General features: G+C 60.8%; 45 protein-coding genes (1 of these 45 running past the window's edge). 26 read left to right on the top strand and 19 right to left on the bottom strand.

Annotation, left to right across the window (positions count from 1 at the left end; translation table 11 throughout):
- From HDE80_RS21285 to HDE80_RS21265, 5 genes are all read left to right on the top strand, one after another.
- Window positions 1-1648, top strand: partial view of a sodium-translocating pyrophosphatase gene (locus HDE80_RS21285; protein ID WP_184674247.1) — the 3' portion only. The gene continues 410 nt to the left of window position 1, outside the view; 1648 of the gene's 2058 nt are visible here — the last part of the coding sequence; the start codon falls outside the window, past its left edge; it ends in the stop codon at window positions 1646-1648.
- A 223-nt stretch (window positions 1649-1871) separates the two neighbouring features.
- Window positions 1872-3962 (top strand): prolyl oligopeptidase family serine peptidase, encoded by a 2091-nt coding sequence (locus HDE80_RS21280; RefSeq protein WP_255484067.1) that lies wholly within the window; start codon window positions 1872-1874, stop codon window positions 3960-3962.
- Between the two features lie 148 nt (window positions 3963-4110).
- Window positions 4111-4965 carry a 2OG-Fe(II) oxygenase gene (locus tag HDE80_RS21275; RefSeq protein WP_184674243.1) on the top strand — a complete coding sequence of 285 codons (855 nt, stop codon included), beginning with the start codon at window positions 4111-4113 and terminating at the stop codon, window positions 4963-4965.
- Between the two features lie 91 nt (window positions 4966-5056).
- Window positions 5057-5593 carry an inorganic diphosphatase gene (gene ppa / locus HDE80_RS21270; RefSeq protein WP_184602579.1) on the top strand — a complete coding sequence of 179 codons (537 nt, stop codon included), beginning with the start codon at window positions 5057-5059 and terminating at the stop codon, window positions 5591-5593.
- A gap of 140 nt (window positions 5594-5733) precedes the next feature.
- Window positions 5734-6750, top strand: coding sequence for a zinc-binding alcohol dehydrogenase family protein (locus HDE80_RS21265; RefSeq protein ID WP_184674241.1), 1017 nt, complete (start codon window positions 5734-5736; stop codon window positions 6748-6750).
- Between the two features lie 85 nt (window positions 6751-6835).
- Here the strand turns inward: HDE80_RS21265 and HDE80_RS21260 are convergent, their stop codons facing one another.
- Window positions 6836-7432 carry a ferritin-like domain-containing protein gene (locus HDE80_RS21260; RefSeq protein ID WP_184674239.1) on the bottom strand — a complete coding sequence of 199 codons (597 nt, stop codon included), beginning with the start codon at window positions 7430-7432 and terminating at the stop codon, window positions 6836-6838.
- Between the two features lie 391 nt (window positions 7433-7823).
- Entirely contained in the window at window positions 7824-8474 is a 651-nt protein-coding gene (locus tag HDE80_RS21255) for a TetR/AcrR family transcriptional regulator (protein ID WP_255484061.1), read from the bottom strand.
- Window positions 8475-8757: 283 nt separating this feature from the next.
- On the opposite strand from HDE80_RS21255, the gene HDE80_RS21250 reads away from it, so the two are divergent.
- Entirely contained in the window at window positions 8758-9417 is a 660-nt protein-coding gene (locus HDE80_RS21250; protein WP_184674237.1) for a protein-L-isoaspartate O-methyltransferase, read from the top strand.
- A gap of 34 nt (window positions 9418-9451) precedes the next feature.
- On the top strand, window positions 9452-10879 hold the full coding sequence (locus HDE80_RS21245; protein ID WP_184602582.1) for a TolC family outer membrane protein: 1428 nt from the start codon (window positions 9452-9454) through the stop codon (window positions 10877-10879).
- A gap of 77 nt (window positions 10880-10956) precedes the next feature.
- On the opposite strand, the gene waaA is transcribed toward HDE80_RS21245, so the two are convergent.
- The gene (gene waaA / locus HDE80_RS21240) at window positions 10957-12222 is read right to left on the bottom strand and encodes a lipid IV(A) 3-deoxy-D-manno-octulosonic acid transferase (protein WP_184674272.1); all 1266 of its coding nucleotides are present in this window, start codon (window positions 12220-12222) and stop codon (window positions 10957-10959) included.
- A gap of 106 nt (window positions 12223-12328) precedes the next feature.
- Here waaA and lpxL point away from each other — a divergent pair, with 106 nt between their 5' ends.
- The 3 genes from lpxL to HDE80_RS21225 all read left to right on the top strand — a co-directional run bounded on the left by lpxL (window position 12329) and on the right by HDE80_RS21225 (window position 15226).
- On the top strand, window positions 12329-13246 hold the full coding sequence (gene lpxL, locus HDE80_RS21235; protein ID WP_255484060.1) for an LpxL/LpxP family Kdo(2)-lipid IV(A) lauroyl/palmitoleoyl acyltransferase: 918 nt from the start codon (window positions 12329-12331) through the stop codon (window positions 13244-13246).
- Between the two features lie 112 nt (window positions 13247-13358).
- Window positions 13359-14105, top strand: a complete 747-nt coding sequence (locus HDE80_RS21230) for a polysaccharide deacetylase family protein (RefSeq protein ID WP_255484059.1) — start codon at window positions 13359-13361, stop codon at window positions 14103-14105.
- On the top strand, window positions 14102-15226 hold the full coding sequence (locus HDE80_RS21225) for a glycosyltransferase family 4 protein (RefSeq protein ID WP_184674233.1): 1125 nt from the start codon (window positions 14102-14104) through the stop codon (window positions 15224-15226). The genes HDE80_RS21230 and HDE80_RS21225 overlap by 4 nt, the downstream gene beginning before the upstream one ends.
- 15 nt (window positions 15227-15241) lie before the next feature.
- Here HDE80_RS21225 and HDE80_RS21220 read toward each other — a convergent pair whose 3' ends face one another.
- From HDE80_RS21220 to HDE80_RS21195, 6 genes are all read right to left on the bottom strand, one after another.
- Window positions 15242-16015, bottom strand: a complete 774-nt coding sequence (locus HDE80_RS21220) for a glycosyltransferase family 2 protein (protein ID WP_184674231.1) — start codon at window positions 16013-16015, stop codon at window positions 15242-15244.
- Window positions 16005-17297 (bottom strand): O-antigen ligase family protein, encoded by a 1293-nt coding sequence (locus tag HDE80_RS21215; RefSeq protein WP_184674229.1) that lies wholly within the window; start codon window positions 17295-17297, stop codon window positions 16005-16007. The genes HDE80_RS21220 and HDE80_RS21215 overlap by 11 nt, the downstream gene beginning before the upstream one ends.
- Window positions 17298-17349: 52 nt before the next feature.
- Window positions 17350-18477 (bottom strand): glycosyltransferase, encoded by a 1128-nt coding sequence (locus HDE80_RS21210; protein WP_184674227.1) that lies wholly within the window; start codon window positions 18475-18477, stop codon window positions 17350-17352.
- Between the two features lie 79 nt (window positions 18478-18556).
- Window positions 18557-18763, bottom strand: a complete 207-nt coding sequence (locus tag HDE80_RS21205) for a zinc-finger domain-containing protein (RefSeq protein WP_184602587.1) — start codon at window positions 18761-18763, stop codon at window positions 18557-18559.
- Between the two features lie 131 nt (window positions 18764-18894).
- On the bottom strand, window positions 18895-19497 hold the full coding sequence (locus HDE80_RS21200) for a YceI family protein (RefSeq protein WP_184674225.1): 603 nt from the start codon (window positions 19495-19497) through the stop codon (window positions 18895-18897).
- A 103-nt stretch (window positions 19498-19600) separates the two neighbouring features.
- Window positions 19601-20194, bottom strand: coding sequence for a malonic semialdehyde reductase (locus HDE80_RS21195; protein WP_184674223.1), 594 nt, complete (start codon window positions 20192-20194; stop codon window positions 19601-19603).
- Window positions 20195-20327: 133 nt separating this feature from the next.
- Between HDE80_RS21195 and HDE80_RS21190 the strand changes: the two genes are divergently transcribed.
- Window positions 20328-21305, top strand: coding sequence for a mitochondrial fission ELM1 family protein (locus HDE80_RS21190; RefSeq protein ID WP_184674222.1), 978 nt, complete (start codon window positions 20328-20330; stop codon window positions 21303-21305).
- A 54-nt stretch (window positions 21306-21359) separates the two neighbouring features.
- Here the strand turns inward: HDE80_RS21190 and glnE are convergent, their stop codons facing one another.
- A complete protein-coding gene (glnE, locus tag HDE80_RS21185; protein ID WP_184674220.1) occupies window positions 21360-24203 on the bottom strand; it encodes a bifunctional [glutamate--ammonia ligase]-adenylyl-L-tyrosine phosphorylase/[glutamate--ammonia-ligase] adenylyltransferase in 2844 nt (947 codons plus the stop codon).
- 201 nt (window positions 24204-24404) lie between these two features.
- Here glnE and HDE80_RS21180 point away from each other — a divergent pair, with 201 nt between their 5' ends.
- Window positions 24405-26306: an LTA synthase family protein gene (locus HDE80_RS21180; RefSeq protein ID WP_184674219.1), complete on the top strand. Its 1902-nt coding sequence runs from the start codon at window positions 24405-24407 to the stop codon at window positions 26304-26306.
- A 266-nt stretch (window positions 26307-26572) separates the two neighbouring features.
- Here the strand turns inward: HDE80_RS21180 and HDE80_RS21175 are convergent, their stop codons facing one another.
- From HDE80_RS21175 to HDE80_RS21150, 6 genes are all read right to left on the bottom strand, one after another.
- Entirely contained in the window at window positions 26573-30196 is a 3624-nt protein-coding gene (locus HDE80_RS21175; protein WP_184674218.1) for a type I restriction endonuclease, read from the bottom strand.
- A complete protein-coding gene (locus HDE80_RS21170; protein ID WP_184674217.1) occupies window positions 30193-31584 on the bottom strand; it encodes a restriction endonuclease subunit S in 1392 nt (463 codons plus the stop codon). Before HDE80_RS21170 ends, HDE80_RS21175 begins: the two co-directional genes overlap by 4 nt.
- Complete coding sequence (locus tag HDE80_RS21165) at window positions 31581-32753, bottom strand: Fic family protein (protein WP_184674268.1); 1173 nt, start codon at window positions 32751-32753, stop codon at window positions 31581-31583. Before HDE80_RS21165 ends, HDE80_RS21170 begins: the two co-directional genes overlap by 4 nt.
- 145 nt (window positions 32754-32898) lie before the next feature.
- Window positions 32899-35226: a class I SAM-dependent DNA methyltransferase gene (locus HDE80_RS21160; RefSeq protein ID WP_184674216.1), complete on the bottom strand. Its 2328-nt coding sequence runs from the start codon at window positions 35224-35226 to the stop codon at window positions 32899-32901.
- Between the two features lie 146 nt (window positions 35227-35372).
- Complete coding sequence (gene groL, locus HDE80_RS21155) at window positions 35373-37022, bottom strand: chaperonin GroEL (protein ID WP_184602593.1); 1650 nt, start codon at window positions 37020-37022, stop codon at window positions 35373-35375.
- 128 nt (window positions 37023-37150) lie between these two features.
- Window positions 37151-37444, bottom strand: coding sequence for a co-chaperone GroES (locus HDE80_RS21150; RefSeq protein ID WP_184602594.1), 294 nt, complete (start codon window positions 37442-37444; stop codon window positions 37151-37153).
- A gap of 383 nt (window positions 37445-37827) precedes the next feature.
- Here HDE80_RS21150 and HDE80_RS21145 point away from each other — a divergent pair, with 383 nt between their 5' ends.
- The 9 genes from HDE80_RS21145 to purH all read left to right on the top strand — a co-directional run bounded on the left by HDE80_RS21145 (window position 37828) and on the right by purH (window position 47305).
- Window positions 37828-40035: a protein-disulfide reductase DsbD gene (locus tag HDE80_RS21145; protein ID WP_184674215.1), complete on the top strand. Its 2208-nt coding sequence runs from the start codon at window positions 37828-37830 to the stop codon at window positions 40033-40035.
- 4 nt (window positions 40036-40039) lie between these two features.
- Complete coding sequence (locus HDE80_RS21140; RefSeq protein ID WP_184674214.1) at window positions 40040-40564, top strand: TlpA disulfide reductase family protein; 525 nt, start codon at window positions 40040-40042, stop codon at window positions 40562-40564.
- A gap of 141 nt (window positions 40565-40705) precedes the next feature.
- Complete coding sequence (gene aroQ / locus HDE80_RS21135) at window positions 40706-41176, top strand: type II 3-dehydroquinate dehydratase (RefSeq protein ID WP_184602597.1); 471 nt, start codon at window positions 40706-40708, stop codon at window positions 41174-41176.
- 110 nt (window positions 41177-41286) lie between these two features.
- On the top strand, window positions 41287-41745 hold the full coding sequence (gene accB, locus HDE80_RS21130) for an acetyl-CoA carboxylase biotin carboxyl carrier protein (protein ID WP_184674213.1): 459 nt from the start codon (window positions 41287-41289) through the stop codon (window positions 41743-41745).
- A gap of 10 nt (window positions 41746-41755) precedes the next feature.
- A complete protein-coding gene (gene accC, locus HDE80_RS21125; RefSeq protein WP_184602599.1) occupies window positions 41756-43129 on the top strand; it encodes an acetyl-CoA carboxylase biotin carboxylase subunit in 1374 nt (457 codons plus the stop codon).
- Window positions 43130-43214: 85 nt separating this feature from the next.
- On the top strand, window positions 43215-44114 hold the full coding sequence (gene prmA / locus HDE80_RS21120) for a 50S ribosomal protein L11 methyltransferase (protein WP_184674212.1): 900 nt from the start codon (window positions 43215-43217) through the stop codon (window positions 44112-44114).
- Between the two features lie 121 nt (window positions 44115-44235).
- Complete coding sequence (locus HDE80_RS21115; RefSeq protein WP_184674211.1) at window positions 44236-45105, top strand: zinc-ribbon and DUF3426 domain-containing protein; 870 nt, start codon at window positions 44236-44238, stop codon at window positions 45103-45105.
- Between the two features lie 142 nt (window positions 45106-45247).
- On the top strand, window positions 45248-45595 hold the full coding sequence (locus tag HDE80_RS21110) for a helix-turn-helix domain-containing protein (RefSeq protein WP_345776488.1): 348 nt from the start codon (window positions 45248-45250) through the stop codon (window positions 45593-45595).
- A 99-nt stretch (window positions 45596-45694) separates the two neighbouring features.
- On the top strand, window positions 45695-47305 hold the full coding sequence (gene purH / locus HDE80_RS21105) for a bifunctional phosphoribosylaminoimidazolecarboxamide formyltransferase/IMP cyclohydrolase (RefSeq protein ID WP_184674209.1): 1611 nt from the start codon (window positions 45695-45697) through the stop codon (window positions 47303-47305).
- Window positions 47306-47347: 42 nt separating this feature from the next.
- On the opposite strand, the gene HDE80_RS21100 is transcribed toward purH, so the two are convergent.
- Complete coding sequence (locus HDE80_RS21100; protein ID WP_184674208.1) at window positions 47348-48259, bottom strand: alpha/beta hydrolase; 912 nt, start codon at window positions 48257-48259, stop codon at window positions 47348-47350.
- A 34-nt stretch (window positions 48260-48293) separates the two neighbouring features.
- Window positions 48294-49307 (bottom strand): bile acid:sodium symporter family protein, encoded by a 1014-nt coding sequence (locus HDE80_RS21095; protein ID WP_184674206.1) that lies wholly within the window; start codon window positions 49305-49307, stop codon window positions 48294-48296.
- A 94-nt stretch (window positions 49308-49401) separates the two neighbouring features.
- Between HDE80_RS21095 and HDE80_RS21090 the strand changes: the two genes are divergently transcribed.
- Window positions 49402-50322, top strand: a complete 921-nt coding sequence (locus HDE80_RS21090) for a LysR family transcriptional regulator (protein WP_184674204.1) — start codon at window positions 49402-49404, stop codon at window positions 50320-50322.
- A 63-nt stretch (window positions 50323-50385) separates the two neighbouring features.
- Window positions 50386-51096: a glutathione S-transferase gene (locus HDE80_RS21085; protein ID WP_184674202.1), complete on the top strand. Its 711-nt coding sequence runs from the start codon at window positions 50386-50388 to the stop codon at window positions 51094-51096.
- Between the two features lie 144 nt (window positions 51097-51240).
- On the opposite strand, the gene HDE80_RS21080 is transcribed toward HDE80_RS21085, so the two are convergent.
- Complete coding sequence (locus HDE80_RS21080) at window positions 51241-51744, bottom strand: DUF2782 domain-containing protein (protein WP_184674201.1); 504 nt, start codon at window positions 51742-51744, stop codon at window positions 51241-51243.
- A 94-nt stretch (window positions 51745-51838) separates the two neighbouring features.
- Here HDE80_RS21080 and polA point away from each other — a divergent pair, with 94 nt between their 5' ends.
- The 3 genes from polA (at window position 51839) to uvrD (ending at window position 57503) form a co-directional block, all read left to right on the top strand.
- On the top strand, window positions 51839-54616 hold the full coding sequence (gene polA, locus HDE80_RS21075; RefSeq protein WP_184674266.1) for a DNA polymerase I: 2778 nt from the start codon (window positions 51839-51841) through the stop codon (window positions 54614-54616).
- 348 nt (window positions 54617-54964) lie between these two features.
- Window positions 54965-55186: a hypothetical protein gene (locus tag HDE80_RS21070; protein ID WP_184602608.1), complete on the top strand. Its 222-nt coding sequence runs from the start codon at window positions 54965-54967 to the stop codon at window positions 55184-55186.
- Between the two features lie 121 nt (window positions 55187-55307).
- Window positions 55308-57503: a DNA helicase II gene (gene uvrD / locus HDE80_RS21065; RefSeq protein ID WP_184674199.1), complete on the top strand. Its 2196-nt coding sequence runs from the start codon at window positions 55308-55310 to the stop codon at window positions 57501-57503.
- Window positions 57504-57671: the final 168 nt, after the last annotated feature.

Here is a 57671-nt window from a genome sequence, read left to right as displayed (position 1 = left end):
ACTCGCCCTGCTCGGTGTCGCCGGTTACTGGATCGTGCTCAACAAGATCGGCATGCATGGCGAAGTGGCGCTGCATGCACTGGTCGGACTGGCATTCGGCAGCTCGCTGATCTCGATCTTTGCGCGACTCGGCGGCGGCATTTTCACCAAAGGCGCGGACGTCGGCGCCGACCTCGTCGGCAAGGTCGAAGCCGGCATTCCCGAGGATGACCCGCGCAACCCCGCGGTGATCGCCGATAACGTCGGCGACAACGTCGGCGACTGCGCCGGCATGGCGGCGGACCTGTTCGAGACCTATGCGGTGACGGTAATCGCCACCATGTTGCTGGGCGGACTGATGAGCGAAGAAGTCGGCCCGAACGCCGTGCTCTATCCGCTGTTATTGGGAGCGGTGTCGATCATCGCGTCGATCATCGGTACGCTGTTCGTCAAGGTGAAACAGGGCGGCTCGATCATGGGCGCGTTGTACAAAGGTGTGATCGTCTCGGCAGTGCTGGCCGCGGCGGCGTTCTACCCGATTACCACCCAGCTGATGACCGGCTTCAGCCATGGCTCGATCAACCTGTGGGGATGCTCGCTGATTGGCCTGCTGCTCACCGGCGTCATCGTATGGGTCACCGAGTACTACACCGGCACGCAGTACAAGCCGGTACAGCACATCGCGGCAGCATCGACGACCGGTCACGGCACCAACATCATCGCCGGGTTGGGCGTGTCGATGAAATCGACCGCGCTGCCGGTTATTGCCGTGTGCTTTGCGATCTGGGGTGCCTTCGCGCTGGGCGGCCTGTACGGCATTGCGATTGCCGCAACGGCCATGCTTTCGATGGCGGGCATGATCGTGGCGCTGGACGCCTACGGTCCGATCACCGACAACGCCGGTGGCATTGCCGAGATGGCCGACCTGCCGCCGGAAGTGCGTGGCGTCACCGATCCGCTCGACGCGGTCGGCAACACCACCAAGGCAGTCACCAAGGGTTACGCCATCGGCTCCGCTGCACTGGCAGCGTTGGTGCTGTTTGCCGACTACACGCACAACCTCGATGTCGCCGCGCAGGCCAAGGCAGCCCTCACCGGCGCCACAGCCGTGCCGATGACGTTCGACCTGTCCGATCACATGGTGATTATCGGACTGTTGATCGGTGGCCTGATTCCCTACCTGTTCGGCGCGATGGCGATGGAAGCAGTGGGGCGTGCGGCCGGCGCGGTGGTCGAGGAAGTACGCCGCCAGTTCCGCGACATCCCCGGCATCATGCTGGGCACGGCCAAGCCGGAGTACTCGCGCGCGGTCGACATGCTGACCAAGTCGGCGATCCGCGAAATGATCGTGCCCTCGCTGCTCCCGGTCGCCGTACCGATCGTGGTCGGTCTGTTGCTCGGCCCCAAGGCGCTGGGCGGCGTGCTGATCGGCACCATCGTCACCGGCCTGTTCGTGGCGATCTCGATGACTACCGGCGGTGGTGCGTGGGACAACGCAAAGAAGTACATTGAGGACGGCCATCATGGTGGCAAGGGTTCTGAAGCCCACAAGGCGGCCGTGACCGGCGATACGGTCGGCGACCCCTACAAGGACACCGCCGGCCCCGCCGTGAATCCACTGATCAAGATCATCAACATCGTGGCCTTGCTACTGATTCCTTTGCTGTAAGGGCTTCAGCTGCTAGAAAAATCCCGCTTCGGCGGGATTTTTCTATGCGCGCATCGAATGGCTCACCCTGACTTTAGTCACAGGCGAGGATGGCCGGTCGCAGTTAGGCTCGATTGATAGCGGCCGGCGCCGCACACCGTTTTACACCCGACAACTCGCATACGAGGCGCACACGATGAAATCGGTCTGGATGATGCTGGCACTCGGCGTCACACTGGTAGGCATGAATACAACGCACGCCGACAACAGCAAACCCAATCCCGCAGCAGCCGACAACCAGGTAACCGACGATCCGTTCCTGTGGCTGGAAGACATCCATGGCGCCCGCGCGATGGATTGGGTGAAGACCGAGAACGCCAAGACCACCAAACAGTTCGTCGGCAATGCCGAGTTCGACAAGACTCGCGACAGCATTCTCGAAGTGCTCGACTCGGACGCACGCATCCCCGCGGTCAGCCGTATGGGCGATTATCTGTACAACTTCTGGCGCGACAAGGCCAACCCGCGCGGCATCTGGCGTCGCACCACGCTGACCGAGTACCGCAAGCCCACTCCGCAGTGGGAGGTCCTGCTGGACATCGATGCGCTGAACAAGGCCGAGAACAAACGCTGGGTGTTCAAGGGTTCGGATTGCCTGAAGCCGGCCTATACCCGCTGTCTGCTGTCGCTATCGCCCGATGGCGGCGATGCGGTGACCGTGCGTGAATTCGATATCCCGAGCAAATCGTTCGTCAAAGGCGGATTCGAGCTGCCGGTGGCCAAGACCCAGGCCAGCTGGATCGACGAGGACACTCTCTACGTCGGCACCGATTTCGGCCCCGGCACGATGACCGCATCGAGCTACCCACGCATCGTCAAGGAGTGGAAGCGTGGCACGCCGATCTCAGATGCGAAGACGGTGTACGAAGGCAAGACGACTGACCTGGCGGTAGGCGCGATGCACGATCGCACTCCCGGCTTCGAACGCGACTTTGTCTCGGTCGCAAAGGACTTCTTCCACAGCGAGCTCTACCAGCGAAAGAACGACAAACTCACCCGCGTCGATGTACCAACCGACGCCAGCGCCGACACGCATCGCGAATGGCTGCTCGTGCAGACGCGCTCCGAATGGACCATCGGTGGCAAGACGTATCCATCCGGTGCACTGCTGGCGGCAAACTTCGACGCATTCATGGCCGGCAAGCCCGCGTTCACCGTGTTGTTCAAGCCCGATGCGCATACCTCGCTGGAATCGTATGCATGGACCCAGCATCACCTGATCCTCGACGTACTCGATGATGTCAAGAGTCGATTGGAAGTACTCACGCCGCCAGAAAAGGCCATCACTGCCGGCGACTGGAAGCGCGAGGCCGTGCCGGGTGCGCCAGCGCTGAGCTCGATCAGCGTGGCTGATACCGACCCCGACAACAGCGACGAATACTGGCTCGACGTCACCGGCTTCCTCACCCCATCATCGCTGCAGCGCGGCGTGCTGGGCAGCGTACCCGCCGAAACGATCAAGCAGGATCCGGCATTTTTCGACGCCTCGACATTCGAGGTGAGCCAGCACTTCGTCAAATCGAAGGACGGCACCCGTGTGCCGTATTTCGAGATCGCGCCGAAAGGCATCAAGCTCGACGGCTCCAACCGTACCCTGCTCTATGGTTACGGCGGTTTCGAAGTATCGCTGTCGCCGCATTACAGCGGCAGCATCGGTCGCGCATGGCTGGATCGCGGCGGCGTCTATGTGCTGGCCAATATCCGCGGCGGCGGCGAATACGGCCCGCAATGGCATCAGGCGGCGCTGAAGGCGAATCGTCCCCGTGCCTACGAGGATTTCGCGGCCGTCGCCGAGGACCTGGTCAAACGCGGCGTCACCTCCGCCAAACACCTTGGTGCTGAAGGCGGCAGCAATGGCGGCCTGCTGATGGGCAACATGCTGACGCTGTATCCGCAGCTGTTCGGCGCGATCGCCTGCGAAGTGCCGCTGCTCGACATGAAGCGCTACACACACCTGTCGGCCGGCGCGTCGTGGATGGCTGAATATGGCAATCCGGATACCGCGGACTGGAACTTCATCAAAACGTTCTCGCCGTACCAGAACGTGAAGAAGGACGGCCATTACCCGCCGGTACTTTTCTACACCACCACCAGCGACGACCGCGTCGGACCGGTGCAGGCACGCAAGATGGCCGCAAAGATGCAGGCGATGGGTCATCCGGACGTCTGGTTCTACGAGAACCTGGAAGGCGGCCACGGTGCTGGCGCCGACAACAAGCAGGCGGCACTGATGCATGCACTGGCCTATGACTTCCTGTGGGATCAGCTGAAGTAAGGCATGCGCCAGCCGACAACGTCAACGAGCCGGCATTTGCCGGCTCGTTGGTATGGAGGCAGCCGCAAATTTTGGCTTGTCCTCACGAATTTCACTCGCAGCCACGGCTAAAGTAAGCTCTCAACGTTATCGATCAGCTCAAGCCGCCATGAACTCACGCCCATCGATCCGCCCCGAACTGCGCGAATGGATTCTCTCCACGACGCGTGCCGGTCATAGCGTGCCGGAAGTGCTGCAGCTGATGAAACAAAGCGGCTACGACCCGCGCCAGAGCCGCAGCATCGTGGCTGACGTGCTGAAAATCCCTGTGGCGACGCTGAATTCGACGACCGTGCCGACTTCAACAAGCACGCAGCAGGCCAGGCGAACCAGGCATCCCGAAGCACCCAGCGTCAGCGTCGACGGCCATCGTGTCGACATATCGCTCAGCGTGAATAAGCCAGCCCTGCGGGTTCTGGATGGCATTCTCTCGGAAAATGAGTGCGCCGAGCTCATCGAGCTGGCGCGACCGCGGCTGAAGCGCGCGATGACCGTCGATACCGACGGCAAAAACCAGGTCGATCACCGTCGCACCAGCGAGGGCATGTTTTTCACCCTCAACGAACTGCCGCTGATCGGCAAGATCGAACGGCGCCTCGCCACCCTGCTCGATATGCCCGTCAGCCACGGCGAAGGCTTGCAGATCCTGCATTACCTGCCCGGTCAGGAGTACGAGCCGCACTTCGACTGGTTCGATCCCCAGCTACCCGGCTTCGGCACCATCACCGCGGTGGGCGGGCAGCGTATCGCCAGTATCGTGATCTACCTGAACACGCCCGAGGGCGGCGGTGGCACCGCGTTTCCGGAAATTGGCCTCACAGTGACCGCACGGCGCGGCTCAGCGGTCTATTTCGCCTACGACAGCGGAGACCAGAGTTCGCTGCATGCAGGCCTGCCGGTAACCAGGGGCGAAAAATGGATCGCGACCAAATGGCTGCGTGAAAGGCCTTATAAAAAGACCTGATGAGTGGGCGGCGATGGCCGCGCTGCTGCGTCGCAACAGCGTTTCGCGTATCCTCAACGGCCAACTTTTTCAAAAAACCAAGGACAAATCCATGGGACTGCATCTCGTCTCCGCCGGCCGCGACGTGCCGAACGAAATCAACGTCATCATCGAAATTCCCAAGGATGCCGAGCCGGTCAAATACGAAGTTGAGAAGGAAAGCGGCGCGATATTTGTCGACCGTATCCTCTCGACGCCGATGCGTTACCCGTGCAATTACGGTTACGTGCCAGGCACGCTGGGTGGTGACGGTGATCCGCTGGACGCGCTGGTGATCCTGCCGCTACCGCTGATTCCGGGTGCGGTGATCCGTTGCCATCCCGTCGGCATGCTCAAGATGACCGACGAGGCCGGCAGTGACGAAAAGCTGGTAGTGATTCCGACTGCCAAGGTATTCCCCGGTTATGCACACATCACCGACATGAGCGGTGTGTCGGGGCATTGGCTGGAGCGCATCGGCCACTTTTTCGAGCACTACAAGGATCTGGAAAAAGGTAAATGGGTCAAGGTTGAAGGCTGGGTCAGTGCTGACGAAGCCAAGGCCGAAATCCTGGCCGGCGTGCAGCGTTACCTGCAGGACAAGCACTGATCGCGGTTAGCATCATCCCGCATTGATGCATCGGCGCGGCGTTTTCGAGAGAAGCGTCGCGCTTTTTTATACCCGACAAGCGACCGTATGCTCACTTTGTCGCCGCTATGCTTTCCCGCCATCCGCCTACGGAGCCCGCCATGAAAGCCGTCGCCCTCACCCACTATCTACCAATCGACGATCCGCGTTCACTGATCGACGTCGAGCTTCCCAAGCCGGTCGCTGGCGGTCACGATTTGCTCGTACGCGTGGAAGCCGTTTCAGTCAATCCTGTCGATACCAAGGTGCGCTCACCCAAATCGCAGGTGGAAAGCGAACCGCGTGTCTTGGGTTACGACGCCGCCGGCATCGTCGATGCCATTGGCGAGTCGGTCACCGGCTTCAACGTCGGCGAGCGCGTCTACTACGCTGGTGACATTACTCGGTCCGGCAGCAATGCCCAGTACCAGCTGGTCGATGCCCGCATCGTGGGACACGCGCCAAAATCCATGGACATGGCTGATGCCGCCGCAATGCCGCTGACGACAATCACTGTGTGGGAGCTGCTGTTTCAGCGCATGCCGTTTGACAGTGAACGCGGCGGCGAAGGCAAGTCGCTGCTGATCATTGCCGGCGCCGGTGGCGTAGGCTCGATAGCCATCCAGCTGGCGCGTCGAGCGGGCTTTACGGTTATCGCCACCGCGTCACGCGCGGATACATCCGACTGGTGTCGCTCCATGGGCGCCCATCACGTGATCGACCATCGTCAGCCGCTGCCAGCGCAGTTGCAGGCACTGGACTTTGCGGAAGTGGATGCCGTATTGAACTTCGCCAACACCGATCATTACTGGACAACGATCGGCGAGATTCTGGCACCGCAGGGCCATGTCGGACTGATCGTCGAACCGAGCGGTGCATTGCACATTGGCGATCCCTATAAATCCAAATGCATCGGCATCCACTGGGAGATGATGTTCGCGCGCGCGCGCTACAAGACAGCGGACCAGAGCGAACAGGGGCGCATTCTTGAGCGTGTGGCGGTATTGATCGATGCTGGCGAACTTCGCGGCACGCGCACCGAAACGCTTGCGCCTATTTCAGCGAGCACGCTGCGTGAAGCACATCGACAACTGGAGTCCGGTAAAACGATCGGTAAATTGGTGCTGGCCGGCTGGTAGCCGATTCAGCTAGATAGAAATTGAGTTAAATAGAAAACCGACTAAATAAAAAAGCGACGAATTCGTCGCTTTTTTATTTCTCCAGCTAGCTGGCCTTGGCAACAGGCCTTTTGCCTGGCGCCGGCTTGGCCGGCTCGCCCTTTTTGCCCAGTTGCTCCAGCAGCGTGTTCATGTCCTCGGCGTGCTCCTCCTCCATCGCCAGGATGCCTTCCAGCATACGGCGTGTGGTCGGATCATCCGTGCCGACGTAGTCGATGATTTCACGGTAGCTGTCGATCGCGATGCGTTCGGCAACCAGGTCTTCCTTGATCATGTCGACCAGATCGACTCCTTCAACATAATCCGCATGGCTGCGGCTGAGCATGCCCTCGGGGGAAAGGTTCGGCTTGCCGTCGAGCTGGGTGATACGTTCGGCGATCAGGTCAGCATGACCTTGTTCCTCGTTCGCGTGCTCAAGAAACTCGGACTTCACGCTCTGCGAATTGATGCCCGACGCCATGTAGTAGTGGTACTTGTAACGCAACACGCAAACCAGTTCGGTCGCCAGCGCATGGTTGAGCAGCTTCACCACAGTAGCGCGATCTGCGCTGTAACCTGCAGTCATCGCACCTTGCTCAATGTCCTTTCGCGCGCGCTTGCGAATGTTTTCAATGTCGGTGACGAACGGCTTGGCCTTGGCCATGGCTTGCTCTCCTGAAGTGCGTGATTTGCGATACGTGGAAAGTACCGACTTGAACAATCGTCGATACCACCGAGTCGCCACAGCCTAAGAACGCGCATGGAAAAGCCAAGTGAAGGCGGCTGCGTATGGCTGACGTAATCGCAACATGTATCTGCGCATCCAGCGATCCTGGAGCAAGACAAGATTCGCCCGAGGGCTCGGGCAGCTGGGCTTTGGCTCAGCGGGTTCTGCCAACAATTTGCCGGGGCGCATCCAGTTTGGACCAGGTAGCCGCTAAGGCGGCAGCGCCCTTCTGTCGCCGGGATGATGGCGGTTTTACAACTTAGGTCAGGATGACCAGCAACACCTTGCTCCAAAGCAACTGTCACAAAGTGCTGGCAAGTGCGTAATCTCAGCGAACGCGATAGGCACGCAGGAAAGTAACCACACCCGCACGCGCCATGGTTTCGATTTCCGCCGCCGCAGTGTCCGGGCATTCATCGCAAGCGCACAGCCGGCGAAGCAGCAGGTCGCCCTTGATCAGCGAAATGAATTGAATGCTCGCCGTCTTGACGCACGGGATATCCAGGACACCATCGTCAACCGCGTGCTGCAGCAGTTGCTCCATCAGGCGGTGAGTGCGCGCCGGGCCTTCTTCCCACAGCAGCTTGCCGTAGCGAGGATTGCCTTGCCGGCAGTCGCTGAGGATGGCGCGGAAGGTACCGACGCTTTCCTTTTCGCAGTCAATTTGCATGTGCGCGTGGGAAATTTTTTTCAGGGTTTCGCTGATATCGATGCGCGGGTCGTATGCATAAATCTCTTCCGGCAGCCAATCCTGCACGCGGGAGCGAATCACTTCGCGAAAAAGGTTGTCCTTGTCACCGAAATGGCTGTACACGGTGAGTTTGGACACGCCAGCATCCGCGGCGATCGCATCCATGCTGGTTCCGGCAAAGGCATTGCTAATGAACAACGCCTTCGCGGCGGCAAGAATCGCCGCACGCTTCTCCATGTCCTTCGGGCGGCCCGGCCCCTGAGGTCTGATTTGCGCGCTGATGCTCATGCCCGCACCTTCACAAATGATGATTCGAGCTTTATTATACGCAGCGGTTCAATTATTTTCCAAATGACCTGAGTGAAAGCGTTCATGAAGCTGTTGAAGGATTCGTTCAGCCTTCGAGCCACGCGCCATGTGACGGGAGTCAGTAGCTTGCGGTGACTTCCGGCACTTCGAAGGCTGTGACACAACCGGCAGGCTGTGACCTGTGTCTTGCCTGCATTGTCGGACTCGCGTTCGAACATTTATCCTATTCCACCTCATTTGATCGGCACGGGACGTAAGCAAGATGGCAATGAATTTCGATCAAGCGCGCTTGAACATGGTGGAAAACCAGGTACGTCCCTGGGAAGTGCTGGATGGCCGCGTGCTTGACGTGATCGGCAACGTGCATCGCGAAGATTTTGTTGCTGCAGCGCACCGCCAGCTGGCATTCGCCGACTTGTGTCTGCCGCTGGGACACGGCGAAGTGATGATGAAACCGGTGGTCGAAGGTCGCGTGCTGCAGGCGCTGGATTTACAGCCGACCGACCACGTGCTTGAGATTGGCACTGGTTCCGGCTTTCTTACCGCCTGCCTCGCCAGCTTATCAGCCAAGGTCACCAGCGTGGACATCCATGCCGACTTCACCGTGGCCGCGACCAAGCGATTGCAAGACGCAGGCTTCACCAACACTAGTCTTGTTACGGGCGAAGCGGTTAACGGCTGGCAGCCGAACGAGCTGTTCGATGTGCTTGTGGTGACCGGCGCCGTGTCATCGATCCCGGCACGCTGGCTGACCTGGTTGAAGACCGATGCACGCGCGCTGATTGTGCGCGGCCAATCGCCCGTGCAACACGCCACTTTGCTGACACACGAAGGCGCAGGCCGCTACCGTGAAGAAACGCTTTTTGAAACCGATCTGCCTTATCTGACCCATGCCGAACCGCTGAAGCGTTTCGTCTTTTGATCCTGCTCCCGACCGATTCCCCACGAGGCACTCCATGCGTTTGAAGCTGCTCACCTTGGCGTTGGCTCTCGCCGCCATTTCGCTGCCTAGTCACGGCGAGGATCTGCTCGACGCCTATCGTCAAGCACGTGCCAACGATCCTGTGCTGCAACAGGCTGACGCGACTAACCTATCGACTCGTGAAGGTGTACCCCAGGCTCGGGCTTTATTGCTGCCGCAGATATCGGCCAGTCTTGGACTTACCCAGTCGAGCGGTGGAAGCAGCAGTAGCTCGAGCAGTAGTGCATCGGATACTGACTATCTCTGCAATGGCATCGCTGCGGGAACCGGAACGTATACCTGCACCGGCCCATTCTCAGACAGCAGTGTTGGCGGCACCTCCAACAGTGGTCACGAGCGCGCGCGCAGTCTGTCGGGCCAAATCGATCAGGTCATATTCGATTTCAGCAAGATTGCCGACCTGAAGGCTGCCCACTCCACCGCAGACGCCGGGGAGCAGACTTACCAGTCCGCTGTACAAGACTTGTATGTGCGCGTCTCCACGGCTTATTTCGGCATATTGACTGACGAGGACGCGCTGACCTTCGCAAAGGCCAACGAAGACGCCTTTAAAAAGCAATACGATCAGGCAGACGCGCAGTACAAAGCAGGTATCGCGGCGATCACCGGCGCTTACCAGGCGAAAGCCGCCTATGAAGCCGCCAAGGCGCAAACCATTACCGCCCAGAACACCCTCAGCGATGCACGCGAGGCGCTGACCCAGATCACCGGCCAGCCGGTCGGCGATCTGAAGAAACTGCGCGATGATCTGCCGCTGGATCCGCCCGTACCCGCTGATCCCAACGCATGGGTGCAGGACGCGATTAAATACAACCCAAGCATATTGTCACAGCAGTACAGCGTTACGGCTGCCGAACACGACATCACTGCTGCACGGGCCGGCCACCTACCGACCATCAATGCCACTGCGAGCCGATCGAAGACAACCGACTGGCTGCAAAATGGAAGCGCGGCGGCAATTTCCGGCAACGGTCGCTTCGGCAACACGATCGGAGTGACATTATCAGTACCGATTTTCTCCGGCGGTGCCGTGCAATCCCGCGTTCGCCAGTCCATCTACGAGCGTGACGCCGCGCAGGATTCACTGGAGTCAGAGCGCCGGCTGGTGGTTCGGACTACGCTGAACTACTACCGCTCCGTACTGGCCGACATCGAAGAAGTTCGATCGGGCAAGTCCGCCGTGGAATCCGGGCAAAAGGCGTTGGACGCCACCCGCGCCGGATTCAACGTCGGCACGCAAACCATCATCGACGTATTGAATGCCATCCAGACACTGACTTCGGCACAAAATAACTATTCGCAGGCGCGGCATCAGTTTGTTTTGGACAAACTGAATCTGAGGTACTCCACTGGCAGGGTCGAGTACAAGGACATCGAGGCGGCCAACGTGCTCTTACAGTAAAAGCTGCTACGTCAGCTGTAAAAAACGGGCCATGCGGCCCGTTTTTTTTGCCTGTGACTGCAACTACTTTCTGGCAACTATTCCTGCAACAACGTGTCGATCATCTGCATGATTCGGTGCACCGCACCGCGCTCGCGATCAAAAACCTTTTGCGCCGCTTGTCCCATCCGTTCACGTTTGGCCGGATCCAGAAGCAATGCGAGTACGTCTGGCCCGAGCGCTTCATTGCTTGCCACGCGCTCCGCACCGCCCTGTTGCATCAGGCTGAGCGTGATCTCTTCAAAATTGAACGTATGCGGCCCTACCAGCACCGGTATCGACAGTGCCGCAGGCTCCAGCACATTGTGTCCACCGATCGGTACCAGACTACCGCCAACAAAGGCGACCTCCGACGCCGCAAAGAATGGCATCAACCGCCCCATCGCATCGATCACGAATACCTGATGCATTGGCAACGGCAAACCGTCGACGCTGTAACTGGCCACCGTGAAACCCAGGCTCCGCACGGACTGCTCGACCATGCGGAATCGCTCCGGATGGCGCGGCGCCAGCAACAGCAGCGCATCGGGCAAACGCTTGAGTACCTCAAGATGCGCCTGCAGGATGGCCAGCTCCTCGCCTTCATGGGTACTGGCCGCCATCCACACCGGCCGCCGCGCACCCCAGTGTTCGCGCATCGCCGCGCCGTCACTCACGGCACCGCAGGGTATCGGCATGTCGAACTTCATATTGCCTGTGACCACCATCTGCCGCGGATCCGCGCCCAGCAGTCGATAGCGAGCGGCATCGGTGCGTGACTGCGCAGCAATCTGCCGAACGCAGCGCAATGATGAACGCACCAGACTGCGCATCGGCTTGTAGCCACGCAGTGAGCGCTCCGACAACCGCGCGTTGACGATCATCAGCGGTATGCCGCGTTTGCGACACGCAAAGTAAAGGTTCGGCCAAATTTCGGTTTCCACGATCAGTGCAAGCTGTGGCCGTACGCGCTGCATGAAACGGTTCACCGAAAACGGCAGGTCATACGGCAGATAGACATGGAACACGCTATCGCCAAACAGCTGATGGACTCGGGCAGTACCCGTGGGAGTCACCGTCGTAATCACCAACGGTGCGTTTGGATAATCTCTTTGCAACGCCTTGATCAAAGGTTCGGCTGCGTTGACCTCACCCACCGATACGGCATGGATCCAAAGGCTGCCGCTGCCCCCCGGCGCCTCGAAGAAGCCAAAGCGCTCCGGCCAACGCCGGTGATAGGGACGCGAACGCACACCACGTGCCAGAAGCCGCAGCACCAGAAGTGGCGTAGCCAGGTACATCGCGATGGTGTACAGAAAGCGCAGCAAGGTATTTCACCCATCGGCCGATAAATCAACGTTCGAGTATAACGACAGCAAACCAACCAAGCCGGATCGAGGGCCGCCCGCTACAATGCGAACGATGCCCGGCATGCCCCGACCCGTTTTTACCCGCTCATTACTTGCACCGCGCCACTGGGCCGCCTGGCTTGGCCTTGGTGTGGTCTGGTTGATCGCGCAGTTGCCGTATGCCGCGCTGCTTTGGCTGGGTCGACGTCTTGGCGGGCTGATATTGCGGGTACCTTCGGCACGACGAGACATCGCCGAAACCAATATCGCGCTCTGTTTTCCGGAGCTGGATAAGGCCGCGCGCCGCAAACTAGTCGACAGCAACCTGCGCGACCTTGGTCTGATGCTGGTTGAGTTTGCGCTTGGCTGGATGGGTAGCGAGAAAAAGATCGCAAGCATCCCCATCGTCATCGAAGGATTGGAACATCTGGAACAGGCTCGCACCAACGGTCAGGGAGTATTGCTGGTCGGTGGTCACTTTTCGCATCTGGAACTGTGCGCGCGACTGGTCTCCCAGCGCATACGCATTTCTGGCATGTACCGAAAAATGGATTCGGCTATCTTCGAATGGGCGGTACTGCGTGCCCGACTGGATTACGCCACCACGATGTTCGACAAGGATGATTTGCGCGGCACAGTGAAATACCTGCGCAGCGGTGGCACGGTCTGGTACGCACCCGATCAGGACATGCGCAGCAAGGACAGCGTGTTTGTGCCGTTCTTCGGCATACCTGCGGCCACCATTACCGCAACCCATCATCTGGCACGCATGTCCGGTGCCGTGGTGATTCCCTTCTTTCATCGGCGGCTACCGAATAACGGGGGCTATGTTCTGCGTCTTGGAGCCGCGCTGGATAACTTCCCGAGTACCGATGCCCTGTCCGACACGGCACGGGTGAATGGCTGCATCGAGCAGATGGTGCGCGAGGCACCCGAGCAGTATCTGTGGGCACACAAACGCTTCAAGAGTCGACCTGAAGGGCAGCCAACGATCTATTGATTCGCGACAGATTGGCGACAGGAAGCCGCTAGAGAATCGCGCATCGCCTGGAACAACCCCGCCAACTAACGGCAAACGCATAGCCAGGCTGCTCAAGGAAGACCGCCTGCCCATGACTCAAACAGCTACGCCACGCACCGCGGCCATCCCGATCCTGATGTATCACAACATCGCGTCGGCGCCACGCGACCTGAAGGTCTACCGCAGTCTGTACGTCAGTCCGGGGGCGTTCGCGCGGCAAATGTGGCTATTGCGTCGATGGGGATATACCGGGCTGTCAGTAACAGCGGCCGAACCCTATCTGCGCGGCGAAAAAAGCGGGCGAATAGCCGTGATCACGCTGGACGATGGTTATGCGGACAACGTGCAATCGGCCATGCCCGTGCTTCAGAAGTACGGTTTCAGCGCCACGTGCTACGTCGTCAGCGGCCAGATCGGTCGATACAACAGCTGGGACGATCAGCGCCTGGGTATCCAGAAGCGCCTGATGACCACCAAGCAACTGCGTGAGTGGCAGGGCGGCGGCATGGAAGTCGGGGCGCATACACGCTCGCATCCGCGACTTACCCAGTGCGATGAAGCCCAGCTGCGCAGTGAAATCCAAGGCTGCAAGGATGAACTGGAGGACAGCCTCGGCAACGAGGTAACCCAATTCTGCTATCCCTATGGCGACGAGAACGAACGCGTGGTCGCCGCTACACGCGAAGCCGGCTTCAGCGCGGCGACCACCACGCACCGCGGCCGCGCCGTTGCCGGCGACGACCTCTGGCGGCTGCCGCGCATGCAGATCGCCCGGCACCATCTGCTGCCGCAATTCGCCATGAAGGTATTTTCCGGCTACGAGGATAGGCGGCGATGAAATTCCTGTTCGTCGGCACCAATCCGGAACACACCGGAGCGGCTACCCATTTCGTGGCTCTGGCACAGGCCATGGCGGGAGCCGGCCACGACGTCAGCGCCATCGTCTATCCGGACGGGCTGATTTCGCACGGTCTCGCGCAATCCAATGTACGCCTGCACCACGCCAAGTTCCGCAACATCTTCGATCTGCGCGGTTATCGCGCCGTGTTTGCCGCGGCAAAGCAGCAGCGACCGGACTGGCTCGTCGGCAATTTCGGCAAGGAATACTGGCCGCTGATCCTGTGCGGCTGGCTGCTCGGGGTGAAAGTGGCGCTGTTTCGACATCGCACACCGGCGATGAGCCGTGTCTCGGGCTATTTTCTGCCGCGACTGGCGGATCGGTTTTTCGCCGTTTCGAAATATGCGAGGCAGGCTTACCTCGACAGCGGCGTTCCCGCCCAGCTGGTGCAGATTCTGTACAACCCGGTCAACATGGACGTGTACAAACCAGATGCTGATCAACGCACCCGTACCCGGCGTGAACTCGGCATTCCGGATGAAGCGATCGTGGTTGGCTACTTTGGCCGGATGAGCGATGGCAAAGGCATCTTCACCCTGCTTGAGGCCGCCAGTTCGGCGATGCGCGACGAGCCAAAACTACATTGTCTTTGGGTCGGTGAAGGCCCTGATTCGACGCTTCTGCGTGAGCGCATCGCGCTCAATCCCGGCACGGCTGATCGGCACCACTTCACCGGCTGGAGGCAGGACGTGCATACCTACTACAACGCCATTTCCATGCTGGCCTTCCCATCAAAACTGCCAGAAACCTTTGGGCGCGTGGCTGTAGAAGCGCAGGCCAGCGGCGTGCCGGTATTGGGAAGCAATATTGGCGGCGTGCCCGAGACCATGTCGCATGGCACTACTGGATGGCTGCTGCCGCCGACTGACGTACAGGCGTGGAAAGATTCCATCTTGCGATTGAGCAATCCGGAAGGTCAGCTGAAAATGAGCTCTGCTTCGCGTGATTTCATCGCTGATAATTTCGGTGCGCCAGTGATTGCCGAGGCGTTCTCAAAACTACTGGCTGCCGAGGTAGTGAGATCCGGCGCGCGTGAAAACAGCGCAGCCGCGCCGCTCTGAATTGATTTGTACAAATCAATGTTTCGGCATGCGCGATCGAGCGCTTTGCCGAGCCTCATGAAGTTTTGCGTACTTCAAGAACGCATAGAACGCACCCGTGACACTGGCGATGAAACCAGCCCAACCATTGAGAAAATAACGTTTACCCACGTACTGGCGCAGGAAAAACAACGGCGGATAAGCCACCATGCGAATCCCCGTAAACCGCTGCCGTTTGCGCAGTTTGTACGCCACCATGCCGGTGGTGTAGCGGTTGATTTTTTCGACGCGAGTGGCAATGTCGCCATCGCCATTATTGACGAAGTCTGCCTTGTACAAGGTTTTTACCGGGCCCCTGACTTCAACCGCTGAATGGACCTCGACATCATTCATGCCGCCTCGGCGGCGATCGAATAAACGCAGATGGCCGTTACGCCAACTCAAGCGGTGTTGCACAGTCCAGAACATGCGTTCCCGACGCGGCAGGCGAAAGCCGGCATGGCGTGGGGCGACCAGGGCCGCCTCGATCACCTCGCGCGTGCCAGGCGAGAGAATCTCGTCGGCGTCCAGATTGAGAATCCAGTCATGGCTGGCCATGTCGTATGCCCGCTGTTTCTGCGGACCGTAGTCATCGAACGCATGCTCTGCTACACGCGCACCGTGGCTTTTGGCGATGCTGATGGTGGCGTCGGTGGAGCCCGAGTCGAAAACCACGATCTCCTCTGCCCAATCAACCTCGCGCAGACAGGCATCCAGCGTATCGGCATTGTTGAACGTGATAACGACAACCGACAGAGGCTCACGCAGCACGGACATTCTCCATATCTGCATGGCTCTCGACGATGGTCGGTTCGACAAACATCGCTGCGCACCACAGACCTAAAAGCCATCCGAACAGTAAACCCCACCATGCCGAATAGAAGGCCAAATGGGTATTCAATGGAAACAGCATCACGCCCAAGGCTACCGTTGCAGGGAACGCGCGCGAGCGCGCGCCGGATCCGACTCGCCGCCAGGCACGGAAAGCAAGAAAAGTTGCGGCCAGCCAAAGCAGCAAACCGATAGCGCCAGTTTCGGTGAGTATTTCCAGTATCAGCTGGTGTGGATGACAGGCACCTTCACCGTCACCGCATGCTTCAGCGACGACAAAATGGTCGTTAGCCGGCGCGTAGTGCGGATAGGCATAACGGAAGCCGCGCACACCCACACCGTTGATCGGATGCGCTGCAATCATCTCAGTACTGGCGTGCCAGATATCCAGCCGACCGCTGAGCGCGGTATCCGCGGACTGGCTGTTTCCGCGCAATGCAAGCATGGTCAGATCCATGCGGTCGTGGAAGCGTCCGGAAGTTTTCCATGCGAGGCCGGCCGCGAGCGCCAACACGATGACGCCGATCGCGCAGAATCCGATAAATCGCCCCGGTGTTCTTGCCTCGCGCCAGACAAACGCCAACGCCACCAGGACGTAGCAAAGCCACGCCGCGCGTGAACCCGCCAATAGCACCGGACCCAGCAGAAAGCCGAAAGCCAACAGCAAGCCTGGCAAACCCCATCGGCGCGACGCAGCCCAAAGTGCGAAGGGGGAGAGCACCGCCAGCGTTGGGCCCAGCTTGAGATTGGTGGCGCCAAAAATGCCGGAGATGCGCTCGACCTGGGCGTGCCCGCCCAGGCTCCACCCAGTCAGCGCCTGAACCCAGGCGTCGACCGCCCAAACAGCCAGTACCAGCGCGATGCCGTCGTAGAGCGCCTGCAACTTGTCTTCTCGCCGAATCGCAAAGCAGGCATACAGCCCCAACGGTACGTAACGCAAAATCGCCGCTACGGTACCCCAGCTTTTACCGGGAACGATAGAATCAAAGGTGGACAGCAATGCTGCTCCCACATAGGCGGCCAGCAGCCACAGCAGCAATTGTGCGCCGGCATGTTCCTGCAACGCCCGAGGATACCGCGCGAACAGCAGGATCACGCCGAGCAGGCATAGAACCGTCCCCAGCTCCGAACTGCGACCAAACGGCAATAGAGCGACCACCAGCCAGAACGGCAATAGCGGCGAACGCAATACAGCCTTGAGCGAGGAACCAATGGAAATCATGCAGCCGCCGCAACGAATACGATCCCGCATTGTAGGCGAGCGAAGGTTCGCGTCAGCTACTGGTGACTTGTGCGTATAGCGCCAGTGTGGCCTCTTGCATATCAACCAGGCGGTAGCTTTGCAGCGGTGGAATCGGAGGCGCCACCCGAAGCAGTTCCGCCGCACGATCCACCAGTCGCTCGCGATCACCGGGTGGCACGCGACCAGCCGGATAGAGTTCCGCCAGCAATTCACCGACGCCGCCGTGTGCGTAGCCCAGCACAGGCCGGCACAACGACAACGCCTCGATGACCGTGCGACCGAACGACTCGGGTTTGTTTGACAGCTGCAGCACCAGGGTAGATACGGCATAAATGTCACGAACGTCACTACGCGACGGTGTAAGTACGACTTGCGAGGTGATACCGCGCACGCGGATCAGCTCCTGCAACTCCGCCAGATAGGCTTCCCGACCCGGCTCAACCACACCAAGCAACAGCAGGCGTGCCTCGATACCACGGCGCTTGAGATCGGCGATCAGCTCGATCGCATCATGATGGCCTTTCAAGCGCGTACCGCGGGCGGGAAGCGTCAATAGCGGTGCTCCGGCCAACGCCGGGTACTCAGCAAAAAACGCTTTCGTCCACGCATCATCCGGTCGATGACCGTAGGGAAACGCCGCTGGATCGATTCCACGCGGAATCACCCGCACCCTGCTCGACTCCAGCCAGCGATAATGACTCAGCACGTAATCACGCAGCGTTTGGGAGACCGCAATCACTTTTTCGCCGCGCAGCAGAATCGCGCTGTAGCGACCGGGCGAGTTGAGGCCATGCACGGTAGTGACGAAATGAGGCCGTGGCATCAGGCTCTTGATGGCCCACCAACCCAGCCACGCCGGCAGCCGCGAGCGGGCATGCACGATGTCGGGCTTGATCTCGCGGAGCAACTTTCGCAAGGTCCCCAAGCGGCCCAGCGTACTCAGTGACTTGCGCGCGACATCCAGTGTGATGTGCTCGCTGCCCTCAGCCTGCAGCTGTTCGACCATGCGGCCACCGGCCGAGACCACGACCGAGCGGTGACCAGCCTGCACCAGCGCACGTGCGATTTCCAGGGTCGAACGCTCCGCCCCACCCGCTTGCAACCGGGGAATCAGTTGAACGACGGTCAACAGTTTTGTGGGTGCGGCAGCGCTGGACATGAACTCTGGGCTGATGGCTTTCATCCGTTATGTGAAGCAAAAACAGTGCCGTCAGGTGCCGCCGAGTAATGCAGGCGGATCAGTCGCGCAGCACGTATCTAGCGCCACAGTAGGCGCAGACAGACTCTCCGTCGTCACCGACGATAGGCAGATAGACCTTCGGATGCGAATTCCACAATTCCATGCCAGGCATGGGACAGGACAGCGGCAGGTCCGCGCGCGTCACTTCGTAACGATTTTCGGCATTTGCCGGCACCAGCGGCACGGCAGAAACAGGGCGCGACATGGAAGGGCTCCGAGCAATAAGGCAATGGGCGCATGGTAACAGGCTGCAACGCTCCTGCCGGAGGCGGCCGCACAGCAGGCATGAAAAACCCGCACTGTCGCCAGCGCGGGTTTTCGGGTCAGCGGCTCTGCTTACTTGGCGGCGGCAGCGTCGGTTTTTGGCACCGAGCCCTCGGTCGTGATGCGGATCTTGATCTCGTCGCTGACGTTCGGCACATACGCGCCCACGCCGAAGTCCGAACGCTTCAGGCTGCCGGTGGCATCGAAACCGATCGACTGCGCCTTGGTCATCGGGTGTACGCCGCTCTTGTTGAGCTTGGCGTCCAGCACCACGGACTTGGTCACGCCGTGTACCGTCAGATCACCGGTGACCTTGAACTTGTCGCCGCCCAGCGGCTGCACCTTGGTGCTCTTGAACGTCACGGTCGGGTACTTGCTGGCGTCGAAGAAATCCGGCTCCTTCAGGTGCGTGTCGAGAGCGCTGACATGCGTGTCGAGATTGGCCAGCGGCAGGGTCACTTCGACCGTGGACTTGGACGGCTGCTTGTCATCGAACACCAAGGTGCCACTGCCCAGCGACAGGTTAGCGGTCGGGTTGGAAAACCCGAAATGGTTCCAGGTAAACAGCACCATCGTATGGCCAGGATCGAGCTGATAGGTAACCGGCGCGGCCTGCACCGACGACACAGCAGCGCCGAGCAAACCGGCAATGGCGAGAAAACGAAGTGCGCGCATGGTGAATCTCCGTGGGAGTGATGTGAGGACGAGCGAGGTTAAAACGATATGTTCAACGACAGGAACTGACGATCCCTTGCGGCAATCGAGTGAAACTACCCAATCAGGCGATCGTGCACGCTTCATCAAACGTGAGTCGAGGGCTGCGGGCAAACAGGTTACGGCTGGCGTCGCCGTAACCGATATTGATCAGGAAGTTCGATTTGATCGGCGTACCGGCAAAAAAGGCCGCGTCGACGCCGGCCTGGTCGTAACCCGACATCGCGCCACAGTCCAGACCCAGCGAGCGCGCTGCCAGCAGCAGATACGCGCCCTGCAAACTGGAATTGCGGAATGCCGTGGCGTCGATCATCGCCTGGTTGCCGACGAACCAGCTGCGCGCATCAGCGTGCGGGAAGAGCTTCGGCAGTTTTTCATAGAACGTCTGGTCGCTGCCGATAATGGCCGTCACCGGCGCTTCCAGCGTCTTGGCCCGATTGGCTTCGGACAGGAACGGTGCCAGCTTTTCCTTGGCTTCTTTCGACTTCACGAACACTACGCGCATGGGCGAAGAATTGGCGCTGGTCGGGGCAAATTTGGTCAAGTCATACAGCTGATGCAGTTGTTCGTCGCTGACACTCTTGGGCAGCCATGCGTTGAATGTGCGGGCCTCGCGGAACAACTGGTCGAGGGCGGCCTCGGAAAGCGTCTGGCTCATCGGTATCCTCTGCGGTAATAGCGCACCGTCGCGGCGCGGTAGATGTTCAGTGTATATGTGTGCTGTTACCAACAGATCATGGGCTTGAGGAACGTACTGTGCTCTCAGGGGAAACAATGCCGCGCCACCGACCATGCTGAAACTGCGCGGCGAATGCTGGGCAATTACCGACAACGCGGCTGGCAACCAGCGTCAGGCCTTGGCGCTGGCCGAGCGACTTGGCCTGCCGGTGCGGCATCTGGTACTGGAACCTCGGGCGCCCTGGTCGTGGTTGGCGCCGAGGCTTTCCATCGGTGGCCCTCTGGCGCTGCATCCAGACCAGCGCAGGCTGTTTGAGCCGCCGTGGCCCAGCGTGGCGATCGGCTGTGGTCGCGCCGCAGCACTGTTCACCCGGCAACTGCGCAGCCTTTCGCGCAGCCGGTGCTACACCGTGCAGATCCTCGATCCGCGGATCGGTCCTTCCCATTGGGATACCGTGATTGCGCCACTGCATGATCAGCTCAGCGCCACCAACGTATTGACGCCGCTGGGCTCGCTCAACACCATCGATGACAGTTGGCTGGCAGACGGCCGCGACTCCTGCCCCGCACTGGCCGAATTGCCTCAACCGCGCGTTGGCGCGCTGCTGGGCGGTCCGCGCAAAGGCATTACCCTGGATGCTGACTACGCCCGCCAACTGGCCCGTCATCTGCTCGACCGACATCAGCGGGATGGCGGCAGCCTCTTGGTACTGGCCTCGCGACGCACCCCGCCGGCACTGATCGACATCTTCAGCCAGGCGTTTCGAGCCGTGCCCGGCCTGATTTGGGCCGGGCCTGACGACGGCACCAATCCCTATCCTGGAGTGCTCGGCTGGGCCGACCGTCTGGTGGTCACACCCGACTCGGTAAACATGCTCAGCGAGGCATGCGCGGTGGGCTGTCCCGTGCACACCTTCACCCTTGCCGCGTTACCGGCACGGATCGAACGTTTTCATGCAGGCTTGCGCGATGCCGGCCTGCTACACGATATCGATGCCGATGCACCTGCGTTACAGCTGCCGTTGCGCGAGACTTCTGCTTTGGCCGACGAACTGTGCAGGCGTATCCGAGCACGACAGGCGTTGTCATGACGTCTCGGCAGTCAATGTTTTTCACGCGAAGCGACTATCTCGACGAAGCTCACTTCAGTCGAACTTGAAACCCAACATGTCCGCTACTTCCCGCACACCGGCACACACTTGCTGCAAGTCGGCATCGCGCGGCGCAAGCCGCGGGCGCAGATCCATCGTGCAGGTAAGCGAACGCTGCAGCAGGTCGGCGTGGGCAACGATCAGGATCGCAGCCTGATTGGCATCAAGCAGTCCTGCGGCACGGCAGGCCTCGATCATGCCGGCATTGGCGGTGACATCCAGCAGCTCAGGATGCTGCGAAGCATTCGCCAGCACCAGCCCCTGCAGCAGAAATTCGATGTCGAGCAAACCACCGTATCCCTGTTTTAGATCAAGCTGGCGCTTATCCGAGCGATCACGCTCGGCGCGCCAGCGCTGGCGCATGCTGCTGACTTCGGTGAGCACCGTCGCGCGGTCGCGTGGCGCCGAGAGAATGTCGCAACGTACCTCGGCCAGATCCGTGTTGAGTGCCGCATCGCCGGCTACCGGCCGCGCACGCAGGAGCGCCTGATGCTCCCACGTCCATGCGCGACTTTTTTGGTACGCGGTGAACGTATCCAGACTGCTGACCAGCAAACCCTTGGAACCATCCGGGCGCAGCCGCGCATCGACTTCGTAAAGACGACCGGCGCGGGTCAACACAGTGAGCCAGTTCAGCACGCGCTGAGCCAGCCGCTGATACCAACGCACACCCTCCAGCGGGCGGTCACCATCGCTCATCACCCGCGCGCGGTGGCTGTCGTAGACGAACACCAGATCCAGATCCGACGCAAAGCCCAGCTCCTTGCCGCCCATACTGCCGTAGCCGAGTACGGCAAAACCCGAGCCTGTGCCCGGCAGACGACCATGCTGTGCGATAAGTTCGCGCTCGGACAGTGCGGTGACGGCAATGACCACCGATTCGGCGAGCGTAGCCAGCCGTCGCGCCGTAGCGACAGCATCGACGCGGCCATCGTTGAAAGCCAGCCCTAGCCGGAACGCCGTGGATGCCTTGAATTCGTTGATGCGTTCGAGCTCGGCCTCGGCTTCACGCTCGTCCAGCGTGGCCAGCACGCGGGTGATTTCGGCCACGATGTCGACGCGCTTGAACGGCAATTGATCGATGCGCGGATCGAGCACGTCATCCAGCAGCAGCGGCTGCGCGATCACGCGCTCCGCCAGAAACGCGCTGTCGGCAAACAGCTGCACCAGTCGCTTGCGCGCACCGGGCTGCTCTTCCAGCAAGGCCAGATAGGACGAGCGCCGCGCCACCGCCTGCATCAATCGGCACAGGCGCAACAGGCACGGTACCGGCGCGACACTGAGTCGCGCGGCGTCGAGCAACTGTGGCATCAGGTGATCGAGCTGCTCGCGTGAACGCATAGACATCGCGCGCACGGCGGCGGCCTGCGGCAGTTTCAGCAGGGCATCGGCCAGTTCGCCACCGGGCAAGAAGCCGGAGGCTTCAAGCGCGCTGGCGTCGAGCGACTCGTCGCACGCCTTTTGCCACAACACCAGGTCCGCCACCGGCACGATGGCAGCACGACCACCCTTAGGCATAAGCACGGCAGCGAATTCTTCGCTGACGTTGCTGCGGTGCACAGCCAGCGCAGCATCGAGCGCCTCCCAGTCGGGATAGTCGAGGCTCAGCGCGATACGCTCGCGACTGAGTGCATCTTCGGGGATATCGTGGGTCTGCGCATCGCGCAGCATCTGCACGTGGTTTTCAACCTTGCGCAGCAGGATATAGGCATCGCGCAACAGGTGGGCGCGGGCCGTGCCGATATGCCCACGCGCCTCGCATTCGGCCAATGCAGGCAACAGGCCGCGCACGCGCAGGCTCGGTTCGCGGCCAGCGCGGATCAGCTGGGTCAACTGCACGATGAACTCGATCTCGCGGATGCCGCCAGGGCCTAGCTTGAGGTTATCGACCAGATCCTTGCGCACCACCTCGGCATCGATCAGCGCCTTCATCTCGCGCAGGCCGGCAAACGCGGTGTAATCAAGATATTTGCGATAGACAAACGGCCGCAACAGTTCCTCCAGCTGTTTGCCGGCCAGTCGATCACCGGCTACCGGACGCGCCTTGATCCAGGCATAACGCTCCCAGTCGCGGCCTTCGCTCTGGTAGTACTGCTCCATCGCACCGAACGAGAGCGCCAGCCGGCCAGCATTGCCGAACGGCCTCAGGCGCAGATCGACCCGCGCGCAGATGCCGTCCATGGTCGGCTCATTCAGCAAGCGCACCAGCTGGCGTCCAAGCCGCACGAAATACTCGCTGTTATCGAGCGTACGGGCGCCGTCGCTCTGGCCACCCTGCGGATAGGCCAGTACCAGGTCAATGTCAGAGGAAAAATTCAGCTCACTGCCGCCGAGCTTGCCAAACCCCACCACCACCATGCGCTGCAGTTCGCCGTCCTGATCACGGCTGTAGCCGTAACGCGAGGCCAGTGCACGTTCGGACCAAGCCAGCGCTACGCCGAGCAGAACTTCGTAGAGAACGCTGGTCGCCGACAGGGTCTCGGGCAGTTCATCCAGCCCATTGACGTCGCGAAAGACCAGCCGCAGCGCCTCGGCTTGGCGAAAACGGCGTAATACCTTGAGGCAGGTGGCTTCATCCTCCGGCAGTTTCAAATCCTCGACGCGGGCGTCCGCCGCGCTGACGGAATGCAGGCGCTCCAGCCCCTGCGGCGACAGCAGCTCTGGCTGACGTGACCATACGTCGAAGGCAAAGTCGCTGGCCATCAGCGTGCGCCGGATGCGTTCGGCGGCGCCGTCATCGTGCTGCAAAGGCACGCTGGCAGCGCGACAGCGGGCGATCAGATCACCGTAACGATCGTCGATCAGTGCGCGAAGTGCGGCAGATTCATGAACTGGCATCGGGATATTGTGCCGCACGGAGCAAGGTTGCCGCCCTGAATGGCCGACGGCAACTTAACGGTTGCACCGTAAACCGCCTCCGTACGTGGACGTTTTACAGCCATGTGCAGGCGAGGTTTGCCTTTTCGCCACCCACACTGGGTTCATCTGGGCTCGATTACATTTCCGTGTCCAAACCATGTCAGCAAGCGCAGGACTGTCATGCCGTTGCATTCCTCCCAGTCGGTTCTTCAACCGCGCACGCTTGCGGTACGTGCGGCGCTGCTGCTTTTCATGGTGCTCGCGTTCGTCCTGCTGACCAGCCTGCTCGATGGTGGTCCAGGTGTAGCGCCGCTGCAAATCTTGCAGCAACCACGCTTTCCGCTGGCCAATGCATGGCCAGGCCTGCTGTTGGCTGGCGTACTGCTGGTGCTTACACGCCGACTCCTGTTGTCGTTCGGACTGGCCTTTCTGCTGCAGGGCGTGTTTTATGCGGTGAATGCCTTGAAGGTGGAAAACCTTGGCACGCCGCTGTTGCCCGCCGACTTCCGGATGGTGGGGCAATTGCGCAAAGGCGGCGCACATCTGCTGTTTGGCTATCTGCCGCATAGTCCTTGGCCGTATCTCGGACTACTGCTCGCGGTGACGCTGGTCGTTGCGATGTGGCGCTTCGAGCCACCGCTATTCGCCCGTCGCACCGGTGGCAAACGGCTACTGGCCGGTAGTGCGATGGCTGCGCTGCTGGTGACTGTGCTGATGGGCATGTCGGCGTGGGGGAAAATCTATAACGGCCGGGTGCTGTGGATGGAACCCTGGTCGGCATCGTCCACCAGCGTGCACTCGGGAATGATCAGCTCGTTGGTGATGTTTCAGCTGCAGAACAGCCGCAAACAGCAGAAGCCAGACCATGCCGCGGCGAGCCAGCTGATCGACCAGTCAGCTGCGGCCATGAAGCAGTACATGCAAATGCCACCTGCCGGACACGAACTACCCGATATCGTGGTGATTCAAAGCGAATCGTTTTTCGATCCAACCATCATGCGCGGCTATGAGCAGAGCCAGTTCACCCCGAACCTGAAGCGGCTGGCAGCGCACGGCAGCAGCGGTCCGCTGCATGTACCGACGTTCGGCGGCGGCACCATCCGCACCGAGTTCGAGATGTTGACCGGACTGTCGTTGCGTTACTTTGACAACCTGCAGTTTCCGTATCTGCAGATGAACAGCAAGACGGTGCCGAGTCTGGTGCGCACGCTCAACAACCACGGCTACGACACCATGGCGCTGCACGGCAACGATCCCACGTTCTGGAATCGCAGCACCGCCTTCAAGGCGCTGGGCTTCAATCGCTTTGTGTCGCAATCGTCGTTTCCTGCCAACGCGGCGATCGACGGCAAGTACATGGCCGACAGTGCAATGACCGACGAGATCATGGCGCAGATGAAGGACAGCGGACCGCCGCAATTCGTCTTCGCGATCAGCATCGAAGCACACGGCCCTTACGACGTCGAGCCGGTGCATGGCGACGAACGCGACGCCATCGCCGTGCCCAACGGCCTCGGCGATACCGACAAGCGTGAGCTGCAGAATTACATCTATCACATGCGCCACGCCGATGCCGAGCTGGGCCGGCTGGTGGCCTGGCTCGCCAAGCGCAATCGCCCGAGTCTCGTGCTGTTCTACGGCGATCATTTGCCCGGCTTGACCGACAGCTACCGCACCACCGGCTTTGTCGATGGCCAGGACATGCTGAGCGAGGCCGGTACGTGGTTGATGGTCGACCCGCACAATCTACTCGGCAAGCCGACGACGATGGAAACGGCTGCATGGCTGCTGCCCGGCAAACTGCTGGAACAGGCCGGCATCCATGATGACCCGTACTTCGCGCTGACCACACTGGTCGGTCCGCAGCTGGCAGCGCTGACCAAAGCTCCCGGTGCCGTGCTGCCGGCAGAAGGCAGTGACGAGCAGCGGATTGATCAGGCGATGTCCAGCGTCGAGCAACTGCGCATGAGCGGCAAGCTGGACGGCCTGCTGCCCAAAGTCGATACGAGCCAAACCAGTGGCATCGTGCGTGACGACACAGGATCGGCACCACCATCGGCTCCCGCGGCGCTGTTTCACTAAACGTAAGAGCGCAGCTCGCCGTTGGTTTGCGCTCTGGCCTGACGATCAACCCGAATCACGATGCCGAAGGCACCCAAAAGAAAACCCCGCCTTGACGGGGTTTTCTTATTTGAAGCTGAGAAGCGGGACTTAGAAGTCCATACCACCAACCGCAATGCCGTGCGTGTAGCAAAATCCTCTCCATCTGTGCCTTAACCGAACCGAAGCGCGACTGGCTTCTGGCAGATGGCTTTCGACGAAAGTGCGCGGTTTGCAAAAGCCGCACCTCAGGGCTCGTCATAGGTCAAACTGAACACCGTCTCGGTCAACCAATGGCGGAACGATTCATTATCCTGGAACTGCTTGAACAACTGGGCGTCATCCGAGAACAGCGCGGTGAGCACTCGTTTTAATGCCTTGTCGTGCTCGATACGAGCGTTCTGTCGGTCCGAGTTCTGTCTGGCATTCTGATAGGCCTGATCGGCCGACACTCGGGTAGGTATTTCACCGATGAGGCGCTGCTCCATGCGCTGCGGATCGGCAAACAAGCCAACGAATTGCTCGTTGAAGGCCTTCACAATGTTGGATAGCGTATCCAGTTCCGGCTCCGGTTTGCGGCCGCCGCTGGAGGTAGGAACGGGCTCGATCTCGGCGTCGGCGTCGGGTAATGCAATCGCGAGGGTGGCCTTTTTCTCGGCGCGGTAGCTGTCCATGTCGATGGCATCGAGGATGCCCTTGGCCAGGTCTTCCTCCACCGGTGCGGGCAGCTTGGCGATCAGGAAATTCAGGAAGATTGACAGCTTCTCCCAGGCTTGCACGCCGTAGGGGAGAATGGTGGCGAGGAAGTCGTAGGTGCGCGTGAAGGCCTTGGCCCTGCCCTTGAACGCGACCTGCCCCTCTTCATCGAGGTCTTGTACATAGACAGCGACGCAGGCATCGAGGATCGGATCGAGCCGGTCGCGGTCCGCACCGTCCAGGTACAGTTGCACTAACGTATCGATCTGTTCCGGCGCATAGACCTGGTAGCTGTCCAGCTCGTATTTCAGCGTGTGCAGCTTATCGGCGTCCGTCTCGCGGCAGAGGATGGTAGTGCGGTAGTAAGCGGCGAACGCCTTTTCGATGGTGTCAACGTCGTTGTGGAAGTCCAGCACAAATACGTCGTGCTTCTTCGGGTGCGCACGGTTCAAGCGCGACAGCGTCTGCACCGCCTTGATGCTCGACAGCGCCTTGTCCACATACATTGTGTGCAATAGCGGCTCGTCGTAGCCAGTTTGGAACTTGTCGGCGCAGATCAGGAAGCGATACGGGTCCTCTTGGATGCGCTCGGCAATCTCGCCGCCGGGGAAGCCGTTCAACCTCGCCTCGGTTACCTTCTCGCCTTTGTATTCCGGCTCGCCGGAGAAGGCGACAATGGCGCGGTACGGGCTCTTGATTTCCGCCAGATAGTCGCGGAAGGCGAAGAAATACTGGATCGCACGCTCAATGCTGGCGGTCACCACCATCGCCCGCGCCTGCCCGCCAATCTTGTGCTGGCCGATCACCTGCTCGTGGAAGTGATCGATCATGATCTCGGCTTTGTCGCGGATCGCCTTGCTGTGGCTCTCCACGTAGACGCGCAGTTTTTTGCGTGCCTTCTTGACGTCGAACTCGGGGTCGCCGGTGATGGTCTTAGCCAACCGGTAATAGCTTTCCACCGGCGTGTAGTACTTGAGCACATCGAGGATAAAACCCTCCTCGATCGCCTGTTTCATCGTGTAGGTATGGAAAGGCCGGTACTTGGTCTCTTCGCCCACCCGATACGGCGCACCAAACATCTCGAGCGTTTTGTTTTTCGGTGTGGCGGTAAAAGCGAAATAACTCGCATTGTTGAGCATCTTGCGCGACGCGATGATCGCATTGATGCGATCTTCGAGATCCTCCTCGCTGTCGTAGTCCGCGGGTTCTTCGGCCAGCGCCATGTTGAGCTTGCTGGCGGTGCGCCCGCCCTGGCTGGAGTGCGCCTCGTCGATGATGATCGCGAACGCGCCGCTGCGATGTGCGTCGCCGATGCGGTCGAGCACGAACGGAAACGTCTGCACGGTCGAGATGATGATCTTCTTGCCATCGCGCAGGAATCTAGTGAGCTGCTCGGTCTTCGAACTGCCCGCGCCTTCCTTCACCGCGCCGATCAGGGTCGAGACCTGGGCGAAGCCGCGGATGGTTTCGCGGATCTGCCGATCGAGCAGGCGCCGGTCGGTGATCACGATGATCGAATCGAACAGCTCGTGCCCATCCTTGCGCAGGCCGATCAACTGGTGGGCCAACCATGCGATGGAGTTGGACTTGCCGCTGCCGGCCGAATGCTGGATCAGGTAACGCTTGCCGACACCGAACCAAGCCGCATCGGCGAGCAGTTTGCGCACCACATCGAGCTGGTGGTAGCGCGGAAATACCTGCACGCGTTTCTTCTTGCCGGTCTTTTCGTTCTTCTCTTCGACGATCTGCGCGTAGTTTTCCAGGATGTCGGTCAGGCCACCCGGCGTGAGGATGCGCCGCCACAGATAGTCGGTCTTGATCCCGTAAGGGTTGGGCGGGTTGCCAGCACCCTGATTCCAGCCCTGGTTGAACGGCAGGAACCAAGACTCCCTGGCCGTACCCTTGCTGCCCTTGAGCTCGGTACACATGCGCACTTCGTGGTCGTCGAGCGCGAAGTGCACCACGCAGCGGCCGAACTGAAACAGCGTCTCGCGCGGATCTCGATCGCGCTTGTACTGCTCTTCAGCATCTTCGGCAGTCTGCTTGGTCAAGCTGTTCTTCAGCTCAAAGGTAGCCACCGGCAAGCCGTTGATAAACAGCGCAAGATCCAGCGAGCGTTTGCTCTGCTCGCGGCTGTAATGCAGTTGTCGGGTGACGCTGAAGCGATTGGCGGCATGTCGCGCGACGGCCTTGGCATTCTCCGGCGAGGGCGTGCCATAGAACAGGTCGATCTGATGCTTGCCGTGGCCGAAGCCTTTGCGCAGCAGATCGATGGTGCCGCGCCGAGTGATCTCGCCCTGCAACTGGGCAAGAAACTTGCGCCGGCTGGGGCCGTCATGGCGCAGGTCGAGCGCGGCGGCGATCTCTTCCTGCGTCTTTTCAAGGAATGACACAAGTTGTTCCAGATCGACCGCGTATTCACGCTCGTAGTCGGCGTTGCGGCCCGCGATCCAGTCGAAGGCAGTCATGGCGCTGACGATCAGCGATTCCAGCCCCTCCTCCTTTATATTCGTTATCTTGGTTATCGGTGGTTTGTCCACCGGTGTCGGCCGTGCAGTTTCGATCAGCTTGATGCCACCGTCGAGACCGAAGGCCGCTCGTGAACCGGGAACGGGCAGCGCCAGCTCGAGTTCGGAGCCTGCCGGCAATGCAAACTCATCCAGGAAGGCGATCAGCCGTGGATCCTGCGCCTGGAAGGCGAGGATCAGGCGTTCGGCGGCATCAACTGGCAATTCAATACGGACAAGTGAGCTATTGCTGGGCGCGACCGCGACCAGCTTGACATCGGCGACCATCACGCCCGCATAAGCCGCTATCATTCGCACCAATTGCACGCGCTGGAAATCGCCCATGTCGGCGGCATCGCGGGCCAGGATCAGGTCGACCATCGCCTTCTGCGCCACGCTCATCGGCTGACTGCCATTAGTGCGCAAGGCCCACGGCTGCAACTTGTAGGACTCGAAGTCCTTGGACTTCCAGCCTTGCTTGTCGGCCATCGTGTGGCAGTTGGCACAGAGCGCGATCAGATTAACGGCGTTGTGATCCTTGGTTGTCCGCCACGGAATGATGTGTGCCAGCTCGATCGACAAGCCGAAGCCACAAACCGCACAGCGATGGCAGGAGGCGTGCAGCACTTCTCGCTGGACGCCCAGTGGTATGGCGGGCCGGTCGCTCATTCGGTGTCCTCGAATTCCAGTTCGTCCGTGGTCTCGTCGATGGCGGCTTCATCGGCTGCCGCGTCGACGATCTCGGGCAAGCTCGCTGCTGCCACCCGCACATCCAGCTTGCCGGTAACGACATCGGTGGTCAGACGGGTGCGATATTCCTGCATCAGGGCGATTTCGCGTTCGGTACGGGTGATGGCTTCTTCCAGCGGGGTGGACTCGGCGCGTATCCGCGCCACGATTTCACGCTGTTCTTCAATGGGGCACCAGAGCAGCGGAATTGCACCAATTTGACCGAGTCGAAGATGACCAACTGTGCTGCCATTTGAAACGTGTTGAATGTAGGCGCGCACGACTGGCCCATAGACCGAATGAAGCAGAAACTCCGGATTGAGCTCACTTGGATTAGGGCGCATGTACATCATGCGCTGACCCATGCAGAGGTTCTGTAATTCGGGAACCAGGCATGCTTCGCCCATGGGCGCTTCCCGCGTAAAAAAAACATCGCCCGAACGTGGCGCACCGCGTTGAGTCCATATCTCGAAGTTCTCGCGATCAGTGGGGTATGAGCCGCGCAGCGAGAAGCGACCGTTTCGAATATTCGTGGTACGTACCACCACATACTCGCCGCCATCCACTTGATCTGGCGTACGGTTCTTGCAATCGACGATACGGCTGCAGAGTTGCTTTGCTCGACGAAGCTCCCAATGTGCCGGAATATCACCCAGCCACTCGATACCTGAAGGCTTGAGCAGCACATCGGGATCCAGCCCGCGCGTCACCGCACGATGGGTGATAGCCTGTTTCTGCTCGTTCAACAGCGCGATCAACTTGCGCTTGGCGCGGATAAAGCCGTCGATCTTGCGGTTGGCGTGATCCAGAAAGCGCACGATGGCGGTTTGTTCGTCGGGCGGCGGCAAAGGCAGCTCAACTCTGCTCAACCGCCCGTAGTCAATGTTTTGTCCTTCGCGGATGCCCGTGACAAAAAGCCCAAGGCTTTCGATGAACTGACGGGACTTGAAGAAATGAAAGAAATATCTACTCGCTACTAATGCCCTCGGACGTAGCACCGTGTAAGCCGGGCTAATTATTCCGCGGCAGTGCGCCACCTCAATCCCTCCTTGGAACGACCGGAGACTTATTACGAAATCTCCCTTTTCGACCAGCTTCAAGAGGTGGAGGTCCTTCTGTGCCGTGACAGTTCGATTCTCGTAATCCTCCTTCTTGACCACGCCTTTTGATTGGGTAGCGGCGAGCAATGGCTCGCGTGGGAAGCCCTTTTGGACACGCTCCTGAAATAGCACTTTCGTTCGGCGCAGCGACCATTGCTCCGGATAGCTTCCAAGCCAAGGCAGCTCCGAATCCTTGTACGCCGCATACGGCTTCAACCCATCGATCATGCCGGCGCCCCTTCCGCCGCGTCACCCGGCTCGCCGAACAATTCGATATACGCCTGATAGCGGAACAGCCGATTGCGCCGGTAACCGGTGGCTTCCACCAGTACGCCCAGTTCCACCAGCCGCGAGACCAGGTTGTTGGCAGCGGTGAAGGTGGTGGTGGTCAGCGCCTGCACGTCAGCCACCGAAACAATCGGTCGCTGGTAAAGCTGTTCAAGCACCTTGTGGCCATTACCGGCTGCGCGACCGAGGCCGGCGGTGACCCTGGCACGGTGATCCTCGCGCAGGGCCAGAATGCGCCGAGCGGTTTCAGTGGCCTCGCGACTGACGCTGGCAACGCCGCGCAGGAAAAACCCCAGCCACCCTTCCCAATCGCCACCATCCCGGACTGCCTGCAGCCGCTCGTAGTACTCCGTGCGATGTTGCTTGAAGAAGTGCGACAGATAGAGTACTGGCTTGAGCAAAATTTCGCGCTGACAAAGCAGAAAGGTGATCAACAGGCGGCCTACGCGACCGTTGCCATCGAGAAAGGGGTGAATGGTTTCGAATTGCGCATGCGCCAAGCCGATCTGGATAAGTTGGGGCAGTTCGCTGTCAGCGTGCAAGAAGGTTTCCAGTGCGCCGAGTGCGAGCGGCACTTCGTGCGGCGGCGGCGGTACGTAGCTCGCTTCATTCAACGTGCAACCGGCAGGGCCGATCCAGTTCTGCGAGACGCGCAGCTCGCCCGGCGTCAACCGCATGCCGCGTACGCCCTGCAACAGCCGCTCGTGAATTTCGCGGATCAGGCGCACCGACACCGGCAGTTCCTGCAGCCGGGACAATCCATAGTTCATGGCTGCAACGTAGTTGACTACTTCGTCGACATCGCGCGGACGATCCGGCGCAAGGATATGTGCCTCCGCAGCGAGCAGGTCCTGCAGCGAACTTTGCGTGCCTTCTATCTGACTGGACAGCACCGCCTCCTTGCGGACATACATGAAAACGAACAGATCGGGATTGGGCAGCGTCTGAATCGAGCCATCGAGGCGACCGAGCGCACGATCAGCCAGTGAAAGCAGAGTCTGCAATTCGCCTTCCAGCCGCACGGACGGCTGCGGAGGCAAAGGAGTGGGGAAGAATGCGCGATAGCCGGTAGGCTGGGCGATATATCGCCCGGCGCGGTGAGGCTTCATCCCATCGCTGGCGCGAGGATCGGGCGTGCTCATGCGAGGCTGGCTTGCATATGGCCCAAATTTCCGTGCATATTAAACACAGCCTGCAATATAAAGTTGATTTGGCGCTGTGTGCAAGGCAGCCTGCGATACGCGAACCAGCGCCTCATGCCGTCACATCGCTGACGATTTCCGACAACAGGCCTTCAGTCTCCTGCTCCAGTGCCAGAATGTCCGCGCTGATCTCAGCCAGACTGCGCAGCACCGGTGGTTTGTAGAAGTGCCGGGTAAAGCTGATCTCGTAACCGACCTTGGTGTCAGCCTCGACGATCCAGGCATCCGGCGTGTACGGCAGCACCTCGCGGCGAATGAAGGCCTCGATACCGCCCGCTTCGAGCAGCGGAATCTGTTCGTGGTCGCGCAGCTCGCTGTCAGGCTCGTACTCTACGACCCAGGGCTTGCCGTCCATTTGCACCGCGTACAGGCCGCGCAACGGGTCAGGCTGAACTTTGCCTGGTTTGTGGTGCTTGCGGATGACCGGCGGCGCATCCTCCACCCGCCAGCTCACCGCATTGACGATCACCCTCCTGTCGGTCGCGCTCAACTTGATATCCAGGCGCGCGAGCACAGTTTCGAGTTGATCGACAAAGTCGTTGTGGTCCTCGAACAAACCATCGCCCAGTTCTTCGCGCAGGCGCAGCGCGGTGTCGACCAGCATCGCGTCGCGCTTCCAGGTGTCCACGTTGAGCAATTTCTTCTTCTTTTTGTCGGACAGGCTGCGCGCAACAGGTACTTCCTCGCCGTCGCTCTCATCCTCGGCGTCGGATTTGCCCCAGTCGTTGAGGCGTTGTTCCAACTCCTTGCGCACCGAGGCGGGAGCGTCGAACAGCGTCTCGCCGAGATCGTCATAGAGAGCGGCGCGAATGTCCTCGTCGCCAGAGGCAAAGCGCAGGGTTTCGATGCGCGCGCGACTGAGTTGGCTGTGCAGACGCAGCGGGCGCTCGACCTTGACCTTCCAGTAACCGAAGGCGGCGGTGGGAAAGATCTTGGATTGCTCGCTTTCCTCAAACGCAACGAACGTATCGCAAATGCGGCGGATATCCTCGGCCGACAGCTCGCAGTTCTTCTTGCCCATATTCTTGCGCAGCGGGTGAAACCACTGGCTGGCATCGATCAGCTGCACCCGGCCCTGCCGGTGCACGGGTTTGCGGTTGCTGAGCACCCAGACGTAGGTGGCGATGCCGGTGTTGTAGAACATGTTCAACGGCAGGGCGACGATGGCTTCAAGCCAGTCGCTCTCGATGATCCAGCGACGGATGTTGCTTTCGCCCTGCCCCGCGTCGCCGGTGAACAGCGATGAACCGTTGTGTACCTCAGCAATGCGGCTGCCAAGCGGGGTGTCGTGCTTCATCTTGCTCAGCATGTTGGCCAGAAACATCATCTGGCCGTCACTGGAGCGGGTGATCAACGAGTATTCCGGTTCATCGCCATGCTGGATAACGAAGCGCGGATCACGCAGATCCTTCTTGCCGCCCATACGCTCAAGGTCACTCTTCCAACTCTTGCCATACGGCGGATTGGCGAGCATGAAATCGAAGCTCTGCGCGCGGAACGCGTCGTTGGAAAGCGTGGAATGCTCCGGTCCGCCGACGATGTTGTCGGCAGCATCGCCATCGCCCTTGATCAGTAGATCGGCCTTGCAGATCGCGTAGGTTTCGCCGTTGATCTCCTGGCCATAGAGATGGGTTGCCACCTGCTTGCCGTGTTCGCGGGCAATCTGCTGCAGGGTTTCTTCCGCCACGGTCAGCATGCCGCCAGTACCACAAGCGCAGTCGTACAGTAAGTAGGTACCCGATTCGATCTGCCCGGCCACCGGCAGGAACATCAGGTTGGCCATCAGCCGTACGGCATCGCGTGGGGTCCAGTGTTCGCCGGCCTCTTCGTTGTTGTCCTCGTTGAAGCGACGCACGAGTTCCTCGAACAAGGTACCCATCGAATGGTTGTCGAGCGCAGGCAGGTCGCCCTGCGCCTGCGGACCTAAGTTGATGTCCTTGTCGAGGAACTTCTCGATCAGCGGACCGAGCGCGTCAGCCTTGGACAGGCGTGGAAGCTGGTGGCGAAACTCGAAGTTGTTGAGGATGTCCTGCACGTTCGGCGAAAAGCCGTCTAGGTAGACCTCGAAGTCGTCCTTCAGCTTTTGCCGGGTGGCGCGCGACTTGAGATCGCGCAAGCGGAACGGCGACGTGTTGTAGAACGCCTGGTTGGCGGCGGCGCGCAGAGCATCGTCCTGATTGGTGATGTTCTCGCGATCGAGCGCGGCCTTCATGTCCAGCACGGCCTGTTTGGTCGGCTCTAGCACGGCGTCGAGCCGACGCAGCACCGTCATCGGCAGGATTACATCGCGATACTTGCCGCGCACATAGATGTCGCGCAGCACGTCATCGGCAATATTCCAGAGAAAATTGGTGAGGGTGTTGAGTTGGGCTTGATCCACGAATGTATCCCTAAAATCATCTCGGAATGATAGGGGACAGCGGCACGCTTTGCTGCCAACCAAAGGTAATGAAGCACACTCACGTCACTACCAAAAGAAAACCCCGCCGAAGCGGGGTTTTCTGATTTGACGCAGGGACGACAGACTTAGAAGTCCATACCACCCATGCCGCCCATGCCGCCGCCCTGACCACCGCCATGACCGTGGCCGTCGTCTTTCTTCGGCACTTCGGCAACGATCGCCTCGGTGGTGATCGCCAGACCGGCAACCGATGCAGCGTGCTGCAGAGCCGAACGAGTCACCTTGGTCGGATCCAGGATGCCCATCTCGACCATGTCGCCGTACTCGCCAGTGGCAGCGTTGTAACCGAAGTTACCCTTGCCTTCCTTGACGCGCTGTACGACAACCGACGGCTCTTCACCGGCGTTGGCAACGATGGCGCGCAGCGGGGATTCCAGCGCACGACGGGTGATCGCAATGCCCAGGTCCTGGTCCGGGTTGTCGCCCTTCAGGCCTTCGACAGCCTTCAGTGCGCGGATCAGTGCAACGCCACCGCCGGGAACCACGCCTTCTTCGACGGCTGCGCGCGTGGCGTGCAGGGCGTCTTCAACGCGTGCTTTCTTTTCCTTCATTTCGATCTCGGTGCCGGCACCGACCTTGATCACGGCAACACCGCCGGCCAGCTTGGCCACGCGCTCTTGCAGCTTCTCGCGGTCATAGTCGGACGAGGTCTCTTCGATCTGCGCCTTGATCTGGCCGATGCGCGACTGAATCTTCTCGGCTTCACCGGCACCGTCGATGATCGTGGTGTTTTCCTTGGTGATGACGATGCGCTTGGCGCGACCCAGATCGGCGATCGTGGTCTTTTCCAGCGACAGGCCCACTTCCTCGGACACGACCTGACCGTTGGTCAGCACCGCGATGTCTTCCAGGATCGCCTTGCGACGATCGCCGAAGCCCGGCGCCTTGACGGCCGCAACCTTGACGATGCCGCGGATCGTGTTGACGACCAGGGTGGCCAGCGCCTCGCCTTCGACTTCCTCGGCGACGATCAGCAGCGGCTTGCCGGCCTTGGCGACGGCTTCGAGCACGGGCAGCAGCTCGCGGACGTTGGACACTTTCTTGTCGTGGATCAGGATGTACGGGTCGTCCAGCTCAACCTGCTGCGAAGCCTGGTTGTTGATGAAGTACGGCGACAGATAGCCGCGATCGAACTGCATGCCCTCGACGACGTCCAGTTCGTTCTCGAGGCCCGAACCTTCTTCAACCGTGATCACGCCTTCCTTGCCGACTTTCTTCATCGCGGTGGCAATGATGTCGCCAATGTTGGTGTCGGAGTTGGCCGAGATCGTACCGACCTGGGCAATTTCCTTGTCGTTCGCGGTCGGGTTCGAGAGCTTCTTGAGCTCGCCGACAGCGGCGATCACCGCCTTGTCGATGCCGCGCTTCAGGTCCATCGGGTTGATGCCGGCGGCAACCGCCTTGAGGCCTTCCTGGATGAACGCCTGGGCCAGCACGGTCGCGGTGGTGGTGCCGTCACCGGCGACGTCGGAGGTCTTGGAAGCGGCTTCCTTGACGATCTGCGCACCGAGGTTTTCGTACTTGTCGGCCAACTCGATCTCTTTCGCGACGGACACGCCGTCCTTGGTGATCGTCGGCGCGCCGAAGCTCTTCTCGAGCACGACATTGCGGCCCTTGGGACCGAGGGTGACCTTGACCGCATTGGCCAGGGTATTCACACCCTTCAGCATGCGGGCGCGGGCGTCTTCGCCAAAACGGACTTCTTTAGCTGCCATGATTTTTTTGCCTCAAAAAAATTAAATAAGGAAAGGTTTGTCGCTTGCGAAAGTCCAACAGAAAGGAGCCAAAGGCGACTGAGGTGCGCGCTCTCGATGTCGCGCTCTCCCAACAAGGCCCCATTCAATCAACCTTCAATGACAGCCACGATGTCGTCTTCTTTCAGGAACACCAGATCTTCGCCGTCGATCTTGATTTCCTGGCCGGCGTACTTGCCGAACAGCACGGTGTCGCCCGTCTTGACCGACATCGGACGCACGCTGCCGTCCTTCTGGATCAGGCCGGTACCGGCGGCGGTGACCTTGCCGCGGGTCGGCTTTTCGGTGGCGCTGTCAGGGATGACGATGCCGCCGGCCGAGACGCGCTCTTCTTCGAGACGCTTGACGATGACGCGATCATGCAACGGACGCAGTGTGCTCATGGATGACTCCAGCTTGGCTATTGAGACGGAACGAGTGAGATGAACTGAGGCTTCGAAGACCCGAATCGGCGACTTGTTAGCACTCACTGGTAATGAGTGCCAATTTTAGCAGTGCAGATTCCCACTGCAAGCGTCTCGAACCGGTTACTCGACAGCAGATTGGGCACCTTGACGTAACTTTCAAGGTCCGATGAACGAATAGCCACTTATAGCCATGTAAGACACCAACTGCCGTGCATTTGGCTGACATTCGACCATTCAACGCTTACCTACGGCGTCACTTCTAATCTCGCCGAACTGTGGGTTGCCGGCTATCACGCCGGTCGTACTAAGCCATAATGCCAAGTCGCCTGTCCCCGCAGGCCCCGATTGCTGGAGTCGTGATGAGACCGTTGCTTGCCGGCCGTGCGCTGATCTGTGCACTGTTATATCTGGGCCTGCTGTTCGCTGCCGTACCGGCCTTTTCGCAAAGCACGGCAGACCTGCTGCCGGTCACCGAGGCCTACAAGCTCACTGCCGGCGCATCCACACCTGGCGTGCTGAAGCTGCACTGGACGCTCGCTCAGGATTACTACCTCTATCGCGGCCGCATGAAATTCAAGGCGGGTGCCGGCGTCACGCTGGGCGATCCGCAGTTCCCGGATGGCGAAAAGCATCACGACGAATACCTTGGTGACGTGGAAATCTATCACCACAGCATCGACGCGACCGTGCCCTACACGCTGGCCGCCGGCACGGCACGGCTGGCACTGAGCGTGCAGTACCAGGGTTGCCACGAAGTGGATCCAAAAATCTGCTATCCGCCACATACCGAGCAGATCGATCTGCCCGTGCCAGCAGGCGCTGTGAAAGCGGATGGCGCGACATCCGGCGATGGCAATGCAGCAGCTAATTCACTCGGCGCTGCCCTGCATTCGCTGGGCAGCAAGTCATCAGGCGCAGCCGGCATGGGCGCCCTGCCTCCCGAACAAGCGTTTCGTTTTGAGGCCCTGGCCAGCTCGCCAGGCCATCTGCTGCTGCGCTGGACCATGCCCAAGGGCTATTACCTCTATCGCGACCAGACCACGCTGCAGCTGCGCGATACGGCAGGTTTGAGTCTGAAGCCGGCATGGCCCGCCGGTGTGATGCATCAGGATGCTAAGTACGGCAGCGTCACCGTCTATTTCGATCAGCTGGAACTGCCGGTGACGATCGATGGGAATCCTGCCGGCCGTCACTCGCTTGATCTCGACGCCAGTTTTCAGGGCTGCCAGGACGGCGGTTTGTGCTATCCATTGATGCACCGCACGCTGACCATTGATCTGGCCAGCGGCAGCAACGTGACCGACAGCACAGCCGTAGCTCCGGAAATGCCGCCCGCCGGCATCACCGGTACGCCGCTGCAGGTCAGCCTGCTAAGCGCGTTGTTGCTGGCGTTGGGCGGAGGCCTGGTACTGAACCTGATGCCGTGCGTGCTGCCGGTGCTGTCGATCAAGGCGGTGAGTATCCTGGAAAGTGGCGAAAGCACCGGCAGCGCTCGCCGTCATGCGCTGTACTACAGCGCCGGCGTGCTGTGCAGTTTTGCCGCGCTAGGCCTCGGCATCATCGCGTTACGTTCGGCCGGCCACGCGCTGGGCTGGGGTTCGCAGCTGCAGCAGCCGCTGCTGGTTGGCGTGCTGGCCTGCGTGATGCTGGCGGTCGGACTATCGATGTCGGGCGTGGTGCAGTTCGGCGCCTCGCTGGGCAATACCGGTGCCTCGCTGGCGTCGCGTTCCGGCCACGCCGGCGATTTCTTTACCGGCGTGCTGGCGGTGGTGGTAGCTAGCCCGTGCACCGCACCGTTCATGGGCAGTGCGCTGGCCTACGCTTTCGCCGCGCCGATGCTGTCGGCGCTGCTGGTGTTCCTGATGCTCGGCGTCGGGCTGGCGCTGCCGTTTCTGTTGATCGGTTTTGTTCCGGCGCTGGCCCGCTTGCTGCCACGACCGGGCCGCTGGATGGAAACGCTGAAGGAAGTGCTGGCCTTCCCGATGTATCTCACCGCCGCATGGCTGGTCTGGGTGCTGGCGCATCAGCGTGGCGCGGATGCGGTTGGCCTGGTGCTGGTAACGATGGTGCTGCTGGCAATGGCGCTGTGGTGGTTCGAACGCAGCCGCCACGGGCGGGCACTGAGCAAGGTATTTGTTGCCTTGCTGGCGCTAGCTGCCCTCGTGCCGCTGTATCTGCTGGCGCATGTTCCGCCACCGTCGACCGTGGTTGCCACGGAGGAAGGCGTGGTTGCCTATACGCCGGAAAAGCTCGCCGCCCTGCGCGCATCCGATACGCCAGTGTTCGTCGACATGACGGCCGACTGGTGCGTCACCTGCAAGGCGAACGAGCACACCGTGCTGGATACGCAGACTTTCCATGACCTGCTCAAGCGCACTGGCGCGATCTACATGAAAGGCGACTGGACTGACGTCAATCCGACCATCAGCGCGTTTCTGCAGGAATACCACTCGCCCGGCGTACCCTTGTATGTGGTATTCCCGAAACACAACGGGCCGGGCCAACAACTCTCAACCGTGCTGACGCCCTCGATGGTGGATCAGGCACTGACAGCGGCGGCTCAGTAAGCCGATGACGCGCACCAACTGGTTCATTCTCGGCATGGCCGTCCTGGCTGCCAGCCTAGGCGGCTACGTCGAGCATCGCCACCGCCAGCCGGACGCATCCATCGTCAGCCGGCCACTGCCCCCCATCAGCCTGCCTGACCTAAGCGGCAAGACCCACGCGCTGAGCGATTATCACGGCCAGCGCGTGCTGCTGAATTTCTGGGCCAGCTGGTGTGGTCCATGCTTGGCTGAAATGCCTGCACTGAACCATGCGCAAGCCAAGTTCGGCGAACGTGGCGCTATCGTCGTCGGCATCGCGATGGATGATCCTTCGCTGGCACGCGCCTTTGTTGCTGCGCATCCGCTGAATTACCCGATCCTGCTCGGTGACCTCACCGAGCCCAGCACGACGCTGCAATTGGGCGACACGACCACCGTGCTGCCTTACAGCGTGCTTGTGGGGCCAGATGGACGCGTGCTGGCCACGCACACCGGTGCGCTATCCGCAGACGAAATGGCAACATGGCTGGACCCGGACAGCCAGCCCTGAAACCCTAGGCGGCATACGCTGGCGCACGGGAACCTAGCACTTCTCCGGCAAACATCGTCGATCTACAGCGAACTGGACAACACCGACGACTGCGGGCAGACTGCACCCATTCCGGATATCCGGGCACGGACTGGGCGCATCGTGGCGAAGATTCTGGTCCTGCACGGACCCAACCTCAATTTGCTGGGCGCCCGCGAGCCGGAAATTTACGGCAGTCAGACGCTGGCCCACATCAATCAGCAGCTAGCCGAGCGCGCCCAGGAAGCCGGCCATGAGCTGGCCTGGTTTCAGTCCAACGCCGAGCATGAGCTGATCGGGCGCATCCAGCAGGGTCGCGATGACCACACCGCGCTGATCCTGTTCAACCCCGCCGCTTTCACGCATACCAGCATTGCCCTGCGCGACGCGCTGATGGCGGTGGCGATTCCGTTTATCGAAGTGCACCTGTCCAACGTGCACGCACGCGAGCCGTTTAGGCACCAGTCGTATCTGTCGGATATCGCGGTGGGTGTGATCTGCGGCTTTGGCGGCGACAGCTATCGGCTGGCGCTGGAAGCAGCCATCAACCGCTTGCACGCATCGGCGGCCAGTGCGCCGGATGTACCCAAATAAAACCCGTATCGATGACAAGTTTCCAATAACAAGACGTTCGGCCATAAGGCTGATCGTTACCCTTCCCCTCCCGCCACCCGCATTGGCGTGACCGACAAAAGGCTGATCCGATGGATTTGCGCAAAATCAAGAAGCTGATTGACCTGCTTGAAGAGTCCAATCTCGCCGAACTCGAAATCAAGGAAGGCGAGGAAGTGGTCCGGCTGTCGCGCGTACCCAAGAACGCCGCGCCCGTTGCGGCTCACACGGTACCAGCACCGGCACCCGTAGCTGCTGCGCCAGCACCCGTTGCCGCGGCTGTCGCCGAAGCGCCGGCCGCGGATGCCCTGCCTGCCGGACATGTCGTCAAGGCACCGATGGTCGGCACGTTCTACGCCTCTGCTACACCGGGCACGCCGGCCTTCGTCAAGGTGGGCCAGCAGGTCGCCGCTGGCGAGACGCTCGGCATCATCGAGGCGATGAAGATGTTCAACCAGATCGAGGCCGACGTGGCCGGCACCGTCAAGGCCATCCTGATCGAAAACGGTCAGCCGGTGGAATTCGACGAGCCGATGTTCGTGATCGCCTGAGCAATCGACCATGCCCAAGCTTGAAAAAGTTGTCATCGCCAATCGCGGCGAAATCGCGCTGCGCATTCTGCGCGCCTGCCATAGTCTGGGCATCAAGACCGTGGCGGTGCACTCCACCGTGGACCGCAACCTGAAGCACGTCGGCCTCGCCGACGAGTCGGTGTGCATCGGTCCCGGCCCGTCGACCGACAGTTATCTCAATATTCCGCGCATCATCGCCGCAGCGGAGATCACCGACGCTGGCGCGATCCACCCCGGTTACGGTTTTCTCTCCGAGCGCGCGGATTTCGCCGAGCAGGTCGAACAATCCGGCTTCGTCTTCATCGGCCCGCCGGCGGCAGTGATTCGCCTGATGGGCGACAAGGTCGAAGCGATTCGCGCGATGAAAGCCGCCGGCGTGCCCTGCGTACCCGGCTCCGGCGGCCCACTTGGCGAAGATGTCGATGAGAATCTGCGCATCGCCCGCGAGATCGGTTACCCCGTCATCATCAAGGCTTCCGGCGGCGGCGGCGGCCGCGGCATGCGCGTGGTGCGCACCGAAGCGCATCTCGGCAACGCAGTCACGCTGACCAAAGCCGAAGCGAAGGCCGCGTTCGGCAACGAACAGGTCTACATGGAAAAGTTTCTGGAGAATCCACGGCACGTGGAGATCCAGGTCATGGCCGACGGCCAGGGCAACGCGATCCACCTGGGTGAACGCGACTGCTCGATGCAGCGCCGCCATCAGAAAGTGGTCGAGGAAGCGCCCGCGCCAGGCATCACACCCGAGCAGCGTGCCGCGATCGGCAAAGTCTGCGTGGATGCCTGCCTGCGCATCGGCTATCGCGGTGCCGGCACGTTTGAATTCCTGTTCGAGAACGGCCAGTTCTACTTCATCGAAATGAACACCCGTATCCAGGTCGAGCATCCGGTGACCGAGCTGATCACCGGCATCGATCTGGTGCGCGAACAGCTGCTGATAGCCGGTGGCGAGAAGCTGTCGATCCGCCAGGAAGACGTGGTGATCCACGGCCACGCCATCGAATGCCGCATCAACGCCGAAGATCCCGACACCTTCATGCCGTCACCCGGCACGGTGAAACGTTTCGAGGCACCGGGCGGGCCAGGAGTACGTGTCGACACGCATCTTTACGACGGCTACAAGATTCCACCGAACTACGACTCGATGATCGGCAAATTGATCGTGCACGGCCCCGACCGCGAAACGGCGATCGCACGCATGCGCCTGGCACTGGCCGAAACCGTGATCGAAGGCGTCAAGTGCAATATCCCGCTGCAGCAGCGCATCATGGCGGATGCCGGCTTCCAGCACGGTGGCCAGAACATCCATTACCTGGAAAAGCGCATGGCTGAGCAGAAGGGACACCCGCCAGCCGATCACTGATCGTTCCGCACGTGACATTCGTTGCGCCGCCGGAGATCGGCGATGCAACGGCTGCGCAATGTCGTCGCCCATCCATGGATATCACATGCCCTGGCTAGAACTCTCCCTCGTGGTACGTACCGATCAACAACCCAGCGCAGAAGAAGCGCTGGACGAACTTGGCGCGCTGTCGATCACGCTGCAGGATGCCGATGCGGAAACGCCGGACGAGCAGGCGATCTTTGAGCCGGGCGTCGGTGAACTGCCGCTGTGGCCGACGATTACGCTCAACGCCCTGTTCGATGCCGGCACCGATCGTCGCGGCCTGATCGAGACATTGAGTGAGCTGTTGTCGTGGCTTGAGCCTGAACAGGTTGTGTTTCGCGACGTCGCCGATCAGGACTGGGAGCGCGCGTGGATGGACCAGTTCAAGCCGATGTCGTTCGGCCGTCGGCTGTGGATCTATCCCTGGAATATCGAGCCACCGGAAGATAATGATCTGGTCGTGGTGCGGCTCGATCCGGGCCTTGCATTTGGCAGCGGCACGCATCCGACCACCGCGCTTTGCCTGGAGTGGCTCGATGGTTTGTCGCTCGGCGGCAAGACGGTTATCGACTACGGCTGCGGCTCAGGCATTCTCGCGATCGCTGCGCTGAAACTCGGCGCAGCCAGCGCCGTCGGCATCGACAACGATCCACAGGCGCTGATCGCCTCGGCCGACAACGCGCAGCGCAACGGCGTGGCGAACAAGCTCGCTGTCTTTGAACCCGGCGCGGGAAACATGGCTTCGGCCGATATCTTCATCGCCAATATTCTCGCCGGTCCACTGGGCGCACTGGCGCCGACGTTTGCCGCCCTGGCAAAACCCGGCGCGCCGTTCGCGATCTCCGGCATCCTCGCCGGCCAGCAGGAGGAACTGCTGCAGCGTTACGCGGAGTGGTTCGATGAGCTGCAGGTGGATACGCGCGAAGACTGGGTGCGCATCAGCGGGCGGCGGCGCGTCTGAACACGGCGCATCGTGCCACTGCGCGTGATCCATGCCGCGTTTCACCATTCGGGTTTGTCAATGTAACGGGACGATCCGGGCCACCTGCTAAACTCGCGCGACACAGTTCATAGCGGCCTGCATGTATACCCAATGTCCTGAATGCCTGTCCGTGTTTTCGCTCGATGCGCACACGCTGGCGCAGGCTCACGGTCACGTGATTTGCGGGCATTGCGGCACCAGCTTCGACAGCATTGCCACGCTTGCCGGACAGCTGCCGCCGGAGCCCTTCCGCGAGCTGCCGCTGAACGATCAGGCGCTTGAACCGCCGCGCATCGATCTGGTGGTCTATCGACCCAAACCGCTGGCTCCTGCGGTCAACGACAGCGCCGTGATTGGCGAAGATGACACTCCCGAAAAGGTTCCGGAAGCAGAGGATTTTTCCCAGCTCGTCTTTGCGCCACATTTCGTCCGCCAGAAAGCCGGCAAGGAATCGCGACGATCGCAACGACATGCGAGCAAGCAACACAGGCGCAATAGCGGCGATCGACACTGGCCCTGGGTGATCGCCGGGCTACTGTTGATGTTTGTGCTCGGCACACAGCTGGCCTGGGCCAAGCGCGATTTTCTGATCCGCGATCCGCTGGTGGGCGGCTGGCTACGCACCGCGTGCGACACGCTCGGCTGCCAGCTTCCGCTGATCGCCGCTCCAGATCAGTTGCGCCTGTTGGCCAGCAACGTACAGGCCCATCCTAGCGTGTCGGGCGCATTGATGATCAGCGCCAGCGTGCGCAACGACGCGATCTTCGCGCAGCCGTTTCCCGTGCTCACTGTCACATTGTCGGACGCACAGGGCCAGCGCATTGCCATGCGCCGGTTGCAGCCGCGCGAATATCTCGATGACACCGCGATTCTGCAACGCGGCCTGGCTCCGGGAGCGAGCGCTGCGCTGTTGCTCGAAGTGGAAGATCCGGGTGACAAGGCGGTGGCTTTCGAATTTGGTTTCGAATAGCACTTAAAATTCTTCGCCGGCACGGGTAGACTCGGTCCCTCGCGCAAAAAGGGCAGTCATGCTCGACACATGCCGCGAACTACGCCAACAAATAATCAATGCAGCGGCCAACGCAGCCGTCGCTATGTGAGGGAATCGATCCGTGAATGCCGTCAGACTGCCTGCCATCGAGGCCGCGAAACAGACCTCGTCACCTGGCATCGGTTCGCAGGGCGTTAGCGTGCACGAAACTGGCAATCACAGCGGCAGCGTCCAAAGCGCCAGTGCGTTGAGCGAGTGCGTTAGCCGCACTGTGCGTCGCTATTTGGCCGACATCGGCGATACCGAATGTGCCGAAGGTCTGCACGCCTTGGTGCTGCGCGAGGTTGAGATCCCACTGCTGCGCGAAGTACTGGCGTTCCATGATGGCAACCAGAGCCGCGCTGCCTGCGCGTTGGGCATCAACCGCGCCACGCTGCGCAAGAAGCTGGCCACACACGGCTTGCTGTAAGCCACTCACGCTTTTCACCGCCTGATCGTCGATCACGCCGAAACTGCAACCCCGACTCGGCGGCTATACTAAGCGGCTTTCCCTGCCTGGAAACGCCTCATGTCCGCGCCCTCCCTCGTGCCCATTCGCCGCGCCCTGCTCAGCGTGTCGGACAAGACCGGCCTGATCGAATTGGGTCAGCGACTGGTTGCCCATGGCGTCGAACTACTTTCCACCGGCGGCAGCGCCAAAGCCCTGCGCGACGCAGGCATCGCAGTGATTGACGTCAGCGACATCACCGGCTTCCCCGAAATCATGGACGGCCGCGTGAAGACACTGCATCCGAAAGTGCACGGTGGCCTGCTCGGCCGTCGTGGTACCGACGATGCGGTAATGGCTGAACTCGACATCGCGCCGATCGACTTGCTGGTACTGAATCTGTATCCGTTCGAAGCCACCGTGGCCAAGCCCGGTTGCACGCTGGAACAGGCCATCGAGAACATCGACATTGGTGGTCCGGCGATGCTTCGTTCCGCGGCAAAAAACTGGAACGATGTCAGCGTGCTCACCTCGCCTGATCAGTACGCCGAAGCGATCACCGAGATCGAAGTGAGCGGCGGTCTGACCCGCGCGACGCGCTTCAAGCTCGCCGTTGCCGCATTCAACAACGTCGCCAACTACGACGGCGCGATCAGCGATTATCTGTCGGCGCTGCAGCTCGACGACACGCAACAATCCATCACCGGACATGAGGCGTTCCCCGCTCAGGTCAACAGTCGCTTCGTGAAGCTGATGGATCTTCGCTATGGCGAAAACCCGCATCAGCAGGCGGCGTTCTATCGCGATCTGTATCCGGCGCCGGGCACGTTGGCGACGTTCCAGCAGGTGCAGGGCAAGGAGTTGTCGTTCAACAACATCGCCGATGCCGACGCCGCGTGGGAGTGCGTGCGCAGCTTCACCAAGCCAGCCTGCGTCATCGTAAAGCACGCCAACCCCTGCGGCGTGGCAGTCAGTCTGGACGGTATCGGCCGCGCGTACGATCTGGCCTACCAGACCGATCCGACCTCAGCCTTCGGCGGCATCATCGCATTCAATCGCGAGGTGGACGCCGATACGGCGCGTGCGATTGTCGATCGCCAGTTCGTCGAAGTGGTGCTGGCTCCCGCCTACGCGAAAGACGCGCTGAAAGTATTCGGCAAGAAAGCCAACGTGCGCGTGCTGATCATTCCGCTGCCGGCGGACGGTGGACTATCCGAAGCCCATCCGGGCAACCACTCCAAGCGCGTTGGTTCGGGCCTGCTGATCCAGACCGCCGATCTGGGCATGATCGGTGCGGACGATCTGAAAATCGTCACGCGCCGCGCGCCGACCGAAGCTGAAATACACGACCTGATCTTTGCCTGGAAAGTGGCCAAGTTCGTCAAGAGCAATGCCATCGTTTATGCACGCGACCGCCAGACGATCGGCATCGGCGCGGGTCAGATGAGCCGCATCTACAGCGCGCGTATTGCCGGCATCAAGGCGGCCGACGAGAAGCTGGAAGTGCGTGGCTCGGTGATGGCTTCCGACGCTTTTTTCCCGTTTCGCGACGGTATCGATGCGGCCGCCGAAGCTGGCATCCGCGCGGTGATCCAACCCGGCGGTTCGATGCGCGACAGCGAGGTGATCGCCGCCGCCGATGAGCACGACATGGCCATGGTGTTCACCGGCATGCGCCATTTCCGCCACTAGCGGCGGAAATCCAATGAGTTATCGCCCTAACCCGGCGGATTTCTAGGCGGGGTGCGTTTCCAGCCATGTTTCGAGCAAGGCATTCACTTGTTCGGGAGCATCTTGCTGCACCCAGTGCGATACGCCCGGCAAACGTTTCAGGGTGAGCTGATCGATATAAGCGTCGAGTCCATGCGTATTGCCGATGCCCAGTGCGAGGTCCTGCTCGCCCCAGATCAGCAAGGTAGGCACTTCGATGCGCGGTAAAGTCTTGCCCTTGCCGTGACCACCGGCAATGAGCTGGCGAAATGCGGCGCGGTACCAGTTGATCATCGCGGTCAGCGCTCCGGGCTGCAGTGCATGAGTCGCATACACCTGCAAATCCTGCCTGGAAAGTCGGCTGGAATCACGGACCTTGCTGCGGAAGGCGCCACGGATACGGCGCGCGCCGTTGGCCGCCAGCAAGACTTCAGGCAACCACGGCAATTGGAAAAAGTAGATGTACCAACTGCGTCGACGCTGACTCCAGGTTTTCAGCTCTCGCGCGAATATGGCCGGATGTGGTGCATTCATCACCACCAATCGCGCCAGTGGACGCTGACGTCGGATCGCGAAAGCCCAGGCCAGTGCACCGCCCCAGTCGTGACCAATGAGCACCGTGTCAGTGGCTTGTGCCGCATCGATCAGTCCAGCCACATCGGCCAGCAGCTCGGGCAGGGCATAGGCAGCCACGCCCCGTGGTCTCGACGACTGCCCATAACCGCGAAGATTCGGCGCCCACACGCGATAACCGAGTCGAACCAGCAGCGTGATCTGCGCGCGCCATGAATAGTTGAACTCGGGAAATCCATGCAAGCACAGGGCGAGATGGGGGCCCTGACCTGCCATCGCCACTTCGAACTGCTGGCCATTGGCCATCACCGTGCGGATCTCGATGCCACTGGAAGGTTCGGGAATCCAGCTCGGTGTATCCATCGCAGCCACGCCCTCTCAGATCATTCGTGGCAGCCTAGCCTTTCGATGGTCCCGCAGCCAGTCCATCGGCAAGCTCCGCGCGTTTTTCCTGCGCCTGTGCATAGCGCCGCGCCAGTACTGCACAGGTCATCAGCTGGATCTGATGGAACAACATGATCGGCAGAACGATCGCGCCCAGCGGATGCCCGGCAAACAGCACCTTGGCCATCGGCACACCGCTGGCCAGACTTTTCTTGGAACCGCAGAACACGATGGTGATCTCGTCCGCAGTGCCGAAGCCGAGCGCGCGTGAACCGTAGCGCGTAACGATCAGCGCCACCGCCAGCAGAATCGCATTGACCACCAGCAGGCCGCCCAGCACCGGCAGCGGCATCTGTTTCCACAGACCTTGCAACACGGCGGCACTGAAAGCCGTATAGACCACCAGCAGGATCGAACCCTGGTCGACGTAGCTGAGCAGGCCACGGTTGCGCTCGACCCATTGACCAATCCAGCGCTGTGCCACCTGTCCAGCCACGAACGGCACCAGCAGCTGCAGCACGATCTTGCCGATCGCATCCCACGACATGCCACCCTGCCCGTGCGACTCCATCATCAAACCGACCAGCAGCGGCGTGATAAAAATACCCAACAGGCTCGATGCCGAAGCCGCGCAAATCGCGGACGGGATGTTGCCGCGCGCAATCGAGGTGAACGCAATCGATGACTGTACCGTCGATGGCAGCGTGCAAAGAAACAGCACGCCCAGATAAAGATCCGGCGTCACCAACCAAGACAGCACCGGCTTCAGCAGCAGCCCAAGCAGCGGAAACATCACGAAAGTACTGCCCAGTACGATCAGATGCAGACGCCAGTGCGTCATGCCGGCAACGACCGCCGCACGCGACAGCTTGGCGCCGTGCAAAAAGAACAGCAGCGCGATCGCTGCATCGGTCAGCAGGTTGAATACGCTGGCTGTCTCGCCCTGGCAAGGCAACACGCTGGCCAGCAGTACCGTGCCCACCAGCGCGCACGTAAAGCGATCAGGGAGAAAACGAGTAAGTGCCATGGCGCAGGTGACCTGAAGAGTCCAGGCGGCTATTGCAACGCGACGAGATTGATAAATCAAATCGTTTTATCTGATCTTTTGATACTCTTTTGGTATGAATATCAGTCTGCGCCAGCTGCGCGCTTTTCTGGCCGTCGCCAAACTGCGGCACTTTCGCCGTGCGGCCGAAAGCCTGCACCTGACCCAGCCAGCGATCAGCCGTCAGATCACCGATCTGGAAAGCGAACTCGACGTACGCCTGTTCGACCGCAACACGCGCGAAGTGGTGTTGACCGAAGCGGGTCGCTACCTGCAGGTAGCACTGGAACGGGTACTCGAAGAACTCGATGGCGTATTGGCCCACGTTCACTCCGAAAGCGAGCGGCGTCACGGCAAGGTGCGCGTTGCCGCCGTCCCGACGCTTTCGGCCGGACTGATGCCACAGTGCATCGCCGTCTGCGCGCGCGACTATCCCGAACTGACAGTTCAACTGCACGATCAGGCACAGGTGATGGTGCTGGACAGCGTGCGCGGCGGCGAAGTGGATTTTGGCCTTGCAATCGAACCGGCCGAGCGTGAGAGCTTCGAATGCGAAACGATCCTGCACGATCCGTTTGTGCTGATCTGCCATCGCACGCACCCCTTCGGCAAACTTGCCACCGTGCCGTGGGGGAAACTGCAGGGCGAACCACTGATTCTGCTCGATCACACATCGGGCAGCCGGCGACTGATCGACCAGCAGCTGACCATGCACGGCATCGAGGCCAATGTCGTGCAGCAGACCGGGCATACGCATACCGCTTTCCGAATGGTCGAAGCCGGGCTCGGTATCAGCATTGCTCCGCAGCTTTCGCTACCCACGTCCGAGCAGTTGGTGGTTCGTCCGCTGACGCCAATCGCCAGCCGCGCGATCACCCTGATTCGTCGACGCCACCGCTCGCTGTCGCCGGTGGCCGAACTGGTCTGGGCACAGATTCGTTCGATAGCGACTCAACTCACGCAGACGCGGCGCGCATCGTCGAAGAAACCGGCATGACCCTGCTCACGCTTCGTTGAGTCGCGCGCGTCTAGCCTCGATACCAACCCATTGGAGATCGTCATGCGCTATCAGCTTTACTACTGGACCGATATCCAGGGACGCGGCGAGTTCATACGACTGGCATTGGAGGACGCTGGCGCCGACTATGTCGATGTCGCCCGTGAGAAAGGCGACGGCGTGATCATGCCGTTTCTGCAGGGCGAACATCCCGGCGCACTGCCGTTTGCACCGCCATTTCTGAAAGTTGGCCGCACAGTGATCGCGCAGACGGCGGCAATTCTTTTCTATCTCGGCCCAAAACTGAAACTGGCGCCGGCGGGAGCGGCAGCGCAGCACTATGCGAATCAGCTGCAGCTAACCATTGCAGACCTGGTTACCGAAGTGCACGACACGCATCACCCGATCGCCAGCGGCCTTTACTACAAGGATCAACGCGCCGAAGCCAAGCGCCGCGCCGATGATTTTCGCGAGAATCGTTTACCAAAATTCCTCGGCTATTTCGAGGACGTGCTGGCGCGCGGTAACGGTCGGCAAGCCCTGGCCGCACACTCCTATGTCGACCTGTCGCTGTTCCAGATCATGAGCGGACTGCACTACGCATTCCCGCACGCGATGCGAAAGCTGCGGCGCAAGCTGCCGCATTTGCACTCACTCGCCGAGCGGGTGGCGGAGCGACCGAAAATGGCGCTCTATCTGGCATCGCCGCGGCGAGTGGCCTTCAATGAAGATGGCATCTTTCGCCACTACGCCGAACTCGACTCGACGCGTTGAGTTCATTTCAGGACAGCGCAATCACCGCATCACGCGCAACAATCAATATTGCCGCCACGGCGGCGAACACCGCCGAGCTCAAAGCAAGCGGTCAGCCATTGCACCACGTTGCTGCCCCATCAATGATTGCTTCAGCGATTCGCCTCAGCCGCCATCGGTCGCCGAGTCAGAAGAACTTGCTTCAGCTGGCTTACTCTTGCCCCACTCCAGCACCTTGTACATCGCCGGATGCACTGGCGCTTCGCCGGTCTGCATATGCCGGGTGCCGTCCGGATCGACCGTATAGCTCTGCGGAATACCATTCTTTGGCGTCACTACCACCATGTAGAGCATGCCGCTGCGGCGGTATTCCTCGACTTCATTTTCGCCTTCCTGATGCGAGCTGACATCCGGCAAGGTCATGTGCTTGCCGTCGCTGGCCGTTCCAGAGTCCTGCATCGCAGGCAGATTCTGGCCACCGGCTGATTTCGGTGCAGGCGCGGAAGGAACCTTCGGAGGTGGCGGCAACTGATTGACACCGGGATCATTCATGCCGGGCGGCGGCAGCACGCTGGTTGCCGGTGCCGCCGACTGGGCATATGCGCCGGAAGCAGCGAGACCTGAAGCAAGGAGAAAGCTTGCGGCAACAAGCAGAGTGGCGGATTTCATGGCGGCAACCTCAGGTTGGGTGTCAGAGAATAGCAGTGCCTCTGCTGACCGACTGTGAAACACGATGGATCACGCACGCATGCGAGAATGGGATATGGCCAAACTCATTCTTATCGACGGTTCGTCCTACCTTTACCGTGCGTTTCATGCGCTGCCGCCGCTGACCAACGACCACGGCGAGCCCACCGGCGCGCTGTTCGGCGTGGTCAACATGCTGCGCGCCACGCTGAAGGCCAAGCCCGACTATCTGGCCTTCGTCAGCGATGCATCCGGCCCTACGTTCCGCGATGCGCTTTACGACCAGTACAAGGCCAATCGTCCGCCCATGCCTGACGACTTGCGCGCGCAGATCGAGCCGATGCTGGCCATCGTGGGGGCGCTGGGCTTCCCGATCCTGCGCGAGCCTGGCGTGGAGGCCGACGACGTGATCGGCACGCTGGCCACGCAGGCCCAGGCGCTCGGCATCGAGGTGCTGATCTCCACCGGTGACAAGGATCTGGCCCAGCTGGTCAGCTCGCACGTCACCCTGATCAACACCATGAGCAATACCGTCACCGACATCGACGGCGTGATGGAAAAATTCGGCGTGCGGCCGGAGCAGATCATCGACTTTCTGACGCTCACCGGCGACACCGTCGACAACGTGCCAGGCGTGCCCAAGTGCGGCCCGAAGACCGCAGCCAAGTGGCTGGCCGAATACAACACACTGGATGGCGTAATCGCCAACGCCGACAAGATCGGCGGCAAGATCGGCGAGAGCCTGCGCGCTGCGCTCCCACAGCTGCCGTTATCACGCGAACTGGTGACGATCAAGCTGGACGTGCCGCTGGATGTTGGCCCGACCGATCTGGCCCAACGTGAGGCGGATACGTCGCAATTGCGGGAGCTTTATACGCGGTATGGATTCAAGGCCGCGCTGAAGGATCTGGATGCGGCTGAGCAGGCATCGCCAACCTATCCGACCGGGCCCGACGGGCAACGAGCAGCGGACAGCGCGGCAAGTGGCGCCGCGGTGGCTCCAGGCACGACTGTTACCAATGAAATCATCGACGCTTCGCTATCGGCACCGGGCGAATACGAACTGGTCACCACGCAAGATCAGTTCGATGCATGGCTGAAAAAACTGCAGGCCGCCGAGCTGATCGCCTTCGATACCGAGACCACCAGCATCGACGCGATGCGCGCGGAAATCGTCGGCGTCAGCCTGGCGGTGGAACTGGGCAAGGCCTGCTATATCCCGCTCGGTCACGATTACCCGGGCACACCGACGCAGTTACCACGCGATGCCGTGCTCGCGGCGCTCAAACCCATCTTTGAGGATGCGGACAAGCCCAAGCTCGGCCAGCACGCCAAATACGACATCAACGTGCTGAGCCATTACGGCATTGCCGTGCAAGGCCTGAAGCACGACTCGATGCTCGAATCCTATGTGTGGAATGCCACCGCCACGCGACATGACATGGATTCACTGGCGCGGCTGTACCTTGGTTACGAAACCATCAAGTACGAGCAGGTCGCAGGCAAGGGCGCCAAGCAGATCTCATTTTCGCAGGTGGATCTGGATACCGCCTGCCGCTATGCCGCCGAAGATGCCGATGTCACCCTGCGCCTGCATCACGCGCTATGGCCGAAGCTGGAAAGCGAACCCAAGCTGCGCGCGGTGTATCAGGACATCGAAATCCCGCTGGTGCCGGTGCTGGCCGAGATGGAGCGTCGCGGCGTGCTGATCGACGGCGACGAGCTGCGCAGGCAGAGCCAGCAGCTGGGCAAGCGCATGCTGGAACTGCAGCAGCAGTCGTACAAGCTGGCCGGGCATGAATTCAACCTCGATTCGCCCAAGCAGTTGCAGGCTGTGCTGTTCGATGAACTCGGCCTGCAGGCGAAACTGAAAACGCCGACTGGCCAGCCATCCACCAACGAGGAAGCGCTGGAGGCCATTGCCGATACGCACGAGCTGCCGCGACTGATCCTGGACTATCGCGGCCTGGCCAAGCTGCGCTCCACCTATACCGACAAGCTGTCCGGCATCGTCAACCCGCGCACCGGCCGCGTGCATACCAGCTACCACCAGGGATCGGTGGCGACCGGGCGCATTTCCTCTTCCGAGCCGAATCTGCAGAACATCCCGGTGCGTACCGAGGAAGGCCGGCGTATCCGCCAGGCGTTCATCGCGCTGCCGGGCTGGAAGGTGATGGCCGCCGACTATTCGCAGATCGAATTGCGCATCATGGCGCACCTGTCCGGCGACGAAGGTCTGCTGCGTGCGTTCCACGAAGGCGGCGACGTGCACCGCGCCACCGCAGCGGAAGTGTTCGGCGTCACGCCGGATGATGTCACCACCAACCAGCGCCGCGCGGCCAAGGCGATCAACTTCGGCCTGATGTACGGCATGAGCGCGTTCGGCCTGGCGCGCCAGCTCGGCGTCGATCGGGGCGAAGCCAGCGACTATATGGCACGCTATTTTTCGCGTTATCCCGGTGTGCGCGCCTACATGGATTCCACGCGCGAGCAGGCACACCGCGATGGCTACGTGGAAACCATCTACGGCCGACGGCTGTATCTGGAAAACCTCACCTCGCGCAATCAGGGACTACGTCAAGGCGCCGAGCGTGCTGCGGTCAACGCGCCGATGCAGGGCAGCGCCGCCGACATCATCAAGCGCGCGATGATCGCCGTGGCCGGATGGCTGAAAGGCCGCGACGACGCCCATATGCTGATGCAGGTACACGATGAACTGGTGTTCGAGGTGCGTGCGGACGCAGTGGATGTGTTGCGCGCCGCCGTGATCGAGCGGATGTCCGGCGCCGCGGAACTGGCGGTGCCTTTACTGGTCGATGTTGGCGTGGGCGACAACTGGGACGAGGCGCACTGATCCGTTCACTTTGGGACACGCCGGGAATTCGAAGTTATCCACAATAACGACCCAAACACCCCAGTTCTCATCAGATGAACCGTCAATAAATTTTTTCTACGATCTCTGAAACTTTCCCCACAAGTCGCGTTCAAATCTATCGGATGCACGCAACGGCATCCCCGGCGTGCCTACCTCCCTGGGCCGCCACCCGGTACGAACCTCTCCCCTGGGTTTCGTGACGGCCGGCCCCGAAGGTTCCCCCTAGCCTTCGGGGCCTTTTTTTATCGGTCACTTGGTAAGTGCCATGGACTTTTTGTGCACGGGGGCGTCCGGCATACTCGTGGCTCAATCCATCGGGAGAGCTTCATGCGCGCAGGTCTGATCATCGTCGGCATCATTCTGCTGGTCGCCGGCATCTGGGTCACGCTGGGCAACGGCAGTTACAAGCAGACTGACACGCTGGTGCAGCTCGGGTCCGCCAAGATCGAGGCGACCCACACCAAGGCCGTGCCGCAATGGGCGGGCATTGCAGGCATCGTGGTCGGTGGCTTGCTGGTGGTGGGTGGGTTCGTCAGCAAAAAACGTTGAATCCGCGAACGCTCGACTCTCAGAAAACTCCCGCCCATGCAGCAGTTTTTCCTAGGATGTTGCCTTTGCAGCGTATGCGTAATGACGGCCCGCAGCGACGCGGACCGTTACAATAGGGCGGATGGATGTCTCCCACCTGATCGACCCGCTCAACGATGCGCAGCGCGAAGCCGTCTGCGCACCACCTGGCCACTATCTGGTGCTGGCCGGCGCTGGCTCCGGCAAGACCCGCGTGCTCACCCACCGTATCGGCTGGCTGACCCAGGTCGAGCGCGTGCCGCCCTGGGCGATTCTCGCGGTCACCTTCACCAACAAGGCCGCCGGCGAAATGCGCTCGCGGCTGGATGCGCTGATCCCGGGCGGCACGCAGGGACTGACCGTAGGCACCTTTCACGGCATTGCCCATCGCCTGCTGCGCCGGCACTGGCGCGAAGCCGGCCTGACCGAAACCTTCCAGATTCTCGATTCGGACGACCAGCTGCGGCTGGTCAAACGCGTCGTCGCCGGGCTGGGCCTGGACGATGCGCGCTTCCCGCCGCGTCAGGCCAGCTGGCAGATCAGCAACTGGAAGGACGAGGGCAAGCGCCCGGAAAGTATCGAGCACGGCAACCACCCGGTCACCCGCACCTTTGTGCAGATCTACCAGGCCTATGAAGACGCCTGCCGCCGCGCCGGCCTGGTCGACTTCGCCGAGCTGCTATTGCGCGCACACGAGCTATGGTTGAAAAATCCTGCCGTGCTGGAGCACTACCAGCAGCGCTGGCGCTATCTGCTGATCGACGAATTTCAGGACACCAACACGCTGCAGTATGCGTGGATCCGAGTGCTCGCCGGCAGCGCCGGGCAAGTTTTTGTCGTCGGTGATGATGACCAGGCCATCTACGGCTGGCGCGGCGCCAAGGTCGAGAACGTACAGCAGTTCCTGAAGGACTTCCCCGGCGCACGCACGATCAAGCTGGAGCAGAACTACCGCTCCACCTCCAACATTCTCAAGGCCGCCAACAGCGTGATCGCGCGCAACGGTGGCCGCCTCGGCAAGCAGCTGTGGACGGCAGGCGATGACGGCGAGCGCATCGCGCTATATGCCGCGTACAACGAGCAGGACGAGGCGCGTTTCGTGATCGAGCGCATCCGCGAATACGTGGCTGAGCATGGCAATGCGAAGGACTGCGCGATCCTCTACCGCTCCAACGCGCAGTCGCGCAATTTCGAAGAGCAGCTGATCCAGCGCGACATTCCCTATCGCGTCTACGGCGGTCAGCGCTTTTTCGAGCGTGCCGAGGTCAAGGATGCCCTGGCGTATCTACGCCTTACCGCTAACCGGCACGACGACGCGGCATTTGAGCGCGCGGTCAACACGCCGCCGCGCGGCATCGGTGACCGCACACTCGATGCATTGCGCAAGCGCGCACGCAGCGACAACACCTCGATGTGGGAAACTGCACTGATCGAGCTGGCCAGCGGCAGCGAGCTGGCCGGTCGCGCCAAGAATGCAGTGAAGGCGTTTCTGGCAATGATCGACGCGATGGCCAAGACCTTCGCAGGGCATGACGGCGACGCGTCGTTCACCCTTGCCGAACAGATCGACCATGCCATCACCCACACCGGTCTGCGCGATCACTACGAAAAGGACAGCCGCGGCAACGGTGAGGCGCGAGTGGAAAATCTCGACGAACTGGTCAATGTCGCCAGCCGCTTCGAGCCGACGCAGGAAGATATCGAGGCCGGGCTCAGCGAATTGTCCGCCTTCCTGTCGCACGCCACGCTGGAATCCGGCGAAAATCAGGGCGAAAAATGGGACGACTGTGTGCAGCTGATGACCCTGCACTCGGCCAAGGGCCTGGAGTTTCCGATCGTGTTTCTGGTCGGCATGGAAGAAGGCCTGTTTCCCAGCCAGCGCTCGGTCGACGACGAAGGCCGGCTTGAGGAAGAGCGGCGCCTCGCTTACGTCGGCATCACCCGCGCCCGCGAAAAACTGTTTGTGACGCACGCCGAATCGCGTCGTATGCACGGCACCGAAATGCTGGCGCGCCCCTCGCGTTTCCTCGGCGAAATGCCCGCCGAATTGATCGACGAAGTACGCCCCCGCGTGCAGGTCAGCCGCCCGATCTACGCGGGCCGCTTCAACCAGCCATCGTCATCGCTGCAGGAAGAACTCCCAGTCAAACTCGGCCAACGTGTAAGCCACCCCAGCTTCGGCGAAGGCGTGGTACTCAGCGCCGAAGGCAGCGGCGGCCATGCACGATTGCAAGTGAATTTCGAAGGCGCCGGCAGCAAGTGGCTGGTAGCGGCGTATGCGAATCTGACGCCGCTGTAGCCTGACGTTATCGGTTGACTATGCAGCTACGCTGAGTCCGCTTTCGGCCATTACCCGAGGTCTGCTTTGGGCTGAGGCTGTGTAAAAACGCAAAACCCCGAGCTATGCGCAAATATATGTTTCTTTGCCGCACCTTGTCAGCGATGCGAGGAAAGTAAGGAGCCCTCA

The sequence above is a fragment of the Rhodanobacter sp. A1T4 genome (assembly GCF_014207185.1).
Classification (GTDB): domain Bacteria; phylum Pseudomonadota; class Gammaproteobacteria; order Xanthomonadales; family Rhodanobacteraceae; genus Rhodanobacter.
This window is presented reverse-complemented; position numbering and strand designations above follow the sequence as displayed.

Excerpts from the sequence above, each read along its gene's own strand:
- HDE80_RS21100 (WP_184674208.1), bottom strand. The coding sequence starts at position 48,259 with ATGGATACACCGAGCTGGATTCCCGAACCTTCCAGTGGCATCGAGATC.
- HDE80_RS21140 (WP_184674214.1), top strand. The coding sequence starts at position 40,040 with ATGACGCGCACCAACTGGTTCATTCTCGGCATGGCCGTCCTGGCTGCC.
- accC (WP_184602599.1), top strand. The coding sequence starts at position 41,756 with ATGCCCAAGCTTGAAAAAGTTGTCATCGCCAATCGCGGCGAAATCGCG.
- HDE80_RS21095 (WP_184674206.1), bottom strand. The coding sequence starts at position 49,307 with ATGGCACTTACTCGTTTTCTCCCTGATCGCTTTACGTGCGCGCTGGTG.
- HDE80_RS21190 (WP_184674222.1), top strand. The coding sequence starts at position 20,328 with ATGCTGAAACTGCGCGGCGAATGCTGGGCAATTACCGACAACGCGGCT.
- HDE80_RS21145 (WP_184674215.1), top strand. The coding sequence starts at position 37,828 with ATGAGACCGTTGCTTGCCGGCCGTGCGCTGATCTGTGCACTGTTATAT.
- ppa (WP_184602579.1), top strand. The coding sequence starts at position 5,057 with ATGGGACTGCATCTCGTCTCCGCCGGCCGCGACGTGCCGAACGAAATC.
- HDE80_RS21205 (WP_184602587.1), bottom strand. The coding sequence starts at position 18,763 with ATGTCGCGCCCTGTTTCTGCCGTGCCGCTGGTGCCGGCAAATGCCGAA.
- HDE80_RS21175 (WP_184674218.1), bottom strand. The coding sequence starts at position 30,196 with ATGAGCGACCGGCCCGCCATACCACTGGGCGTCCAGCGAGAAGTGCTG.
- lpxL (WP_255484060.1), top strand. The coding sequence starts at position 12,329 with ATGCCCCGACCCGTTTTTACCCGCTCATTACTTGCACCGCGCCACTGG.
- HDE80_RS21180 (WP_184674219.1), top strand. The coding sequence starts at position 24,405 with ATGCCGTTGCATTCCTCCCAGTCGGTTCTTCAACCGCGCACGCTTGCG.
- HDE80_RS21085 (WP_184674202.1), top strand. The coding sequence starts at position 50,386 with ATGCGCTATCAGCTTTACTACTGGACCGATATCCAGGGACGCGGCGAG.
- HDE80_RS21230 (WP_255484059.1), top strand. The coding sequence starts at position 13,359 with ATGACTCAAACAGCTACGCCACGCACCGCGGCCATCCCGATCCTGATG.
- HDE80_RS21090 (WP_184674204.1), top strand. The coding sequence starts at position 49,402 with ATGAATATCAGTCTGCGCCAGCTGCGCGCTTTTCTGGCCGTCGCCAAA.
- HDE80_RS21265 (WP_184674241.1), top strand. The coding sequence starts at position 5,734 with ATGAAAGCCGTCGCCCTCACCCACTATCTACCAATCGACGATCCGCGT.
- HDE80_RS21260 (WP_184674239.1), bottom strand. The coding sequence starts at position 7,432 with ATGGCCAAGGCCAAGCCGTTCGTCACCGACATTGAAAACATTCGCAAG.
- HDE80_RS21215 (WP_184674229.1), bottom strand. The coding sequence starts at position 17,297 with ATGATTTCCATTGGTTCCTCGCTCAAGGCTGTATTGCGTTCGCCGCTA.
- HDE80_RS21170 (WP_184674217.1), bottom strand. The coding sequence starts at position 31,584 with ATGATCGATGGGTTGAAGCCGTATGCGGCGTACAAGGATTCGGAGCTG.
- HDE80_RS21150 (WP_184602594.1), bottom strand. The coding sequence starts at position 37,444 with ATGAGCACACTGCGTCCGTTGCATGATCGCGTCATCGTCAAGCGTCTC.
- HDE80_RS21255 (WP_255484061.1), bottom strand. The coding sequence starts at position 8,474 with ATGAGCATCAGCGCGCAAATCAGACCTCAGGGGCCGGGCCGCCCGAAG.
- HDE80_RS21165 (WP_184674268.1), bottom strand. The coding sequence starts at position 32,753 with ATGAAGCCTCACCGCGCCGGGCGATATATCGCCCAGCCTACCGGCTAT.
- HDE80_RS21070 (WP_184602608.1), top strand. The coding sequence starts at position 54,965 with ATGCGCGCAGGTCTGATCATCGTCGGCATCATTCTGCTGGTCGCCGGC.
- HDE80_RS21080 (WP_184674201.1), bottom strand. The coding sequence starts at position 51,744 with ATGAAATCCGCCACTCTGCTTGTTGCCGCAAGCTTTCTCCTTGCTTCA.
- HDE80_RS21200 (WP_184674225.1), bottom strand. The coding sequence starts at position 19,497 with ATGCGCGCACTTCGTTTTCTCGCCATTGCCGGTTTGCTCGGCGCTGCT.
- groL (WP_184602593.1), bottom strand. The coding sequence starts at position 37,022 with ATGGCAGCTAAAGAAGTCCGTTTTGGCGAAGACGCCCGCGCCCGCATG.
- HDE80_RS21245 (WP_184602582.1), top strand. The coding sequence starts at position 9,452 with ATGCGTTTGAAGCTGCTCACCTTGGCGTTGGCTCTCGCCGCCATTTCG.
- HDE80_RS21275 (WP_184674243.1), top strand. The coding sequence starts at position 4,111 with ATGAACTCACGCCCATCGATCCGCCCCGAACTGCGCGAATGGATTCTC.
- HDE80_RS21280 (WP_255484067.1), top strand. The coding sequence starts at position 1,872 with ATGAATACAACGCACGCCGACAACAGCAAACCCAATCCCGCAGCAGCC.
- polA (WP_184674266.1), top strand. The coding sequence starts at position 51,839 with ATGGCCAAACTCATTCTTATCGACGGTTCGTCCTACCTTTACCGTGCG.
- glnE (WP_184674220.1), bottom strand. The coding sequence starts at position 24,203 with ATGCCAGTTCATGAATCTGCCGCACTTCGCGCACTGATCGACGATCGT.
- HDE80_RS21210 (WP_184674227.1), bottom strand. The coding sequence starts at position 18,477 with ATGTCCAGCGCTGCCGCACCCACAAAACTGTTGACCGTCGTTCAACTG.
- HDE80_RS21195 (WP_184674223.1), bottom strand. The coding sequence starts at position 20,194 with ATGAGCCAGACGCTTTCCGAGGCCGCCCTCGACCAGTTGTTCCGCGAG.
- prmA (WP_184674212.1), top strand. The coding sequence starts at position 43,215 with ATGCCCTGGCTAGAACTCTCCCTCGTGGTACGTACCGATCAACAACCC.
- HDE80_RS21115 (WP_184674211.1), top strand. The coding sequence starts at position 44,236 with ATGTATACCCAATGTCCTGAATGCCTGTCCGTGTTTTCGCTCGATGCG.
- purH (WP_184674209.1), top strand. The coding sequence starts at position 45,695 with ATGTCCGCGCCCTCCCTCGTGCCCATTCGCCGCGCCCTGCTCAGCGTG.
- HDE80_RS21225 (WP_184674233.1), top strand. The coding sequence starts at position 14,102 with ATGAAATTCCTGTTCGTCGGCACCAATCCGGAACACACCGGAGCGGCT.
- accB (WP_184674213.1), top strand. The coding sequence starts at position 41,287 with ATGGATTTGCGCAAAATCAAGAAGCTGATTGACCTGCTTGAAGAGTCC.
- uvrD (WP_184674199.1), top strand. The coding sequence starts at position 55,308 with ATGGATGTCTCCCACCTGATCGACCCGCTCAACGATGCGCAGCGCGAA.
- HDE80_RS21250 (WP_184674237.1), top strand. The coding sequence starts at position 8,758 with ATGGCAATGAATTTCGATCAAGCGCGCTTGAACATGGTGGAAAACCAG.